The 56,562-nt window shown below is 59.8% G+C and carries 52 protein-coding genes; 26 read left to right on the top strand and 26 right to left on the bottom strand.

Annotated features, from left to right (window positions below):
* Nucleotides 1–129: 129 nt before the first annotated feature.
* The 5 genes from ACI2KA_RS11225 to dnaQ are packed head-to-tail and all read left to right on the top strand — an operon-like array spanning nt 130 to nt 3,734.
* Nucleotides 130–951 (top strand): pyruvate, water dikinase regulatory protein, encoded by an 822-nt coding sequence (locus ACI2KA_RS11225; RefSeq protein ID WP_404501987.1) that lies wholly within the window; start codon nt 130–132, stop codon nt 949–951.
* Between the two features lie 31 nt (nt 952–982).
* Entirely contained in the window at nt 983–1,582 is a 600-nt protein-coding gene (locus ACI2KA_RS11220) for a Maf-like protein (RefSeq protein ID WP_404501985.1), read from the top strand.
* Nucleotides 1,575–2,438 carry a shikimate dehydrogenase gene (locus ACI2KA_RS11215; protein ID WP_404501983.1) on the top strand — a complete coding sequence of 288 codons (864 nt, stop codon included), beginning with the start codon at nt 1,575–1,577 and terminating at the stop codon, nt 2,436–2,438. The genes ACI2KA_RS11220 and ACI2KA_RS11215 overlap by 8 nt, the downstream gene beginning before the upstream one ends.
* Nucleotides 2,435–3,043 (top strand): dephospho-CoA kinase, encoded by a 609-nt coding sequence (coaE, locus tag ACI2KA_RS11210; protein WP_404501981.1) that lies wholly within the window; start codon nt 2,435–2,437, stop codon nt 3,041–3,043. The genes ACI2KA_RS11215 and coaE overlap by 4 nt, the downstream gene beginning before the upstream one ends.
* Nucleotides 3,036–3,734, top strand: coding sequence for a DNA polymerase III subunit epsilon (dnaQ, locus tag ACI2KA_RS11205; protein WP_404501979.1), 699 nt, complete (start codon nt 3,036–3,038; stop codon nt 3,732–3,734). Before coaE ends, dnaQ begins: the two co-directional genes overlap by 8 nt.
* Nucleotides 3,735–3,817: 83 nt before the next feature.
* On the opposite strand, the gene secB is transcribed toward dnaQ, so the two are convergent.
* Complete coding sequence (gene secB, locus ACI2KA_RS11200; protein ID WP_262534323.1) at nt 3,818–4,300, bottom strand: protein-export chaperone SecB; 483 nt, start codon at nt 4,298–4,300, stop codon at nt 3,818–3,820.
* 92 nt (nt 4,301–4,392) lie between these two features.
* Complete coding sequence (locus ACI2KA_RS11195; RefSeq protein WP_404501977.1) at nt 4,393–4,941, bottom strand: FxsA family protein; 549 nt, start codon at nt 4,939–4,941, stop codon at nt 4,393–4,395.
* Between the two features lie 140 nt (nt 4,942–5,081).
* On the opposite strand from ACI2KA_RS11195, the gene ACI2KA_RS11190 reads away from it, so the two are divergent.
* The 5 genes from ACI2KA_RS11190 (at nt 5,082) to gyrB (ending at nt 10,412) form a co-directional block, all read left to right on the top strand.
* Entirely contained in the window at nt 5,082–5,783 is a 702-nt protein-coding gene (locus ACI2KA_RS11190) for a Tim44/TimA family putative adaptor protein (RefSeq protein WP_404501975.1), read from the top strand.
* Entirely contained in the window at nt 5,780–6,892 is a 1,113-nt protein-coding gene (locus ACI2KA_RS11185; protein WP_404501973.1) for a murein transglycosylase A, read from the top strand. Before ACI2KA_RS11190 ends, ACI2KA_RS11185 begins: the two co-directional genes overlap by 4 nt.
* Entirely contained in the window at nt 6,889–7,458 is a 570-nt protein-coding gene (locus ACI2KA_RS11180; RefSeq protein WP_404501971.1) for a Smr/MutS family protein, read from the top strand. Before ACI2KA_RS11185 ends, ACI2KA_RS11180 begins: the two co-directional genes overlap by 4 nt.
* Nucleotides 7,455–7,820, top strand: a complete 366-nt coding sequence (locus tag ACI2KA_RS11175; RefSeq protein ID WP_065114441.1) for a helix-turn-helix domain-containing protein — start codon at nt 7,455–7,457, stop codon at nt 7,818–7,820. Before ACI2KA_RS11180 ends, ACI2KA_RS11175 begins: the two co-directional genes overlap by 4 nt.
* Nucleotides 7,821–7,976: 156 nt before the next feature.
* Nucleotides 7,977–10,412, top strand: a complete 2,436-nt coding sequence (gene gyrB / locus ACI2KA_RS11170) for a DNA topoisomerase (ATP-hydrolyzing) subunit B (RefSeq protein ID WP_404501969.1) — start codon at nt 7,977–7,979, stop codon at nt 10,410–10,412.
* Nucleotides 10,413–10,514: 102 nt separating this feature from the next.
* Here gyrB and ACI2KA_RS11165 read toward each other — a convergent pair whose 3' ends face one another.
* Nucleotides 10,515–11,117: a nitroreductase family protein gene (locus tag ACI2KA_RS11165; RefSeq protein WP_404501967.1), complete on the bottom strand. Its 603-nt coding sequence runs from the start codon at nt 11,115–11,117 to the stop codon at nt 10,515–10,517.
* Between the two features lie 128 nt (nt 11,118–11,245).
* On the opposite strand from ACI2KA_RS11165, the gene ACI2KA_RS11160 reads away from it, so the two are divergent.
* From ACI2KA_RS11160 to ACI2KA_RS11125, 8 genes are all read left to right on the top strand, one after another.
* Entirely contained in the window at nt 11,246–12,088 is an 843-nt protein-coding gene (locus tag ACI2KA_RS11160) for a fumarylacetoacetate hydrolase family protein (RefSeq protein WP_404501965.1), read from the top strand.
* A 125-nt stretch (nt 12,089–12,213) separates the two neighbouring features.
* A complete protein-coding gene (locus ACI2KA_RS11155) occupies nt 12,214–13,446 on the top strand; it encodes a polyhydroxyalkanoate depolymerase (RefSeq protein WP_404501963.1) in 1,233 nt (410 codons plus the stop codon).
* A gap of 68 nt (nt 13,447–13,514) precedes the next feature.
* Complete coding sequence (locus ACI2KA_RS11150) at nt 13,515–14,282, top strand: M48 family metallopeptidase (RefSeq protein ID WP_404501961.1); 768 nt, start codon at nt 13,515–13,517, stop codon at nt 14,280–14,282.
* 102 nt (nt 14,283–14,384) lie between these two features.
* On the top strand, nt 14,385–15,047 hold the full coding sequence (locus ACI2KA_RS11145) for a phosphoribosylanthranilate isomerase (RefSeq protein ID WP_404501959.1): 663 nt from the start codon (nt 14,385–14,387) through the stop codon (nt 15,045–15,047).
* A gap of 1 nt (nt 15,048) precedes the next feature.
* Nucleotides 15,049–16,269: a tryptophan synthase subunit beta gene (gene trpB, locus ACI2KA_RS11140; protein ID WP_269708418.1), complete on the top strand. Its 1,221-nt coding sequence runs from the start codon at nt 15,049–15,051 to the stop codon at nt 16,267–16,269.
* Nucleotides 16,270–16,273: 4 nt separating this feature from the next.
* The gene (gene trpA / locus ACI2KA_RS11135; RefSeq protein WP_077983722.1) at nt 16,274–17,113 is read left to right on the top strand and encodes a tryptophan synthase subunit alpha; all 840 of its coding nucleotides are present in this window, start codon (nt 16,274–16,276) and stop codon (nt 17,111–17,113) included.
* Between the two features lie 27 nt (nt 17,114–17,140).
* A complete protein-coding gene (accD, locus tag ACI2KA_RS11130; RefSeq protein WP_404501956.1) occupies nt 17,141–18,037 on the top strand; it encodes an acetyl-CoA carboxylase, carboxyltransferase subunit beta in 897 nt (298 codons plus the stop codon).
* Nucleotides 18,038–18,124: 87 nt separating this feature from the next.
* On the top strand, nt 18,125–19,504 hold the full coding sequence (locus tag ACI2KA_RS11125) for a bifunctional folylpolyglutamate synthase/dihydrofolate synthase (protein WP_404501954.1): 1,380 nt from the start codon (nt 18,125–18,127) through the stop codon (nt 19,502–19,504).
* A 48-nt stretch (nt 19,505–19,552) separates the two neighbouring features.
* On the opposite strand, the gene trxA is transcribed toward ACI2KA_RS11125, so the two are convergent.
* The 12 genes from trxA to chvI all read right to left on the bottom strand — a co-directional run bounded on the left by trxA (nt 19,553) and on the right by chvI (nt 37,109).
* Nucleotides 19,553–19,873, bottom strand: coding sequence for a thioredoxin (gene trxA / locus ACI2KA_RS11120; protein WP_269347108.1), 321 nt, complete (start codon nt 19,871–19,873; stop codon nt 19,553–19,555).
* A 77-nt stretch (nt 19,874–19,950) separates the two neighbouring features.
* Nucleotides 19,951–23,511 carry a double-strand break repair helicase AddA gene (gene addA / locus ACI2KA_RS11115; protein ID WP_404501953.1) on the bottom strand — a complete coding sequence of 1,187 codons (3,561 nt, stop codon included), beginning with the start codon at nt 23,509–23,511 and terminating at the stop codon, nt 19,951–19,953.
* Complete coding sequence (addB, locus tag ACI2KA_RS11110; protein ID WP_404501952.1) at nt 23,501–26,686, bottom strand: double-strand break repair protein AddB; 3,186 nt, start codon at nt 26,684–26,686, stop codon at nt 23,501–23,503. Before addB ends, addA begins: the two co-directional genes overlap by 11 nt.
* The gene (locus ACI2KA_RS11105) at nt 26,683–27,420 is read right to left on the bottom strand and encodes a nucleotidyltransferase family protein (RefSeq protein WP_404501951.1); all 738 of its coding nucleotides are present in this window, start codon (nt 27,418–27,420) and stop codon (nt 26,683–26,685) included. Before ACI2KA_RS11105 ends, addB begins: the two co-directional genes overlap by 4 nt.
* Before the next feature lie 16 nt (nt 27,421–27,436).
* Complete coding sequence (gene tsaE, locus ACI2KA_RS11100; RefSeq protein WP_404501950.1) at nt 27,437–28,948, bottom strand: tRNA (adenosine(37)-N6)-threonylcarbamoyltransferase complex ATPase subunit type 1 TsaE; 1,512 nt, start codon at nt 28,946–28,948, stop codon at nt 27,437–27,439.
* Nucleotides 28,945–31,530, bottom strand: a complete 2,586-nt coding sequence (locus tag ACI2KA_RS11095; RefSeq protein ID WP_404501949.1) for an ATP-binding protein — start codon at nt 31,528–31,530, stop codon at nt 28,945–28,947. The genes tsaE and ACI2KA_RS11095 overlap by 4 nt, the downstream gene beginning before the upstream one ends.
* 208 nt (nt 31,531–31,738) lie before the next feature.
* Nucleotides 31,739–33,139, bottom strand: a complete 1,401-nt coding sequence (ahcY, locus tag ACI2KA_RS11090; protein WP_404501948.1) for an adenosylhomocysteinase — start codon at nt 33,137–33,139, stop codon at nt 31,739–31,741.
* Nucleotides 33,140–33,267: 128 nt separating this feature from the next.
* Entirely contained in the window at nt 33,268–33,543 is a 276-nt protein-coding gene (locus ACI2KA_RS11085) for an HPr family phosphocarrier protein (protein ID WP_004444304.1), read from the bottom strand.
* 12 nt (nt 33,544–33,555) lie between these two features.
* The gene (locus ACI2KA_RS11080; protein ID WP_035222011.1) at nt 33,556–33,957 is read right to left on the bottom strand and encodes a PTS sugar transporter subunit IIA; all 402 of its coding nucleotides are present in this window, start codon (nt 33,955–33,957) and stop codon (nt 33,556–33,558) included.
* A 119-nt stretch (nt 33,958–34,076) separates the two neighbouring features.
* Nucleotides 34,077–34,547: an HPr kinase/phosphorylase gene (locus tag ACI2KA_RS11075; protein WP_404501947.1), complete on the bottom strand. Its 471-nt coding sequence runs from the start codon at nt 34,545–34,547 to the stop codon at nt 34,077–34,079.
* On the bottom strand, nt 34,537–36,327 hold the full coding sequence (chvG, locus tag ACI2KA_RS11070; protein WP_065114460.1) for a two-component system sensor histidine kinase ChvG: 1,791 nt from the start codon (nt 36,325–36,327) through the stop codon (nt 34,537–34,539). Before chvG ends, ACI2KA_RS11075 begins: the two co-directional genes overlap by 11 nt.
* 56 nt (nt 36,328–36,383) lie before the next feature.
* Complete coding sequence (chvI, locus tag ACI2KA_RS11065; RefSeq protein WP_404502467.1) at nt 36,384–37,109, bottom strand: two-component system response regulator ChvI; 726 nt, start codon at nt 37,107–37,109, stop codon at nt 36,384–36,386.
* A gap of 339 nt (nt 37,110–37,448) precedes the next feature.
* Here chvI and ACI2KA_RS11060 point away from each other — a divergent pair, with 339 nt between their 5' ends.
* From ACI2KA_RS11060 to lysM, 3 genes are all read left to right on the top strand, one after another.
* The gene (locus ACI2KA_RS11060; RefSeq protein ID WP_404501945.1) at nt 37,449–39,059 is read left to right on the top strand and encodes a phosphoenolpyruvate carboxykinase; all 1,611 of its coding nucleotides are present in this window, start codon (nt 37,449–37,451) and stop codon (nt 39,057–39,059) included.
* Nucleotides 39,060–39,182: 123 nt separating this feature from the next.
* The gene (arfB, locus tag ACI2KA_RS11055; protein ID WP_404501943.1) at nt 39,183–39,617 is read left to right on the top strand and encodes an alternative ribosome rescue aminoacyl-tRNA hydrolase ArfB; all 435 of its coding nucleotides are present in this window, start codon (nt 39,183–39,185) and stop codon (nt 39,615–39,617) included.
* An 86-nt stretch (nt 39,618–39,703) separates the two neighbouring features.
* Nucleotides 39,704–40,153, top strand: a complete 450-nt coding sequence (gene lysM / locus ACI2KA_RS11050; RefSeq protein ID WP_404501941.1) for a peptidoglycan-binding protein LysM — start codon at nt 39,704–39,706, stop codon at nt 40,151–40,153.
* Between the two features lie 47 nt (nt 40,154–40,200).
* Here the strand turns inward: lysM and coaA are convergent, their stop codons facing one another.
* The 7 genes from coaA to hisB are packed head-to-tail and all read right to left on the bottom strand — an operon-like array spanning nt 40,201 to nt 44,821.
* Nucleotides 40,201–41,202: a type I pantothenate kinase gene (gene coaA / locus ACI2KA_RS11045; RefSeq protein ID WP_404501939.1), complete on the bottom strand. Its 1,002-nt coding sequence runs from the start codon at nt 41,200–41,202 to the stop codon at nt 40,201–40,203.
* Complete coding sequence (locus tag ACI2KA_RS11040) at nt 41,199–41,522, bottom strand: phosphoribosyl-ATP diphosphatase (RefSeq protein WP_404501938.1); 324 nt, start codon at nt 41,520–41,522, stop codon at nt 41,199–41,201. The genes coaA and ACI2KA_RS11040 overlap by 4 nt, the downstream gene beginning before the upstream one ends.
* Nucleotides 41,523–41,537: 15 nt before the next feature.
* Complete coding sequence (gene hisF, locus ACI2KA_RS11035; protein ID WP_404501937.1) at nt 41,538–42,314, bottom strand: imidazole glycerol phosphate synthase subunit HisF; 777 nt, start codon at nt 42,312–42,314, stop codon at nt 41,538–41,540.
* A complete protein-coding gene (gene hisA, locus ACI2KA_RS11030) occupies nt 42,311–43,054 on the bottom strand; it encodes a 1-(5-phosphoribosyl)-5-[(5-phosphoribosylamino)methylideneamino]imidazole-4-carboxamide isomerase (RefSeq protein ID WP_404501935.1) in 744 nt (247 codons plus the stop codon). The genes hisF and hisA overlap by 4 nt, the downstream gene beginning before the upstream one ends.
* Before the next feature lies 1 nt (nt 43,055).
* On the bottom strand, nt 43,056–43,706 hold the full coding sequence (hisH, locus tag ACI2KA_RS11025) for an imidazole glycerol phosphate synthase subunit HisH (protein ID WP_404501933.1): 651 nt from the start codon (nt 43,704–43,706) through the stop codon (nt 43,056–43,058).
* Between the two features lies 1 nt (nt 43,707).
* On the bottom strand, nt 43,708–44,202 hold the full coding sequence (locus ACI2KA_RS11020; RefSeq protein ID WP_404501931.1) for a DUF2628 domain-containing protein: 495 nt from the start codon (nt 44,200–44,202) through the stop codon (nt 43,708–43,710).
* A 22-nt stretch (nt 44,203–44,224) separates the two neighbouring features.
* Nucleotides 44,225–44,821 (bottom strand): imidazoleglycerol-phosphate dehydratase HisB, encoded by a 597-nt coding sequence (gene hisB / locus ACI2KA_RS11015; RefSeq protein WP_404501929.1) that lies wholly within the window; start codon nt 44,819–44,821, stop codon nt 44,225–44,227.
* 200 nt (nt 44,822–45,021) lie between these two features.
* Here hisB and hslV point away from each other — a divergent pair, with 200 nt between their 5' ends.
* From hslV to ACI2KA_RS10995, 4 genes are all read left to right on the top strand, one after another.
* The gene (gene hslV / locus ACI2KA_RS11010; protein WP_003521197.1) at nt 45,022–45,546 is read left to right on the top strand and encodes an ATP-dependent protease subunit HslV; all 525 of its coding nucleotides are present in this window, start codon (nt 45,022–45,024) and stop codon (nt 45,544–45,546) included.
* A gap of 87 nt (nt 45,547–45,633) precedes the next feature.
* Nucleotides 45,634–46,941: an ATP-dependent protease ATPase subunit HslU gene (hslU, locus tag ACI2KA_RS11005; protein WP_404501927.1), complete on the top strand. Its 1,308-nt coding sequence runs from the start codon at nt 45,634–45,636 to the stop codon at nt 46,939–46,941.
* 194 nt (nt 46,942–47,135) lie between these two features.
* Entirely contained in the window at nt 47,136–48,101 is a 966-nt protein-coding gene (locus tag ACI2KA_RS11000) for a DUF1402 family protein (protein ID WP_404501925.1), read from the top strand.
* 119 nt (nt 48,102–48,220) lie between these two features.
* A complete protein-coding gene (locus tag ACI2KA_RS10995; protein WP_404501923.1) occupies nt 48,221–50,389 on the top strand; it encodes a malate synthase G in 2,169 nt (722 codons plus the stop codon).
* A 78-nt stretch (nt 50,390–50,467) separates the two neighbouring features.
* Here the strand turns inward: ACI2KA_RS10995 and ACI2KA_RS10990 are convergent, their stop codons facing one another.
* Nucleotides 50,468–51,169 (bottom strand): L,D-transpeptidase, encoded by a 702-nt coding sequence (locus ACI2KA_RS10990; protein ID WP_404501921.1) that lies wholly within the window; start codon nt 51,167–51,169, stop codon nt 50,468–50,470.
* Nucleotides 51,170–51,352: 183 nt separating this feature from the next.
* Between ACI2KA_RS10990 and ACI2KA_RS10985 the strand changes: the two genes are divergently transcribed.
* Nucleotides 51,353–51,838: an MmcB family DNA repair protein gene (locus ACI2KA_RS10985; protein WP_004444350.1), complete on the top strand. Its 486-nt coding sequence runs from the start codon at nt 51,353–51,355 to the stop codon at nt 51,836–51,838.
* A 6-nt stretch (nt 51,839–51,844) separates the two neighbouring features.
* Here the strand turns inward: ACI2KA_RS10985 and ACI2KA_RS10980 are convergent, their stop codons facing one another.
* The 3 genes from ACI2KA_RS10980 to hrpB form a co-directional block, all read right to left on the bottom strand.
* Nucleotides 51,845–52,432, bottom strand: a complete 588-nt coding sequence (locus tag ACI2KA_RS10980; protein WP_404501919.1) for an ActR/PrrA/RegA family redox response regulator transcription factor — start codon at nt 52,430–52,432, stop codon at nt 51,845–51,847.
* Between the two features lie 73 nt (nt 52,433–52,505).
* On the bottom strand, nt 52,506–53,813 hold the full coding sequence (gene actS, locus ACI2KA_RS10975) for a two-component system sensor histidine kinase ActS (protein ID WP_404502465.1): 1,308 nt from the start codon (nt 53,811–53,813) through the stop codon (nt 52,506–52,508).
* Nucleotides 53,814–53,842: 29 nt separating this feature from the next.
* Nucleotides 53,843–56,329, bottom strand: a complete 2,487-nt coding sequence (gene hrpB / locus ACI2KA_RS10970) for an ATP-dependent helicase HrpB (RefSeq protein ID WP_404501917.1) — start codon at nt 56,327–56,329, stop codon at nt 53,843–53,845.
* Between the last annotated feature and the right edge of the window lie 233 nt (nt 56,330–56,562).

Below are 56,562 nucleotides of genomic sequence, written 5' to 3'. Positions count from 1 at the left end.
AGCCTCCCTTGATGATGATTGAAGCGGCTTGCGGATTGTGGAAAAACACCGCCTTATTCACGGCGCGGTTCGGCCCGCAGGACAATTCGGACATTTGTCCCGGTTTATCAACAGCGGGAGAAAAACAGCGTGGAGAACAAAAAAAGCTTCTTCCATCTGCACCTGATTTCGGACTCAACGGGAGAGACTCTGATGTCGGCCGGCCGCGCCGTCTCCGCCCAGTTCCATGCCTCCATGCCGGTGGAACATGTCTATCCGATGATCCGCAACCAGAAACAGCTCGCGCAGGTCGTGGACCTCATCGACAAGGAACCGGGCATCGTTCTCTATACGATTGTTGATCAGCAGCTGGCCGAGTTCCTCGATCTGCGCTGCCACGCGATCGGGGTGCCCTGCGTCAATGTCCTTGAACCGATCATCGGCATTTTTCAGACCTATCTCGGTGCGCCGTCCAGGCGGCGGGTCGGCGCCCAGCATGCGCTGAATGCCGATTATTTCGCCCGCATTGAAGCGCTCAATTTCGCCATGGATCATGATGACGGCCAAATGCCGGAAACCTATGACGAGGCCGATATCGTCATCATCGGCATCAGCCGCACGTCGAAAACACCGACCAGCATCTATCTCGCCAATCGTGGAATAAAGACCGCCAATATACCGGTCGTCCCCAATGTGCCGCTGCCTGAAAGTCTTTATACCGCCACCCGGCCGCTGATTGTCGGTCTTGTTGCAACATCCGATCGCATATCCCAGGTGCGTGAAAACCGGGAACTGGGCGCTACGGGCGGATTTGACAGCGGCCGCTACACGGATCGCGCCACAATCATGGAGGAGCTGAAATATGCGCGCGCGCTTTGTGCCCGCAACAACTGGCCGCTGATCGATGTCACCCGCCGCTCCATCGAGGAAACGGCCGCCGCCATCCTTGCCCTTCGTTCAAGGACACGATAATCCGGGCCGCATCATTCGGAGCAGACAGTCGATGAAACAAGAGTTGATCCTCGCCTCGTCCAGCGCATCCCGCCAGATGTTGATGCGCAATGCAGGGCTGACATTTTCGGCAATACCGGCGGATATTGACGAGCGTGCGCTCGACGAGCGGTTGGAGCGAGACGGCGCGCGCCCGGAAGAGGTTGCACTGGAACTCGCCAGGGCGAAGGCGCTCGCCGTCAGCGCCTTGCACCCCGAAGCGCTGGTTCTTGGATGTGACCAGACCATGGCGCTTGGCGCTCGGGTCTATCACAAGCCGAAAACCATGGCGGAGGCGCAAGCGCATCTGCTGTCTTTATCGGGCAAGGTTCATCGCCTGAACAGCGCGGCTGTTCTTGTGCTGAAGGGCGATGTCCTGTGGCAGACCGTTTCCAGCGCCGAGCTTGCCGTCCGGACTTTGAGTGCTGAATTTGTATCCCGTCACCTAGAGCGCGTGGGTGACAAGGCCCTGACCAGCGTCGGCGCCTATCAGCTTGAAGGCGAAGGAATCCAGCTATTCACTGCGATCGAGGGGGATTATTTCACGATCCTCGGCCTGCCGCTGCTGCCGCTTTTATCGAAACTGCGCGACATGGATGTCATCGATGGCTGATTCACGTGAAACATTAACCATAAATGCCTTCGTTGCCGGTTATCCGATCAAGCATTCCAGGTCGCCGATCATTCATTCCTATTGGCTGAAGAAATTCGGCATCGATGGTGCTTATCGGGCCGTGGAAATTTCTCCGGAAGATTTCCCGGATTTCATCGCGCAGCTGAAGCAAGGCAAGGCGGATATGCCGGTTGGCGGCAACGTCACCATTCCCCATAAGGAAGTTGCCTACCGCCTGGCGGATAGGCCGGATGCCCTGGCGGAGGAACTAGGCGCTGCCAACACCATATGGGTGGAGGAGGGCAGGGTCCACGCCACCAATACGGACGGTTACGGTTTCGTCGCCAATCTCGATGAGCGGCACCCCGGTTGGGACAAGATCGACCGGGCGGTGGTCTTGGGTGCCGGCGGCGCCAGCCGTGCGGTCATTCAGTCCTTGCGTGACCGGGGCATTGGTGAAATCCATGTCCTCAACCGCACGGTCGAGCGCGCCCGGGAACTGGCTGATCGTTTTGGTTCGCGGGTTTTTTCCCATCCACAGGCGGCGCTTCACGAAATCATGGGTGGGGCAGGGCTTTTCGTGAATACGACATCGCTCGGCATGGACGGAACCGAGGCCCCGGAACTTGATTTTTCGCCGCTCGCCGCCGATGCGGTCGTGACGGATATCGTTTATGTGCCGTTGAAAACGCCGATCCTGAAGATGGCGGAACAGCAGGGTATGGCAACCGTGGATGGGCTCGGCATGTTGCTTCATCAAGCAAGACCCGGTTTCAAACGGTGGTTCGGCGAAATGCCGGAGGTTGATGAAACGCTGCGTTCGCTCATCATCGAGGATATGGAGAAACATGGATGATCGTCATCGGTCTCACCGGCTCGATTGGAATGGGAAAAACGACGACGGCGAAGTTATTTGCCGAAGAAGGTATTCCGGTCCTCGATTCCGATGAGATCGTGCATGGTCTCTATCGGGCGGAAGCCGTTGCCCTGATCGAAGCCGCCTTTCCGGGCACCACCGTTTCCGGCACGGTGGACAGGCAGAAACTTGGCGATGCGCTGAGGAAGAATCCGGCTAATTTCACCAGACTGGAAGCGATCGTCCATCCGCTGGTTCGCAAAAGACAGGAAGCCTTTCTGGCGGAAGCGGAGAAAGATGGCCGGCAATTCGCTGTCCTCGATATTCCGCTGCTGTTTGAAACCGCGGCGGAGAGCCGGGTTGATAAAGTGGTGGTGGTGAGCTGCGCGCCGGAGATTCAGCGTGAACGGGTCTTGTCCCGCCCCGGTATGACGCAGGAAAAATTCGAGATGATCCTTGCCCGGCAGATGCCCGATGCCGAAAAACGCCGGCGCGCCGATTTTATCGTCGATTCGGGAAATGGTGTCGAAGCGGCACGGGATCAGGTAAAAGGAATATTGCAGAAACTGGCCGCCGAGTCGCGGCGCGGAGAGAAAAATGCGTGAGATCATTTTCGATACGGAAACCACGGGACTTGAATCGAAGCTGGACCGGGTGATCGAAATCGGCGGTATCGAGCTGATCAATCATTTTCCCACCGGCCGCACGCTGCATCTTTATATCAGCCCGGAAGATCGCAAGGTTCATCCGGATGCGCTTGCCGTCCACGGCATCACCGATGAGTTTCTGAAGGACAAACCGAAATTCGCCGAGGTCGTGGATCAGATTCGTGACTTCTTCGAAGGCGCACGCTGGGTGGCCCATAACGCCACATTCGACATGGGCTTCATCAATGCGGAATTCGCCCGTCTCGGTATCGAACCCGTCGCGCCCGACCTGGTGACGGACACGCTTTCCCTTGCCCGCCGCAAACATCCCATGGGGCCGAATTCGCTGGATGCGCTTTGCCGTCGTTACGGCATCGACAATTCTCACCGTACCAAGCACGGCGCGCTTCTCGACTCCGAACTGCTGGCTGAAGTCTATATAGAGATGATCGGCGGGCGCCAGACGGCGCTCGGTTTCGGCTCCGCTGCCAAGCAGGAAACCATTGTCATTGAGGAAGATGTACCGCTTGAGCCTTTGCAGAGGCCGAAGACTTTGCCGTCAAGGCTGGATAGCGAAACGATTGCGGCGCATGGCAAGCTCGTCCTCGGCATGGGCGATAAGGCGATCTGGAACCGCTACCAGAATTGATGCCGTGAAAAACGGTCGATACGGACAAAGAAAAACCCGGGCGAAGAACCCGGGTTTTGTTTTTCCATCGATGCTGATGGGCGTCAGTTCGGTACGGCCTGAACCTTGGCCTTGGCCTGTTCTTCGGCAACCCGCTGAGCAAACATCTGCGCGAAATCGATCGGATCGATCATCAGCGGCGGGAAACCGCCATTGCGGGTAACATCCGCGATGATCTGTCGGGCGAAGGGGAACAGCAGGCGCGGGCACTCGATGAACAGCACCGGCAGCATATGCTCCTGCGGGAAGCCGGCAATGCGGAAGACGCCGCCATATACCAGCTCGGCCGCGAACAGAACCTTGTCGCCATCCTTGGCTTCTGCGTTCAGCGCCAGAACAACGTCGAAATCCGAACCGGAGATCGGGTTTGCATTCACGTTGACGTTGATGTTGATCGACGGCGCATTGTCACGGGCCTGAAGCGAGCGAGGAGCGCCCGGATTTTCGAAGGAAAGATCCTTGATGTACTGGGCAAGAATGTTGAGAGAAGGACTAACTGCGCCCTGTGCGCCATTTTCAGCGGTCATTACGGTTCCTCGCGGCGTGAATTCGTGGAAGGCGGTCTATCATTTCGACCATGGCCTTACAACCCTTCGTGATCGGGTCTCGTACCGGGCCTTCAGGGTTTGGGCAGGTCGCGGTCATTCGGTTTGTTCGACCAGGGAGACTGTTTGGGTTCTTCCCGATGGAACTCTTCTTCGTCCAGATCCACCACCTTCGAATTGCCCGCATGCCCCGGGCCATTGCGAAACCCGGAATGGTCACCCGGCTCGGGACCGGTCCGCTGCCCGGATTGCCGGAACGAGCCCGCGACAACGACGCGTGGTCCGAAAGCCTTCCAGAAAAAGCGCCGCACCGCCGGAGACAGCAGCAGAAGGCCGAGAATATCGGTAATGAAACCGGGAATGAAAAGCAGGATGCCGGCAACCACCCGCATGGCGCCATTCACCAGCTCGTCCGCCGGCTTTGCGCCGGTGCGGCCCGCATCCTGAAGATTTCTCACCAAGCCGATCCCGCCGAGGCGCAGGATGAGCAGGCCGAGAAACGACGTGAACAGGACGAGCGCCAGAGTCAGCCACAGGCCGATCGCCTTGCCGACGATGATGAAGCCGGCAATTTCGAGGATGGGCATCATCAGGATGACGATGGGGAGAAAGGAAAAGCGCATCTTCTAGCCTTGCGTGTGCATCTCTGGCAGATTGCCGGTTCCCGGGACACCGATGATTGAATCTGCACATTTGAATGATGATAAGATGCAGACTATATGATGGTGTGGTTTTCGAATTTAAATGGCGGTTTTGGTAAAAGATGGGCTTTAGCGACTTTATCACATTGTTTTTTCTCGTTGCAGCGGTGCTGATCTTTCTTCAGCTGCGCAGCGTTCTCGGCCGCCGTACGGGCAATGAAAAGCCGCCGTTCGATCCCTATAGCCCCCGCGATGTGGCGAAAGGCCCCGTCACGGATGATAACAAGGTCGTGACCCTGCCGAGGCGCAGCGAAACGGAAGATGATGAAAACCGCTTTGCCGAGGCCGATGCCCTGGCGCCGGTGGATAGCGCCCTGAACGGATCGCTGCGTGAGGTCATGACCAGGGATCCGTCTTTCCGGCCGAAGGAATTCCTGAACGGCGCGCGCATGGCCTATGAGATGATCGTCATGGGTTTTGCCGATGGCGACCGCAAGACGCTCAAGAACCTTCTGTCGAAAGAGGTCTTTGACGGCTTCGAGGCGGCGATTTCCGAGCGGGAAGGCCGCGGCGAAGTCGTGAAGTCGACTTTCGTTGGCATCGAAAAAGCCGACATTACCCAGGCCGGCATTCGCGATTCCGAAGTGCAGATAACCCTCAGAATTGTCAGCCAGCTGATTTCGGCCACCTATGACAAGGATGGCAAGCTGGTCGATGGTGATCCGGATACGGTTGCGGAAGTTGATGACATCTGGACCTTCTCGCGTGATGTCCGTTCACGCGATCCGAACTGGAAGCTGATCGCTACCGAATCCGAGCAATGAATACGCCGTTTTCGATCGATGAGGTGTCTTTCCGCGATCTGCCTGGATGGCGGGAAGACGATCCGGGCAAGCTTTTTGCGGCGATGCAAACCATCCTGTCGCATCTTCGAAACGCGAAACCTTACCGGACAGGCGCTCTCGGGGTCACCGCGGCCGAGTTGGTTTCCTTGCTGGAGGCGGCCGAGGCGAATGAAGCCGATAGTCCCGAACAGGCCCGCCATTTTTTCGAGCGCAACTGCGTTCCGTTCAGGATTTGCCCTGCCCAGGGAAAACGCGGTTTTGTAACGGCCTTCTACGAACCGGAACTGGAAGTATCGTCAAAGCCCGATGATATATGGCGTTATCCGATTTACCGCAGGCCCGCGGAACTGGTGGATATTGGCGACGATAATCGTCCTGATGACTTCGATCCCACCTATGCTTTTGGCAGATCGGGTGAAAATGGCATTTCCTATTTTCCTGACCGTAGGGCGATCGATGAAGGCTATCTGGAAGGCAGGGGTCTTGAGATTGCCTGGGCAAGATCGAAGGTCGACCTTTTCTTCGTCCACGTCCAGGGTGCCGCCCGCCTGGTATTTCCGGATGGCTTGATAAAGCGCATCACCTATGCGGCCAAGGCCGGTCATCCGTTTTCGCCGATTGGCCGGCTGCTTCTCGATCGAGGAGAACTCGATCCGAGAACGATCTCTATGCAGACGATCCGCAAGTGGCTCGCCGACCATCCGGATGAGGTGGATGGCGTGCTGTGGCAAAATCGTTCCTTCATTTTTTTCCGGGAGGCGGATGTCGCCGATCAGGAAATGGGACCGATCGCTGCCGCCAAGGTTCCGTTGGTCGCCGGGCGGGCGTTGGCGGTCGACAGGCTCATTCATACCTTCGGCCTCCCTTTTTTCATCCATGCGCCGACGCTGACGCATCTGGACAACGGAAAACCCTTTGCCCGGTTGATGCTGGCGCTCGATACGGGTTCAGCCATTGTCGGACCGGCACGCGGCGATATATTCACCGGCTCCGGTTTTGAAGCGGGAGAGCTTGCCGGCACGGTGCGCAATGACGCCGATTTTTATATACTGCTGCCGCGTGTTGCTGCGGAAAGGTATCGGCGATGAGAGGCAGTCGCAAGCTTGGCAGGGAAGAACGTATTCTGTGGGGCAAGGTCGCGAAAACCGCGCGACCGATCTCCGGCAGACTGGAGGACTTGTTGGCTTTCGACGACATGGAGGAAGCCCCGGCCGAAACCTTTGTCCCGCAAACCGGCAAAAGCGACTTTCCGCGCATGCTCGCCGAACCGGTAGAGCCGCCGCCATCGGTGCCGGATAAAAAACCGAGAATTCATCAGCCGATGGAAAAACCGGTCAAACGCAAGCTCACCCGTGGCCGGCTGCCGCTGGAAGGGCGGATCGATCTGCACGGCATGTTCCAGAGCGAGGCCCATGCGGTGCTGCTCGATTTCCTTTTGCGCGCGCATGAACGGGGGCTGAGGCACGTGCTGGTCATCACCGGCAAGGGGCGTTCCATCGGCAGCGATGGCGCGTTGAAAAGGGCGGTGCCGATGTGGTTTTCCAAGCCGGAATATCGTCATCTGATTTCGTCCTACGAGGATGCGTCGGCCAATCATGGCGGCGATGGCGCGCTTTATGTGCGGCTTTCGCGGCGACGGGGTGAAAAATCATGACGCCCTTTGCGGAAGCCGTGCGGCAGCTTCGCGAACGCAAGGGCGTGACGCAGAAGGAAATGGCTGCGGCCATCGGCGTGTCTCCCGCCTATCTCTCAGCATTGGAACATGGCAGACGCGGCAAGCCGAGTTTCGATCTGCTCCAGCGCATCGCCGGATATTTCAACATCATCTGGGACGAGGCGGAGGAATTGTTCTTTCTGGCCGGCTCCTCCGACCCGAAAGTGGTGATCGATACGATCGGCCTGCCGCCGCAATATACGGCTTTCGCCAATCGCCTGGCGCGGGATATTCGCAAGCTGTCGCCGAGTATGATAGAGGAACTGTCAGCGGTGCTGCAAAAAAGCCGTTCTTGCGATTGAAACCCCCTCTATCCCCTGCTTTATGCAGCATCCTGAAGCATGCGGCCTTTGGGATTGGGTGTAGAATTTCTATAGTCGCATGTCGGATTTGAGTGATTCGCTGGCTTCAGGCCTTCTCACTGAAAGCCTGGCCAGGAAACTTTGGAAAGAGTACTTATGACCGAAACATCGTCAAGCGAAGTCGGCGCGAACACGGAATATGGAGCCGATTCGATCAAGGTCCTCAAGGGTCTTGATGCCGTGCGCAAGCGGCCCGGCATGTATATCGGCGATACCGATGACGGTTCCGGCCTGCACCACATGGTCTACGAAGTGGTCGATAACGCCATCGATGAGGCGCTTGCCGGTCATGCCGATCTGGTGACGGTGACGCTGAACGCGGATGGATCGGTGACGGTGACCGATAACGGGCGTGGCATCCCGACCGATATCCACTCTTCCGAAGGCGTTTCCGCCGCCGAAGTCATCATGACCCAGCTGCATGCAGGCGGAAAGTTCGACCAGAACTCCTATAAGGTGTCGGGCGGCCTGCACGGCGTGGGCGTTTCGGTGGTCAATGCACTTTCCGTCTGGCTGAAGCTGAGGATCCGCCGTAACGGCAAGCTGCACGAAATCGGCTTCACCCATGGTGTCGCCGATGCGCCGCTTTCCGTCATCGGCGAATATGAAGGCCGCTCGGGCACGGAAGTCACCTTCCTGGCGAGCCCTGAAACCTTCACCATGACGGACTATGATTATGGAACGCTGGAGCATCGCCTGCGCGAACTCGCATTCCTGAATTCCGGCGTTCGCATCCTGCTGACCGACAAGCGCCATTCTGATATCAAGCAGGAAGAGCTGCTGTATGATGGCGGCCTCGAAGCCTTCGTCCGTTATCTCGATCGCGCCAAGAAGCCGCTGGTCGACAAGCCTGTCGCCATCAAGGGTGAAAAGGACGGCATTACGGTTGAGGTCGCACTCTGGTGGAACGACAGCTACCACGAGAACGTGCTTTGTTTTACCAACAACATTCCCCAGCGCGACGGCGGCACGCATATGGCCGGTTTCCGCGCGGCGCTGACGCGTCAGGTCACGTCCTATGCCGAAACATCCGGTATTCTGAAAAAGGAAAAGGTCAGCCTGCAGGGTGAGGACTGCCGTGAAGGCCTGACGGCCATTCTGTCCGTCAAGGTTCCCGACCCCAAGTTTTCCTCGCAGACGAAAGACAAGCTCGTTTCGTCGGAAGTTCGCCCGGTGGTGGAAAGCCTTGTCAACGAAGCGCTTTCCACCTGGCTGGAAGAACATCCTTCCGACGCAAGAATCCTTGTCGGCAAGGTCGTGGAAGCAGCGGTCGCCCGCGAAGCCGCCCGCAAGGCGCGCGAACTGACGCGCCGCAAGGGTGCGCTCGATATCGCCTCTCTGCCCGGCAAACTTGCCGATTGCTCGGAGCGCGATCCGGCGAAATCCGAACTCTTCCTCGTCGAGGGCGATTCCGCCGGCGGTTCCGCCAAGCAGGGCCGCTCACGCGAAACCCAGGCGATTCTGCCGCTGCGCGGCAAGATCCTGAACGTCGAGCGCGCCCGTTTCGACAAGATGCTGTCCAGCCAGGAAATCGGTACGCTGATCACCGCGCTCGGCACTTCGATCGGCAAGGACGAGTTCAACGCCGACAAGCTGCGTTATCACAAGATCATCATCATGACGGATGCTGACGTCGACGGCGCCCATATCCGTACCCTGTTGTTGACCTTCTTCTTCCGCCAGATGCCGGAGCTGATCGAGCGCGGCCATCTCTATATCGCCCAGCCGCCGCTCTATAAGGTCACGCGCGGAAAATCCGTGCAGTATCTGAAGGACGAAAAGGCGCTGGAAGAATATCTCATCTCCATGGGTATCGAGGAAGCATCGCTGACCCTCGGCTCGGGAGAGGTTCGGGTCGGTGCGGATCTGCGCGAGGCGATTCTCGATGCGGTGCGCATGCGCTCGCTGATCGACGGGCTGCATTCGCGTTACAGCCGCTCGATTGTCGAACAGGCGGCCATTGCCGGCGCGCTGAACCCCGAGCTTTCGGCCGATGCCGCCCGTGCTGAGGAAACCGTTGCCGAAGTGGCGCGGCGTCTCGACATGATCGCGGAGGAAACCGAGCGTGGCTGGTCCGGCACGGTGCTGGAGGATGGCGGCCTGCGCTTCGAGCGCATGGTTCGCGGCGTCAAGGAAGTCTCGACGCTCGATATGGGGCTGCTCGGTTCGGCCGATGCCCGTCATATAGACCAGCTCGCGGTCCGCACGCGCGATATCTACGCCACGCCGCCGGTGCTGCAGCGCAAGGACGGCAGCCTGGAGCTGGCTGGACCGCGGGCGCTTCTGGACGCGATTTTCGCCGCCGGCCGCAAGGGTCTCTCCATGCAGCGCTACAAGGGTCTTGGCGAGATGAATGCCGAACAGCTGTGGGAAACGACGCTGGATGCGAATGTCCGCTCTCTGCTGCAGGTGCGGGTGAGCGATGCGACCGACGCCGACGGCCTGTTTGCCCGCCTGATGGGCGACGAAGTGGAACCGCGCCGCGACTTCATCCAGGAAAATGCGCTCAGCGTCGCCAACCTCGACATTTAATCCTGTGGAGCGTCTCGCGTAACGATTCACGTGAAACGCAAATTTAACAAAAGACCCGGCGCCACTATGTGCGCCGGGCCTTTTTATGCGGGGTACCGGATATCAATCGGCCTTGCCCGTGAAACGTCCTTCAAAAGCCACGTCGGCAAGCGGCAGGCGCTTGCTGGGTATTTCACGTTCCGCCAGATCGTCTGGAAGGATGGATTTGTCGGTCAGCGTGCCGATGGCGATCCCGGCTTCCACCTTGTAGCCTTCCGGAATATTCAGCGCCTCAACAATCCTGTCTTTCAAAATGCCGCCCATGCCGTGGGCATGGTAGCCGAGCAGATGGGCCTGGATGGCAAGCGAGAACCAGGCCGCGCCGGCATCGAAAGAATGGGTCGCAGATGGCTTTTTCTCGCCTTCGCGCGAGATATTGTAGTTCCGCGAGACGACGAATAGCAGCACGGAGGCATTTTTCGCCCAGCGCTGGTTTCCTTCCATGAGAAGCTCCACGAAGAGTGGCCAGTCTTTGCTGCCATGATGGGCATACACAAATCGCCACGGCTGCAGGTTGGACGCCGAGGGCGCCCAGTGCGCCGCATCCAGAATGGTCAGCAGATGCTCTGGCGGCATGGCGCTGCCATCGAAGGCGCGCGGAGACCAGCGATCGAGGAAGAGGGGATCGACGGGATATTCGGATTGCCGGTTATTGCTGTTCGTCACGGGCCATGTCCTTTTGATTGACGGGGAGGAAAAGGTATTTTTCGAAACTTGGCGCAGTCAAGGGGTGACAAGTATGAATGCATCGTTCATATATGCATCACCTTGTCTGACAACCGGGAGAGAGTTCCATGAAATTGATGCGTGTTGGCCAGCCCGGCCAGGAAAAGCCTGCCATTCTCGACGCGGAAGGAAAAGTCCGCGACCTGTCCGCCCATGTGAAAGACATTGGCGGCGAAGCCATTTCTCCCGAGGGTCTCAAGAAGATCGCCGCGATCGACCTGAGCACCCTTCCGGTGCTGAACGAAGATCGCATCGGCGCCTGCGTTGCGGGAACCGGAAAATTCATCTGCATCGGCCTCAACTTCTCCGACCATGCCGCCGAAACGGGTGCGACCGTACCGCCGGAGCCGGTCATTTTCATGAAGGCGACCTCGGCTATCGTCGGCCCGAATGACAACGTCACCATTCCGCGCGGTTCTGAAAAGACCGACTGGGAAGTCGAGCTCGGCGTCGTCATCGGCAAGACCGCCAAATATGTCTCGGAAGCCGATGCTCTCGACTATGTCGCCGGTTATTGCGTTTCGCACGATGTGTCCGAGCGCGCATTCCAGACGGAGCGTGCAGGTCAGTGGACCAAGGGCAAGTCCTGTGACACTTTCGGCCCCATCGGCCCCTGGCTGGTGACGAAGGATGAAATCGCCGATCCGCAGAACCTTGGCATGTGGCTGAAGGTGAATGGCAAGACCATGCAGGACGGCTCCAGCAAGACCATGGTTTACGGCGTCGCCCACGTTGTCTCCTATCTCAGCCAGTTCATGTCGCTGCATCCCGGTGATGTCATCTCTACCGGCACCCCTCCCGGCGTCGGCATGGGCCTGAAGCCGCCGCGTTACCTGAAGGCTGGTGATGTCGTGGAACTCGGCATCGAGGGCCTCGGTTCCCAGAAGCAGAGTTTTGTTGCCGACATCTGAGTGCCGGACGGCATTCAACGGAAAGTGAGGCGCCGGCGGGAAACCGCCGGCGCCTTCGATTTTGTGCACATGCGAAAAGCTGCTATGGTCAGGAAAAGAGCTTGATCCGCGAGGAGGCGCCATCAGTGTTCTACCATCTTTATGAAATGAACCACGCGGCCATGGCACCGCTGCGCGCCGGCGCCGACATGATGCGCCAGGCCTGCAACAATCCTCTGAACCCGCTTTCCAGCACGGCTTTCGGACGAAGCCTCGATGCCGGTTTTGAGGTCTTCGAGCGCATGACGCGCCGTTACGCAAAACCGGAATTCGGTCTCGGCAGCACGATTGTCGATGGCGAGACCGTCAATGTTGCCGAAGAGACCGTCTGGTCGCGTCCGTTCTGCAATCTCGTTCATTTCAAGAAAGAACGCGATCCCGCCCGCCGGTCCGGTCCGAAGGTGCTGCTGGTGGCGCCGATGTCCGGCCATTACGCCACCCTGTTGCGTGGGACGGTGGAGGCCCTGCTGCCATCGGCGGATATCTACATCACCGATTGGGCCGATGCCCGCACGGTGCCGGTGAGCGAGGGGACTTTCGATCTCGACGATTATATCGGCTATGTCATCGAGATGTTGCGCGAGATCGGGCCTGGTGCGCATGTGGTCGCCGTCTGTCAACCGTCGGTGCCGGTTCTGGCCGCCGTTTCGCTGATGGAGGCGGATGGGGATTCCTTTTCACCGGCATCCATGACGCTGATGGGTGGACCGATCGATACGCGCATCAACCCCACTGCCGTCAACGGTCTTGCCAAGGCGAAACCCATTGAATGGTTCCGCGACAATGTCGTCATGCAGGTGCCGTGGCCGCAGCCGGCTTTTGGCCGCAATGTCTATCCGGGCTTCCTGCAACTGTCCGGTTTCATGTCCATGAACCTCGACAAGCACATGACGGCGCACAAGGATTTTTACCTGAACCTCGTCAAGAATGACGGCGATTCCGCTGAAAAACACCGCGAATTTTACGATGAATATCTGGCTGTCATGGATCTGACGGCGGAGTTCTATCTGCAGACGGTGGAAACCGTCTTCATCGACCATGCGCTTCCGAAAGGGGACATGCTGCACCGGGGCAGGGCGGTCGATCCTGCGGCTATTCGCAAGGCCGCATTGTTTACCGTGGAAGGCGAGAATGACGATATTTCCGGCGTCGGACAGACGAAGGCTGCGCATGATCTCTGCCGGAACATCCCTGCAGACAAACGCGCCCATTACATGCAGCCGGATGTGGGACACTATGGCGTGTTCAACGGGTCGCGGTTCCGTAAGGAAATCGTGCCGCGCATGCTGGATTTTATCGGTAAACACCAGACCGCTTAGGGCGAGACGACAGGCGGTGCCGCGCATTTGCATGGCCAAGCGCGTGACGAATCGGCTATGAAGGGTCCATGTTTTCGCTTCTCAGAAAATCCCTGAAGTCGCCGGCGGCAAAGAAGGCCGCGCCGAGCCAGCGCACCGTTGCGGTGGCGGGCCGGCAGGTGCCGATCACGGTCAGGGAAAATCCGCGTGCGACGCGTATTACCCTGCGGATCGAACCGGGCGGCCGGGCGCTGAAGCTGACGGTCCCGATGGGTCTGCATCATCGCCAGGTCGATGATTTTCTGGAAAGGCATCAGGGCTGGCTGGAAGGCAAGCTTCTGAAATTCAGCACCGATGACGGTTTACGTCCCGGCGCCACCATTGATATTCGTGGCGTAACCCATCGTATCGAGCATACCGGCAGCCTGCGGGGGTTGACCCACATCGCGAAAGACGCCGATGGCGTCGCCGTTCTGAAAGTCAGCGGCGCGCCCGAGCATCTGAATAGACGGATCGCGACGTTCCTGAAAAAGGAAGCAAAGGCCGATCTCGAACGGCTGGTTGCCGTTCATGCAAGTGCGGCCGGCCGGCCGGTGCGGTCCATCAGCATGAAGGATACCCGCAGCCGCTGGGGTTCCTGTTCCCATGATGGAAATTTGAGCTTTTCCTGGCGCATTGTCATGGCTCCGGAACAGGTCATCGATTATCTTGCCGCCCACGAGGTCGCTCATCTGAGCGAAATGAATCACGGTCCGAAATTCTGGGCCTTGTGCGAAAAGCTTTGCCCGCACACCGATGAAGCCAAGGGCTGGTTGAAACGCCACGGCTCCAGACTTCACGCCATCGATTTCGATTGAAACCGGCGACCTGGATCGCCATCTGGATTCACGTGAAACATTCCATCAGGGGTGGATGCGATTTGGCTCGACTCTTGTCGCATTTCATGTCAGGTCGCGGGTATGAAACCGGATATCAAGATTTGCGGATTGAAGACACCGGAAGCGCTGGAGCGCGCCGTCAGGCGCGGCGCGTCCCATGTCGGTTTTATCTTCTTTGAAAAAAGCCCGCGCAACATCGAACCTGATATTGCCGGCAAGCTGGCGCAAGCCGCCCGTGGCGCCGCCAGGGTGGTCGCCGTCACCGTCAATGCCGACAATGATTACCTCGATGAAATCGTCGATCTTGTAAAACCGGATATACTGCAATTGCATGGCAATGAGAGCCCGGAGCGGCTGCTGAACATCAAGGCGCTGTATGGCCTGCCGGTGATGAAGGCCATTTCCGTTCGCGATGCCGCTGATCTTGCCAAAATCGACCCTTATATCGGCATAGCCGACCGTTTTTTGCTGGATGCCAAGGCGCCAGCCGGTTCCGACCTGCCGGGAGGCAACGGCGTCTCGTTCGACTGGACGATCCTGCGCTCACTTGACGGCAGCGTGGATTACATGCTTTCCGGGGGATTGAACAAGGATAATGTCGCCGAGGCTCTGGCGGAGACCAGGGCGAGCGGACTGGATTTATCGTCCGGTGTGGAAAGCGCGCCGGGCATCAAGGATTTGTCCAAGATCGATGCTTTTTTCGATGTGGTGAATGATTGGTCGAAAGGCCCAAAGGGAGCTTGAAGTGAACGACGCGCCAACACCCAATTCTTTTCGTGCTGGTCCCGATGAGGACGGCCGCTTCGGCATTTACGGGGGACGCTTCGTTGCCGAAACGCTGATGCCGCTTATCCTGGATTTGCAGGCGGAATGGGACAAGGCCAAGAGCGATCCCGAGTTTCAGGCCGAACTGAAATATCTCGGCGCGCACTACACTGGCCGCCCGAGCCCGCTTTATTTCGCGGAGCGTCTGACGGCGGAACTCGGCGGCGCGAAGATTTATTTCAAGCGCGAAGAGCTGAACCATACCGGCTCGCACAAGATCAACAATTGCCTCGGCCAGATCCTGCTGGCCAAGCGCATGGGCAAGACCCGCATCATTGCCGAAACCGGTGCCGGCCAGCATGGCGTCGCCTCGGCAACGGTGGCCGCACGCTTCGGCCTGCCTTGCGTCGTTTACATGGGCGCGACCGATGTTGCCCGTCAGGCCCCGAATGTGTTCCGCATGAAGCTTCTCGGCGCCGAGGTGAAGCCGGTCACGGCCGGCCATGGCACGCTCAAGGACGCGATGAACGAGGCGCTGCGCGACTGGGTCACCAATGTCGAGGATACCTATTACCTGATCGGTACCGCCGCCGGCCCGCATCCCTATCCGGAAATGGTCCGCGATTTCCAGGCGGTCATCGGCGAGGAAGCCAAGGCGCAGATGCTGGAGGCGGAAGGCCGCCTGCCGGATCTGGTCGTGGCAGCCGTCGGCGGCGGCTCGAACGCCATCGGCATCTTCCATCCTTTCCTCGATGACAAGAATGTCCGCATCGTTGGCGTCGAAGCCGGTGGCAAGGGTCTTTCAGGCGACGAGCATTGCGCCTCGATCACCGCCGGTTCGCCGGGCGTGCTGCATGGCAACCGTACCTATCTGCTGCAGGATGAGGATGGCCAGATCAAGGAAGGCCATTCGATCTCCGCAGGCCTCGATTATCCCGGCATCGGGCCAGAACATTCCTGGCTGAACGACATCGGCCGCGTGGAATATGTGCCGATCATGGATCATGAGGCGCTGGACGCCTTCCAGATGCTGACCCGCCTCGAAGGTATCATTCCGGCTCTGGAGCCAAGCCATGCGCTGGCCGAAGTCATCAAGCGCGCGCCAAAAATGGGCAAGGATGAAATCATCCTGATGAACCTTTCCGGTCGCGGCGACAAGGATGTCCACACCGTCAGCAAGTTCCTTGGAATGGATGTATAAGATCATGACTGCACGTATGGACAAGCGCTTTGCCGATCTGCGCGCTGAAAATCGCCCGGCCCTGATTACCTATTTCATGGGCGGCGATCCGGATTTCGAAACCTCGCTTGGCATCATGAAGGCGTTGCCGGAAGCAGGCGCCGACGTTATCGAACTCGGCATGCCGTTTTCCGACCCCATGGCGGATGGCCCGGCCATCCAGCTGGCGGGCCAGCGCGCGCTGAAGGGCGGCCAGACGCTGAAGACCACGCTTGATCTCGCCCGCGAATTCCGCAGGCAAGATGATGCAACGCCGATCGTGATGATGGGCTATTATAATCCGATCTATATCTATGGCGTCGAGAAGTTTCTGGACGATGCGCTGGCGGCCGGCATTGATGGCCTGATCGTTGTCGATCTGCCGCCGGAAATGGACGATGAACTCTGCATTCCGGCGCTCGCGCGCGGCATCAATTTCATCCGTCTGGCGACGCCGACCACGGATGGCAAGCGTCTGCCGGCCGTCCTTAAAAATACCTCAGGTTTCGTGTATTACGTCTCGATGAACGGTATCACCGGTTCAGCGCTTCCCGATCCCTCGTTGATCTCAGGCGCTGTCGGTCGTATCAAGGCGCATACGGAACTGCCGGTATGTGTCGGTTTCGGCGTCAAGACGGCCGATCATGCCAAGGCGATCGGCGCCGTGGCGGATGGCGTGGTGGTGGGTTCCGCCATCGTCAACCAGATTGCGGGCAGCCTGACCAAGGACGGGCAGGCGACCGCCGATACCGTGCCGGCCGTCACGACGCTGGTAAAAGGACTTTCAACGGGCGTGCGTGCATCGCGCCTTGCCGCTGCGGAATAAGCGCGCGGCCCAGTCAGGAGTAGACAGTTGAACTGGATCACCAATTACGTTCGGCCCCGGATCAATTCCATGCTTGGCCGCCGCCCCGAGGTTCCGGAGAACCTGTGGATCAAGTGCCCGGAAACGGGTGAGATGGTCTTCCACAAGGATTTGGAAGACAACAAGTGGGTCATCCCCGCTTCCGGCTACCATATGAAGATGCCGGCCAAGGCGCGCCTCGCCGATCTTTTTGACGGCGGCGTCTATGAGGCGCTGCCGCAGCCGAAGGTGGCGCAGGACCCGCTGAAATTCCGCGATTCCAAGAAATACACCGATCGCCTGCGCGACAGCCGCGCAAAGACCGAGCAGGAAGACACGATCCTTGCCGGCGTTGGCCTGCTCAAGGGCCTGAAGATCGTTGCCGTCGTGCATGAATTCCAGTTCATGGGCGGTTCGCTCGGCATCGCCGCCGGCGAGGCCATCGTCAAGGCGTTCGAGCGCGCCATTTCCGAGCGTTGCCCGCTCGTGATGTTCCCTGCATCCGGCGGCGCCCGCATGCAGGAAGGCATTCTGTCGCTGATGCAGCTGCCGCGTACCACCGTTGCGGTGAACATGCTCAAAGAAGCCGGCATGCCCTATATCGTGGTTCTGACCAACCCGACGACGGGTGGTGTGACAGCCTCCTATGCCATGCTGGGCGACGTCCATATCGCCGAACCGGGTGCCGAAATCTGCTTTGCCGGCAAGCGCGTCATCGAGCAGACCATTCGCGAAAAGCTGCCGGAAGGCTTCCAGACCTCGGAATACCTGCTGGAGCACGGCATGGTGGATATGGTCATTGATCGTCGCGAAATCCCCGACACGCTGGCCAATCTGCTCAAGATCATGACCAAAGCGCCTGCTGATAACGCAAACACCGTCGTTCCGCTGGCCGCTTCGGCCTGAGGAAAAAAATATGCCGCCCGGAGGCATAAACTGCCTTCGGGATGATGCTATAACGTTGCCTGATTTCATTTTTGGGGCGGCGGAGAAATGGCAAACAAAACGCCTGAAAGGCGAACGGAAGACATGACGAAGCCCGCGATCGGTGAGGCCGAAAAGATCATTGAAGAGCTGATGCAGCTCCACCCCAAGGGGTTTGATCTTTCACTCGACAGAATTTCCCGTCTTCTCGAAAAACTCGGCAATCCGCAAAACAGAATGCCGCCGGTGATCCATGTGGCGGGCACCAACGGTAAGGGTTCGGTAACGGCCTTTTGCCGCGCACTGCTGGAGGCGGCAGGGCTTTCCGTTCATGTTCACACCTCGCCGCATCTCGTCAACTGGCATGAACGGTATCGTATCGGCGTCGCCGGCGATAAAGGCCGTTTTGTCGAGGACGACGTTTTCGCCGACGCGCTGCGCCGTATTGAATCAGCCAATGCGGGCCAGACGATCACGGTTTTCGAGATCCTGACTGCTGCGATGTTTGTGCTCTTTGCGGAACAGCCCGCCGATGCCGCCGTCGTTGAGGTTGGTCTGGGCGGCCGCTTCGATGCCACCAATGTGATCAACAATCCGGCCGTTTCCGTCATCATGCCGATTTCGCTGGACCATCAGGCCTATCTTGGCGACCGTGTGGAACTGATCGCCGCCGAAAAGGCCGGCATCATGAAAAAGGGTTCGCCGGTCGTCATCGGTCATCAGGAATATGATGCGGCGCTGGAAACGCTCATCGTCACGGCGGAGAGGCTCGGCTGCCCAATGTCGGTCTACGGGCAGGATTTTTCCGCCCATGAAGAATTTGGCCGCATGGTCTATCAGGATGAATTCGGCCTGACCGATGCGCCGCTGCCGCGGCTTCCCGGACGCCATCAGCTCGCCAATGCCGCTGCCGCGATCCGCGCCGTGAAAGCAGCCGGTTTCGAAGTGACGGAACGGATGATCGAAAAGGCCATGACGTCAGTGGAATGGCCCGGCCGTCTTCAGCGCATCCTGACCGGTAAAATCGCGGAAATGGCTCCGAAGGATGCGGAAATCTGGGTCGATGGCGGTCATAACCCCGGTGCCGGCGAAGTCATTGCCGAGGCCATGGCGGGGTTTGAGGAAAAGACGCCACGCCCGCTTTTCATCATCGCCGGCATGATCAACACCAAGGATCCGGTGGGCTATTTCAAGGCCTTCGCCGACATTGCCGAATATGTCTTCACCGTGCCGATCGGCGGTACGGATGCGGCGATTGATCCCGTCGTTCTGGCACATGCAGCCTTCGACGCCGGACTGGTTGCGGCCCCCACATCGTCGCTCACCCATGCTCTGGAGGAGCTGTCGCGTCGTGTCGATCCCGAAGGACCACCACCACGCATCCTGATCGGCGGCTCGCTTTATCTTGCCGGAAACGCGCTCGCCCTGAACGGCACTGTTCCCCAATAAAAAAGCCCGGCATTATCGCCGGGCTTTTTTAGTTCCATAAGACTGCACTTATGCGGCGCTGGAAATCCAGGCGGAAAGCGCGGTCTTGGGAGCAGCGCCAACCTTGATATCAGCCACTTCGCCGCCCTTGAACATGGCGAGCGTCGGGATCGAGCGAACGCCGAACTGAGCGGCCAGTTCCGGGTTTTCGTCGATGTTGAGCTTCGCAACCTTGACCTTGCCGGCGAGCTCGGAGGAAATTTCCTCAAGGCTCGGTGCGATCATCTTGCACGGACCGCACCATTCGGCCCAGAAATCCACCACGACGGGTTCGGCGGATTCGAGGACTTCGGACTGGAAGTTGGCGGCATCGACTTTTACGGTAGCCATATCTGGCTCTCCTTTCAGCTAAACTTTTCCGCTATCGATGTGATGCGGGCGCGTCGGAATTTCAATGCCCCGGTATCTCACTTTGTCTTTATTGCGGCAAGGGCCTCCGCCATGGCATCGTCGCCAACCCGCACAAAAGCGGCATTTTCGGTATAGATCAGCGCGCAGACAAAATCCTTGCCGGGATAGAGCGGTGCCAGGATTTCACGATAGATGGCAAGCTGCGCGATGTGGGAAAAGGGGATCTCGCGTGCTTCGCGCGGCGGCACGCGGTTCGTCTTGTAGTCGACCAGAATGACCCGATCACCCTCCACCGCCAGCCGGTCGATGCGGCCGGAAACGGCATAGTACTGTCTGCCGATTGTCATCGTGCCCATGATCGATATTTCCGCACGGCTGTTGGCGGAAAAGGCCGGTTGCACTGCCGGTTCAGACAGGACCCGCAAAACCGCCTGTATCAAATGCTCGCGTTCGGCGGCGGGCCAGAAACGGGCTGCTCGCTCGGCATAGCGGCGGGCTGCCTCTTCACGCTCATTTTCCGCAAAATCCGGCAGCGCCTGCAGCATTCGATGCACCAGCCGGCCGTGTTGCAGGGCAAGGCTGGATGCCTCCGCTTTTTCCCCGAACAGCGGCGAACGCACGGCCAGATCATCCGCGCCGTCATCGATGATGGTGCCGGCACCGGAGGGGCTGAGCGGCCTCGGCAGGGAGGGCAGGGGCGGCAAGGGAACGAGAAGCCCCTCCGGAAGAGTACGGTCCTCCTCCTGCTGCTGCGTCTCCGGCGACATTTGCGGGGCGAATGCGGGGCGAGCCTCGGATTTACACCATAAAAGCCCCTGCCACTCCTCGCCATCGGCTGCGAACATTTGTGGTCGGCAATGTTCCTGATCATCCGCAAGCGCCGCCTTGACGATGGCGTGCCAGCATTCGGGATTTTCCTTTTGGCCGCGATAACCGCAGACGACCAGATGATCGGCGGCGCGCGTCATCGCCACGTAAAGCAGCCGGCGATATTCATCCTCCGCAGCCGTCTTCAGCCGCTCTTCATCCGAGCGGATGAGATGGTTGGAAAAGCCGCTGCCGGGCAGCCAGATGGGGAAGGTGTCTTCGCCGGCTTCTATGAAGCGCAGTTTCGGCACATGGCTATGGTTGAAGGCCTTCGAGCCGCCATCAACGACAAAAACCACTGGCGCTTCAAGACCCTTGGAGGCGTGCACGGTCATGATGCGCACTTCGCCGCGATCCTTGTCCTGCTCGCGCTTCACTTCCGGTGAATCGGTCTCCAGAACGGAAAGAAAGGCCTGCAGGCCGGGCAGCCCCGTTCTTTCGTGATCCAGCGCAAAGGACAGGAACTCGTCCAGAACATCGCTCGCCTCGTTGCCGAGCCTTCCGAGAAATTTCTTGCGGCCGTCATGCAATGTCAGAACCGCCGCGAAGAAATCATGCACGGTGGCTGTTTTGGAGAGCGTGATGAATCCTTGCAGCCTGTCGGTTACGATGGAAAGGCGACCGGTTTCTTCCTGCGAAAGGACTTGCAGCCTCTGCCACACGCTCTCCGTCTCGGATCGTGTGGCGGCTATCTCGAAGACATCATCTTCCGTCAGGTTGAAAAGCGGGCTTTTCAGCAGTGCCGCCAGCGAAAGATCATCCTCCGGCAGCACCACGAACCGGCCGAGCGCCAGAAGGTCCTGTACGGCGATATGGTCGGTCAGGCGAAGGCGGTCGGCGCCTGCAACGGGAATATTCTTGCGCCGTTTCAGCTCACGGGTCAGCGCATTGACGAAGGCATGGCGTTTTCTCACCAGAACCAGAATGTCGCCCGGCTCGACGGTGCGTTCCACGCCCTTTTCGATGATGGTCTCACGTCCGATCATGTCGGCGATGCGCGCTGCGATGCGGCGCGCGATGATGGTGGCCGGCGCACTTTCCCGCAGCGCATCGAAAGGTGCCGTCCAATCTTCCTCGTCTTCTGTGGTTTCCGGCGCCACCATGTCCCAGACTTCCACCGTGCCGGCATGTCCGGCGCGGTTGGAGCGGTGTTCCACCGGCTCGTTGTCGGCGCTAAGACCGCTGGCATTTTGCGGGATCGAAAAGACCTGGTCGACGGCGGCCAGTACATCCTCCGTCGAACGGAAGGAGAGCGGTAGGCGAATACGGTGAAAGGCCTGCTCCACCGAATCAACGCGCCTTTTGGTCTCGTCACGCTCCTGCGAGAAGCGTTCCGGCCGCGCGCCCTGGAAGGAATAGATCGACTGTTTTTCATCGCCCACGGCAAATAGCGTGCGCCGTCCCATGCGGGCGCTTTCGCCGGTAAAGAAGTCCGCCGCCAGCGACTGGATGATCGACCATTGCACCGGGCTGGTATCCTGCGCCTCGTCGACCAGAATATGGTCGATGCCCTGATCGAGCTTGTAATGCACCCAGGCGCCAGCCGTGTCGCGATTGAGGAGATTGGCGGCGCGTTCGATCAAATCCTCGAAATCGAGCTGGCTTCGCTGTTTTTTCAGATCCTCGAAATCGCCGATCAGCCTCTTGGCAAGAACAAGGGCACATTTGGTCGCCGCCAGCATCCGCACCAGACGATACCGATTGCGGCAGGCAACGACATGGTCGCGGGAAAGCGTCAGCGCATCGACAAGATCGGGGGCGGATTTCTGCATAGCCTTGTTGATGATATAGGCATCCGACTTCTTTTCGCCCTTGGCCGTCAGCAAGGCAGCTTCGATGAATTCCATCCGCCGTACCGGGTCCGGCTGGCGTCTTGCTTCCCTCAGCGCATAAGCCACGTCCACGACACGCGATCCGCCCACCTCATCGGCAAGGGTGAGATAGGTATCGAGCGCAAGCCCCGAGAGGCCGGGCAGGGGCCAGAATGCGGCTGCGGCCGTTTCCTCGGTTTCACCCGGGTCAATCTGCATTGCCTGCCGAAGACGGGCATCGATGCCGCCCGATTGATTTGCCGCAAGCAGAAAAGCACGCAGGCCGCTGCGATTGGCGACGATGGCGGAAAGCAGCGCTTCCAGCCCGCTTTCGTCCGCGCGATCGAGTACGTAGGCGAGCGCCTGTGCCAGTTCCGCATCGCCTTCCGTGGAAACCGCCATCAGAAGAGAGCGGCGCGCTTCGGCCAGCAGCGTGGTGGCGGCGCGATCATCGAGAACGGAAAAATGACCGGCGACATTGGCCTCCAGCGGGAACTGGTGCAGCAAAGCCTCGCAGAACGCATGAATGGTCTGGATTTTCAGCCCGCCCGGCGTCTCCAGCGCCTTGGCGAACAACCTGCGCGCTTCCGCGAGCTTGATGCGATCCGGTATTTTGCCTTCGATGGCGGTGATGCGGTCCTTGAGATCGGAATCCGGCAAAGTAGCCCATTCCGCCAGCCGGTCGAAGACACGGCTCGACATTTCGGATGCCGCCGCCTTGGTGTAGGTGAGGCACAAAATCGCCGACGGGCGGCATCCGGCCAGTAGCAGGCGGATGACACGCTGGGTCAGCACATGGGTCTTGCCCGAGCCCGCATTGGCCGACACCCAGGCGGAACTGGCGGGATCGGAGGCAAGCCGCTGTCGGGCGCTGGTCCAGTCGATCCAGCTCTCAGGCGTATCGGCGGCGGGGCCGGCGTCGAAGGGGTCAATCGTCATCGCCGTCTCCCGGTTCTGCCGTCGACCATTCCGAAACACGGGCGAGGTGATCATATTCCCCGCCATAGGATTGCTGCTCTTCCGGCACCAGCCGCGAGGCAAAGCCGTTTTCGCCCTCACGTAGCGAGCGGACGAACCTGGCGAGCTGGTCGATCGATTCGGTCGCCAGTTCCATGGCCGATTTTGGCGGTCTCTTGCCGCTTCGGCTGGAATGTTCGTTATTGACCTGATCGGCAAAAAAACGCTCCCCCGGCCGAAGGCGGACGTAGATGAGGTTTTCCGGCACGGGTGATCCGGCTTCGCGGAACGCGCCTCGCATCAGTGCCGCCGCTTCCAGCGCAAGCTGCGGGTCGAGCAGGGCGCGCGCCTGATTGACAGATGGTGCAAGCCCGGTCTTGTAGTCGATGATATCCGCCTGACCGTTGGTCTTGATGTCGATGCGGTCGGCGACGCCGGTCAGCCTTATGCCCGCCTCGGCGATTTCCTGCCCGGCGCGCGCCTCGAAAAAGCTGTGGCGGATGGCTGGATGGCGGTCCTTCTCCCAGTCGATGAAGGCGCGCGCTACCGCCGCAAAACGTGGTCGCCAGATGACATCCACATGCGGCGGCAGGTTTTCCGCATCGAAACAGTCATCCAGAATGCGCTGCATGGCCTCAAGCGAGGCCGGCGTGCCGGGAATGTGACCCTCACGGGAATAACGCTCGATAATCGTGTGATAGAGCGTGCCGCGGTCGGCGGCGTTCGGGTCGCGGTTGAACGGATCGAGCGGATCGAGTTTCAGGATGCGCCGCGCGTAGATCGAATAGGGATCGCGCCGCAGCCGTCCCACCTCGCTGAAGGAATAACGGGTCGGCTGCAGATCGGCCGGCGGTTTTGGGGCAGGGCGCTTGGCCGCTTCCTGCTCGATGCTTTCATCGATCAGGCCGGCCCAATGCCGATAGGTCTCGCCGCGTTTCCTGAGTTCGCCGGCAAAATCCTCCCCGCCGAGAGCCAGCAGCCGTTGCAGCCAGCGGGAGGCGACGGCGGGGGTGGAGCCCTGTCTCAGCGCCCGGGTGTAGAAGATATGCCTTGTGCCGTTCGCCATTTCGAAGTCATGAGCCAGCTGCCCGATACGCCGTTCCGGCGGCTCCAGCCCGATGGCGGTTTTCATTGTGCGGGACAGGAACGGATTATTGGCTGTCTGACCCGGCCAGAGCCCCTCATTGAGACCGCCGATGACGACGGTGTCGACGCTTAGCAGCCGCGCTTCGAGTGCGCCGAAGATGAAAATGCGCGGATGGCGCATGGACCGTGGCTTGATGGATTCCCCGGCCACCAGCGCTGCGAATATATCCGCCCATTGCGGCCCGTCCGCGTCGAGGATCTCACCGCTTTCCATCAATTCGCCGAACAGGCCGGAAAGCGTATCGCCGGCTTCCCCTGACCATAATGCGGCCAGATCGTTGCTGTCATCCGCACAGATGGCTTCGATCACGCGGCCGGTCCGCTCTGCCCAATCGGAAAGCGGCAATTTATCGGTAAAGGCCCGGCCCGACCGGTCGCGACGGACGAAGGCGGAGCCGAGCGGCTCGGTCGCCGCGGCAATCCGCCGTGCCAGATCACGTGCGGTTTCGACGCTTCCCTCCGGCAGCGCCACCCGCCAGGCGGGGGGGTGCCGGTCGTCGCGTTGCGCCAGGAGCTGTGCATCGAGAACCGCTTCCAGATTGCCGATTTCGGTTTCAACGCGGCCGCCGCGCAGCGCGATCAGCTCCAGCGCTTTTGAGGCTTTTGCGAAAGCGTCCCCGCAAAGCCCGAAACGGGCGAGCGGGTGTTTCAGAAGCGAAATGATCGGCACCGGGTCTCCGGGCCTGAGGATTGCCTCCAGTGCCAGTTGGGTCAAGCCGGCCTGCGGCGTGGCGGAAAGTGGCGTACCGGCCGAATCGTCGGCCTCGATGCCAAAGCGCTGCAACTCCGTCGCCACCCGCCGCGCCAGTCCCCGATCGGGCGTTATCAAGGCGGCTTGGGATGGTCGCCCCGTGCCCGGCGCCTCCAGCGCCAGCCTGAGCGCGACCGCGATGGCGGTTGCCTCTTCGCGCTCGTTGGCTGCTTCAATCAACGTGGCTGTCGCGAATGCCGCGTCGAAGAAGCCTGGATCCCTGTCTTCGCGCCAGCGGTTCCAGTCGCTGGTAGATTTGGCCGGCGCCAGTGCTGCCGAAAACATGGCTGCACGTTTTTCGAGGTCGTTATCGATGGTGCCGATCTGATCCACGTCGTCGCGCAGGATGCCGAGCTTTTGCAGCAGCATGTAAAGCCCGTATTGCGAATGGGTACGGCTCGAAGGATCGGTTGGGTCTTCTGCAATCGCCTGCCATTGCTCCTCGGGCATGGAAAGATCGAGGCCTGGAAGCACGACGGTGCCTTGCGGCAGCGCGGCGACGGCAGCGATGAGATCGGCGGCGGCCGGAATGGAGCCCGTGGAGCCAGCCACGATGATCGGCCCCGTATCCGGCAATTTGGCGAGCCGGTTCGCTTCCGCCCGCAGGATGGCGTTGCGATGCCGGCCGGCCGAGGAACGGTTGAGTTCGGCAAGCCGCGCCGGCCAGAAGACGCTGGCTATCTTCAGGAAATCCGCCGTCAGCTGCCACCATTGGGCGTGGTCGCCGGTATCGAGATGCTGAAGCGCCTCCCAGTCCTTTTCTTCGGTATCCATCGCGTCGATGACCTCGCCGAGCGCACGCGCCAACCAGATGGCGTCGGCGGGGCTTGCGGGGGCGACAAGCGGTGAATCCGAATGGATCGCCCGGATGGCGTCCGGCAGGCTGTTGCGCCAGGCGAGGATGAGGCGCGCCAGTTCGATCAGCCGGCCGGTGCCGGAAATCGGCGGCGCGAGGTCCATGATCTCGGGATTTTCGATATCGAAAAAGCCACTATCGTCATCCGTTTCGCCCAAGGGCCGGATCAACGGCAGAATGGCGGATCGACCGCCCAGAAGATCAACGAATTCGGAGCGCAGCACGCGGGCCGAGCGCCGCGTCGGCACGTAGATCGTGACCTTGGCCAGTGAAAGCGGATCGGCAGGGTCGTATCTATAGCCGGCTGTCAGTCTCCCGTCGCACAGCGTTTCCGCGAGCGTTTTAAGGAACGGTGTTCCCGCAGCGATCGTCAGGACGCGCTTTGCGTGGGGGATGCGTGTCATGCAGAGCGTTTTTCCCTGAATTGCCGGATGATGCGTTCCGCGTCTTCTATGGCGTCCGGCGTGCCGACAGTGATCCAGTGGCCATCCAGCGTCAGTCCGAAAAGCCGCTCTCTTTCTATGGCGCGGTCGAAATAGATATTCAGGTTGAAGGCATCCGCCGGCGCATCGTCAAGCAGGCGCGAATCCATGGCGATGGCGCCGGCATAAACCACCGGATTTGGATCATCGTCGCGATAACGCGCCAGTTTGCCGTCCAAGGCAAGGTTGAAATCTTTCTTGCCGTTATGGCCTGTGGTGCTATCCATATCGACACACAGCAGTGCCATATCCATGCGGACAGGATTGAAGAATTGCGCAAGCTTGCGCAGATTGCTGACCGCATTCAGCTGCTCGCCGATCCAGAAAAGATCGGCATTCATGACGAAGACCGGGCCGGGCTCCAGAAGCTTGAGACCTTTTGCGAGCCCGCCGCCGGAATTCATCAGTTGCGGCCGCTCATCTGAGATCAGGATTTCCGCATCGGTGCGGTGTCCGAGGTGGGCGATCATCTGTTCGGCATGGTGATGCACATTGACGACGATCGTTTCGGCTCCGGCTTCGACTAGAGCGTCAAGCGCGTAGTCGATCATCGGCTTGCCGGCGATCCGGACGAGCGGCTTCGGGATCGTATCCGTGATCGGGCGCATCCGCGTGCCGAGCCCGGCGGCCAGCACCATCGCGTTTTTGATCGTCATCGTGGTCAACCGTCTTTTAGTCGTTAAATTCCATGCCCATGCGGACGCACCAGTCCCGAAGAGGCACAAGTTCCGGATGCGAAAACGCGGCGGTGAGATAGCGGAACGTCCTCGGCATATGTTTCATATAACCGGGTTTTCGATCCCGTTCCAACAACCGCACCCAGATGCCGGCAAGCTTGCAGTTTCGCTGCGCAGACATAATGGCGAAAGCCTTGAGAAAAGCAGCCTCATCGAAAGAAGGCGTATTTCTTCTGCTCTCAAGATAATGCAGAAGCAGGCGTGCTTGCAGTACGGGTTCGATGGTAACCCGGGCATCCTGCACGATGGAAGCCAGATCATAGGCAGTCGGGCCGATCATCGCGTCCTGAAAATCGATCAGGCCGACCTGTCGGATGCCGCTGTTCTGCGGCTGCCATATCAGATTGGGCGAATGAAAATCGCGCAGCACAAGCCCCGTTTCGCAGCCGGCAAGCGAATCGATCAGACCGTCCCATAAGGCGTTATAGTCGTTCTTTTCGCTGTCGGTGAGCGGCTTGCCGCGCTTGTGCGGTAGGTACCACTCCACCAGCAGGGAAACTTCGATTTTCATCGCCTGCCGATCAAACGGGGGAACCTCATAGGTGCTGCCGTCACTTACCGGCAGCAGCGCGGGCCGCGGGGTTTCATGAAGGGCGGCAAGACAGGCCACGCTTTGCAGATAACGGTCCTCCATCGGCGTCCCGTCAGACGCCAGCACCCCTTCCTGCCCGAGGTTTTCTAGCAGGAGAATGCCCTGGTCGGTATCGGCCGCCAGAATCTCCGGTGCGCAGAAGCCGCAATGTCGCAGATAATCGCCGATCGCCACGAAGGAGCGGGCATCCTGGGCAAGATGGGCGATTTCCGCATAGGTCTTGCCGTCGGCAACAATCGCACCTCTCATGGGGCGTCGCCAGTCCATCAGGATAAGGTCGGGACCGTCGGTCGAAATGGTTTCATAGGCGCGTGTGGAAGCATCGCCGCTCAAAAAGCGGCGGACCGCGTCGCCCCGGCCATTTTGTGCCAGGAACTTGCGGATGCCGAAAACACGGTCGAGCCGCGCCTTCTGTTGGGCGGGGGCCTCCATCACCGCCACGCGACCTTCCCCCGAATGCGTCAGCCGCAGTTTTATGGTCTGGGCCGGCGGCAAAATATCTGCGGCGATTTCGGGCCATTCAATGAGGCAGACGCCATCTTCCAGCAACTCGTCGATACCGAGCTCATCCAGTTCCGAAACATCCGAAAGCCGGTAAAGATCGAGGTGGGCAACCGGAATGCGCGCGGCATAGGTCTGGATGATGGTGAAGGTGGGGCTCGGAACTTCGAGATCCGGCTGGCCCGCCATTGCGCGGATGAAGGCGCGGGCAAGTGTGGATTTGCCGGCGCCGAGATCACCGATCAGCGCCAGACAATCGCCGGGCTTCAAGGCCAGCGCGAGGTCTTCACCCAGCCTGATGGTGTCCTCTTCTCCTGCCAGCGAAATGGTGATCGGCAAGACGTCTTCGCTCATTCTGCGGCGATGGAATGCGGTCGGGTGCCGGATGGGATGCGGCAGGTGACGATGGTGCCGTTGCCGGGCCGGCTGTCGATGCTGACGGTGCCGTGATGGAGGCTGACGAAGCTTTCGACGATGGAAAGGCCAAGCCCCGCACCGGTCCGCCGGCCGCCATTGCCGCGCGTCGCGAAACGGTCGAACACCGTCTTCAGCATGTCTTCGGGAATACCCGGTCCCTTGTCCGCCACCGAGAAGACGAAATCCCCCTCGCTGCGCTGGCAGGAGAGCTCAACAGAAGACCCTTCCGGCGCGAAATTGATCGCATTGGTCAGCAGCTTGATGAGGATCTGCTTCAGGCGCTGGTGATCTGCCACCAGGCTGCCGAGATGGGCCGGCGCGACGATCTCGAGTGAGATGCCGCTTTCCTGCAACCGGTCGGCGATCTGCACGGAAACGTCCTCGAGCAATTCGTTCAGATCGTGATCCGAATAATTCAGCTGCATGATGCCGGCATCGACGGTCGCGAGATCGAGAATATCGTTGACGATGGTCAGAAGAACCGAGGACGAGGTGGAAATATGATCGAGATATTCCGCCTGCCGTTCCGTCAACTGGCCGATGCCGGGCGTTTTCAGAAGGTCGGTGAAACCGATGATATTCGTCAGCGGCGAGCGCAGCTCGTAGGAAACATGCTGGACGAAGTCATTCTTCAATTCATCGGCCTTGAGGAGGGCGTCGTTCTTTTCCTTGAGCGCCCGCTCTGCCCGCACGCTGTCGGTCATGTTGACGAATGTCAGCATGGTCTGCGCATCCGGCAGCGGAATGATCGCATAGTCGAGCACAAGGCCTGAAAGCAGCTCAAGCGTGCCCTGCCGTGACGGCCGTTCGTCATCGAAGCTGGTGATGAACTGGCTGAAGGAGCGCCAGCCATCCGGCCTGTCATAGGATTGCGCGCAGGCGGTTTCGATGGCGCGGATATGCGTGCCGGTTTCCGCCTGCCCGGCGGTCACGCCCCAGAGCGCCCGGAATGCCGGATTGGAGAGGCGAATGCGGCCATCGGCACCGAACACGGCGACACCTTCGGCCAGATGGTCGATGGTTTCGCCCTGCACCTTTACCAAGGTGTTGTAGCGCATCTGCAGGTCGACCTGCTCGGTCAGGTTCTCGAAAACCCATGTCGCGCCGCCCTGCGGATGGGCGGTTGCGATCACGCGCAACGTCTGCCCGTTCGGCAGGTGCCATAGGTCCGTCTTTGTATCGAGCGAACGGTAGACGGAAAGCGCCGTTTCCTTCCAGTTTTTCCAGTTCAGCTGTTCCGGCAATTTGCCGGCAGTGCGCAGCCTGTCCAGAAGCTCGGAATTGTCCGGCCCGGATTCGAGGAAAACGAGGTCGAGGCCCCAGAGAGTCGCAAAAGCCTGATTATAGAATTGCAGCCGCTGCCGGCCGTCGAAAATGGCGACGGGCGTCGCCAGGTGATCGAGCGTCTCGGCATGGCTCTTCAGCACCCGCTTGAGTTCCTCGCGGATGGTTTCGGCCTCGGTGGCATCGATGGCGATGCCGGCGGACCCACCCGCCGTCTTGATGTCGACGACGTCGAAGAAGGTGCGGTTTCCGGAAACGACTGTCGAGATACGATCGTGATAGGGCGATTCCGGTGTCGCGGATGCGCGTATCTTCTGCCGGGTGACGGTGTTCAGAAGTTCGCGTTTTTCCTGGACGGCCTGCTCGGCATCGCGTGCATCCACCGCCTGCGCATAGGCGTGGTTGACCCAGATGAGGTCGCCTTCGCCGTTGCGCCGCCACACGGGCTGCTCGATGGAATCCAGAAGCTCCTGAAATGTCGAGACGGAAGCGATCAGGCGCTCGCGCTCCACCTGCAATTCGGCCAGTTCGGCACGCAGATTGTTGAGCGCGATGAAACGCGCAAAGGCGTTGCCCCCGGAAACCCGGCCCTGGACCTCGATGACTTCGCCGCGTTGCGTCTCGATGGTCAGATCGAAACTCTGTGCGTGGCTGCGCAGCTTTTCGATCGATTTTTCAAGCTGGCCCGCGGAAGAGGGTTTCAACCAGCGACCAAAGGCCAGAAAATCCTGATCCGCCTGCGGCGCGCCTGTCTCGGCCGGCAATTGCCCGAGAAATTCCGGCCGCTTGTCCGCGCCGTCCCAGATGACGATGCGACGGCTTTTATCGGAAATCAGCGCCTCGTATTTCGCCATCCTGTGGTGGGACTGGGCAAGCGCCTGGCGGTACTCGCTGCTCTCGGCCTCGATATTTCCGCGCTGACGTACCAGCCAGACGACGGAAAACAGTGTTGCCGAAAGCATGCCGACGAAAAGCGAATAGGTGATGGTTTCGCCGGAGGAGAACAGCCGCGCCCCGGTCTTTGCAACAAGGCCGTCCTGGGCCAGCGCGACATTTGCCGAACCGGCAAGGATCGTACCCGACATCAGCACGGGAAGCCGTGAAAAGCCCGTCCGGACCGCGCAGATCGCCAGCCGGCAACGCGCCAGAGCCTGCGCGCTCAATGTCACGCCAGCCTGCGTGTTTTCAACGCGTTGAACCGTCTGCTCGCGCAGATCCGAATTGTGAACCGTCATCCCCGGTCTGTCTCCGTCCTATGTGCCGCATCTTCGACAAGACATCCCATTTCGTCCCCGCCGCCCTTTGGCGTGTCCGAATCAAGTCTGATGACAATACCGCCTTCATAAATCTGCGGAAAGAGAGCGCGCAAAAAAGATGCCGTAGGCTTTGTCAAGCGCACGGCATCTAGATATTGTGTAATTTCAGTGGATATTAACTATGAAATTAATATCTGTAGTGTTCCGCCTTGAACGGACCCTGCTTTGAAACGCCGATATAATCTGCCTGGACATCGGAGAGTTCAGTCAGGCGCACACCAAGCTTCTCGAGATGAAGGCGCGCGACCTTCTCGTCGAGGTGCTTCGGCAGTACGTAAACATCGTTCTTGTATTCGCCCTGCTTGGTGAAGAGCTCGATCTGGCCCAGCACCTGGTTGGTGAAGGAGGCCGACATGACGAAGGAGGGGTGGCCGGTGGCGTTGCCGAGGTTCAAGAGGCGGCCTTCCGAGAGCAGGATGATGCGGTTGCCCTTCGGGAACTCGATCATGTCGACCTGCGGCTTGATGTTCGTCCACTTGAGGTTACGCAGCGAAGCGACCTGAATTTCATTGTCGAAATGACCGATATTGCCGACGATGGCCATGTCCTTCATCTCGCGCATGTGCTCGATGCGGATCACGTCCTTGTTGCCGGTGGTGGTGATGAAGATATCGGCGGAGGAAATGACGTCCTCCAGGCGAACGACCTCGAAACCGTCCATGGCCGCCTGAAGCGCGCAGATCGGATCGATTTCGGTGACCTTCACGCGGGCGCCGGCGCCCTGCAGCGAAGCGGCCGAACCCTTGCCCACGTCGCCGTAACCGCAGACGACGGCGACCTTGCCGGCCATCATCACGTCGGTTGCGCGGCGGATGCCGTCGACCAGCGATTCCTTGCAGCCGTATTTGTTGTCGAACTTGGACTTGGTGACGCTGTCATTGACGTTGATCGCCGGGAAGGGCAGCAGGCCCTTCTTGCTGAGGTCGTAAAGACGGTGAACGCCGGTCGTGGTTTCTTCGGTGACACCCTTCAGCGCGTCGCGCTGCTTGGTGAACCAGCCGGGCGAAGCCTTGAGGCGCTTGTTGATCTGCGCGAAGAGGATTTCCTCTTCTTCAGAGCCGGGATTGGAAAGCACATCCTCGCCGGCTTCGGCGCGTGCGCCAAGCAGGATGTACATGGTGGCGTCGCCGCCATCGTCTAGGATCATGTTGGAGAGACCGCCATCGGTCCACTGGAAAATCTTGTCGGTATATTCCCAATATTCCGTCAGGCTTTCACCCTTGACGGCGAAAACCGGAATGCCGGCCGCCGCGATGGCCGCCGCGGCATGGTCCTGGGTCGAAAAGATATTGCAGGAGGCCCAGCGAACATCTGCGCCGAGTTCTTTCAGCGTCTCGATCAGAACGCCGGTCTGGATCGTCATGTGAAGCGAACCGGAAATGCGGGCACCCTTCAGCGGCTTGCTTTCGCCGAACTCCTTGCGGCAGGACATCAGGCCCGGCATTTCGGTTTCGGCGATGTCCAGTTCCTTGCGGCCGAATGCGGCAAGGTTGATATCGGCGACGATGTAGTCCTTCTCAAGGCTCATGAGGTTCTCCAGATCAGAAACGCCGTGCCTTGCGGCCCGGCTTTTAAACGTAGCAGCGGTTTAGCAGGCCGCGAACGATCTGGCAATAATGATATAAAGAAGTCTTTATGTCTTTATATGGCGCCGTTTCAGGCTTCTTCGCCGAAGCGGTCGGCGACCAGCGCCTCCAGCGCGGCCAGCGCTTCTTCCGCCTGGTTGCCGCTAGCCTCGACATAGACGCTGCATCCCGGGCTTGCTGCCAGCATCATCAAACCCATGATCGAGGTGCCGCCAACGGTCATGCCGTCCTTGGAAACCGTGATTGTCGCGTCGAACCCCTCGACCATCTGCACGAATTTCGCTGATGCCCGGGCATGAAGACCGCGCTTGTTGATGATCGGCAATTCCCGGGAGAGAGGCGACATGGGGCTGACTTCTTATTTGCCGCTCAAAACGCGGCTGGCGACGTTGATATATTTGCGGCCGGCATCGGATGCATCCTGAAGGGCCTTGTCCATATTGTCTTCGCTGCGAACACCGGCGAGTTTGATCAGCATGGGAAGATTGACCCCGGCGATGACTTCGACATTGCCGTTATTCATGACGGAAATTGCGAGATTGGAGGGCGTGCCGCCGAACATGTCCGTCAGGATGATGACGCCATTGCCGTCATTGGCGCGCGTAACGGCGTCGATGATATCCTGCCGGCGTTGATCCATGTCGTCTTCGGGACCGATACAGACCGTCTCGATCAATTTCTGGGGACCGACGACATGCTCCAGCGCATGGCGAAATTCCTCAGCCAGCTTGCCATGGGTGACAAGCACTAGTCCGATCATGAAATGCTCCCTTGCACACGCACTCTCATTGCCGACTATCGCAACGCGGCAATCCTGTCCATCGGTGGGATTTCATCTTGATGAGGAAAATGCGAATCGCAAGCCTAAAATCGCCCGAATCATCGGGACTTCACATTCGTTTTAAAAAGATTCTGAGCAAGTGCAGCAAATTTTCCATAGGGCGCAAGACTGGAAAGCGGAATGCGCAGAAGCGGAAGTTGCCCGCCGCAGGGCGGCGAAAACACCTCGTCATCTTCGGGAAGTCTTGGATTTGTCCCTGAAAGAACTGTCGTGACGGCAAAATCTAGTGGAGCGCAGGCAACGCTTTTTATGGAAACAATGCCGCTGCCGCGCAATTCCAGCAGGCCGGCGATCGTTTCCGGTCGCTCGGCAATGATCGTTTCGCCGTCGCGATACACGAAAATCTGATCGTCCGCGATCAGCGCCGCCGGCAATCCACACCGTTCGGCTTCCGTCAGAAAGCTGAAGGCAAGTTCGCTTTTGCCGCTGCCGGAGGGTCCGGTGAAGAGAATGCCGGTATTGTCCACGACGATTGCGGTGGCATGCAGGTTGAAGCGTTCAGCGTTCATGGGTTTCGGCCGCCGGCAGCGACAGGGTGAAGCGCGCGCCGGAAATCACGCCGTATTTGTCGACGACATTTTCCGCCCTCAGGCTGCCGCCATGGGCTTCTGCGATCTGGCGGCTGATGGAAAGACCAAGTCCGGAATTCTGGCCGAAGCCTTCGCTTGCCGGTCGGTCGGTGTAAAACCGTTCGAAGATCCGGTCGATGTCTTCCGCCTGAATGCCGGGTCCGTTGTCTTCCACCTGCACGAGGCAGCGATCCTTGTGGCGTGACAGGCGCACGGTGATGCGGCCGCTTTCCTCCGACACGAAAGAACGGGCATTCTCGATCAGATTGGTGACGATCTGGCTGAGGCGAAGATCGTGGCCATTCACCACGAAGGAGGTCTTGCTTCCCGCCTTGCGGTCCACCGTATAATCGATCGTCACACTCTTTTTCTTGGTGCCGATCTGGCGGGATATATCGACCAGCCCCTTCATCAGCACATCAAGATCGACAGGAGAGGCATCGGCGCGCGCCAGTTCCGCGTCGAGCCGCGACGCATCCGAAATATCGCTGATCAGCCGGTCGAGGCGGCGCACGTCGTGGAAGATGATTTCGGTCAGCCGCTGTTTCGACTCGTCGGTCTTGGCGCGCGGCAGGGTTTCCACGGCGCTGCGCAGCGAGGTCAGCGGGTTCTTGAGTTCGTGGCTGACATCGGCGGCGAAGCTTTCGATGGCATCGATGCGGTCGTAGAGCGCCGTCGTCATTTCACGCAGCGCAATCGAAAGATTGCCGATTTCATCCTGGCGCGCCGAAAAGTCCGGTATCTCCTCGCGGGTTCTCGCCCCGCGGCGCACGCGGATAGCGGCGGCGGACAACCGCCGCAGCGGCGTGGCGATGGTCGAGGACAAAAGCAGCGACAGTACGATATTGACCAGCGTGGCGATGCCGAACACGCGCATGATGGCGAGCCGTTCCGCATGCACGATCTTGTCGATATCGCCGGCCTGCGTGGAGAGCAGCAGAACACCCAGCACCGCCCGGAAGCGCTGTACCGGCACGGCGACCGAAACGATCAGCTCGCCTTTTTCGGTCACGCGCACCACCGCGCCGCGCACGCCGGTCAGCGCATTCATCACTTCCGGATAGATCGAGCCGTCGCCGCCCGGCGCTTCCTTGTATTGCGGCAGGCTGCTCGGCTGCAGCATGCGGTTGAACATGCTGGTGAACCAGTCGCCCCAGGTCTGGGTTTCCGGCGTCACCGGCGGCAGATCGAAGCGTAGAACCTGCCCGCGCGAATAAAGATGCCGCGAATCGAGCAGGAGGTTGGCGTCGGCATCGAACAGCCGCGCGCGGGTGCGCGTCGGCGAAATCAGCCGCCGCAGCACCGGCGCCACCCGTTCCGGGTTGATCGGGAAGCTCAAGTCCTCGTCATTGGGAGCGGGCGTGATGCTCTGCCCCGCCTGCAATTCGAGAAGTTTTTCCGGGTTGATGGTGATCGAATTGGTGTCGACCGAGGCGGATGCGGAAATTGCGCCGGCGATGATTTCACCCTGCGTCAGAAGGCTTTCCACCCGCGCATCGATCAGCCCCTCGCGGAACTGGTTGAGATAAAGAATGCCGCCGACCAGAACGACCGTTGCCGCGACATTGAAGAAAAGAATGCGGCGGGTGAGGCTGGAAAACACCGCATTGCCGAAAATGCGCCGGATGATCGTCAAAGGATGGATACGATGGCGGCGTTCGCTGCCGCGTTCTTCGGCATCGTCGCTATCCGAGACGGTTTCCGGCGTTTTCTTCAGCACGTATTCAAGTCCTCGCCACCACTCTTGGGGTGGTCTCTTCCGATTTGCGCGCCGATTCAGGCCGCTTCGCGGAAGCGATATCCTACGCCATAAAGCGTTTCAATCATATCGAAGTCGCCATCGACCAGTTTGAACTTCTTGCGAAGCCGCTTGATATGGCTGTCGATGGTGCGGTCGTCCACGTAGACCTGCTCGTCATAAGCGGCATCCATCAGCGCGTCGCGGCTTTTCACCACGCCAGGCCGCTGCGCCAGCGAATGCAGGATGAGGAATTCGGTGACGGTGAGCGTGACCGGCTCGCCCTTCCAGGTGCAGGTATGCCGCTCCTGGTCCATGGCCAGCTGCCCGCGTTCCAGCGTGCGCGCCTGCTGGTCGGCCGTCGGCTTCAGCGTGCCGCCGGCAGCGGGCGAGGCGTCGCGGCTGCTGGCGCGGCGCAGGATCGCCTTGACGCGTTCCACCAGAAGACGCTGCGAGAAGGGTTTGGTGATGAAGTCGTCGGCGCCCATCTTCAGGCCGAACAATTCGTCGATCTCTTCATCCTTGGAGGTAAGGAAGATCACCGGCAGATCCGACTTCTGGCGGAGGCGCCGCAAAAGCTCCATGCCGTCCATGCGTGGCATCTTTATATCGAAAATGGCGAGCTGCGGCGGACGGGCGATCAACCCGTCAAGCGCGGAGGCGCCGTCCGTATACGTTTCGACCCGATAGCCTTCGGCTTCAAGCGCGATCGATACCGAAGTGAGGATATTCCGGTCATCGTCGACAAGCGCGATCGTCTGCATGTAGTTGGTCTCCATCGTCATTTTCTCGTAACTCCCGACATTCACCCAGCCAAGGTTGTGCGCCGTGAGCCACTCTCTTGAGTATAAAGGTGGAACAAATTGTGGCAAAGGAAAACTCGCACCAAATCGGAGGGCGCGCGACGAGGGGATTTCGTAAAAACGCCGGAGCTGGATTTTAATGCGTCTTCAACCGATTTAAAAAGAAATAAAATCTTTTAAATCGATTAATATATTGAAATCACTAAGTTTTTTAAAGTTTGGCTCTTGCGTTTCCAAAAGCCGCCACGTATTTTCCGTGAAAATTTCAACAGCCTTATCGTCATTAACAAGGAACGCGTCATGAACGAGCTTGGGGTTCATAATCCTGCCAATGGAGTTGCGGAACTCGGACTGGGTGAGGCTTCCCGCGTCTTTTATAACCTCAACGAGAGCGAATTATACGAAGAGGCAATCCGCAACGGCGAGGCCGAACTGACCATCGATGGTGCATTGCGCGCCGTCACCGGCCAGCATACGGGCCGTTCGCCGAAGGATAAATTCGTCGTTCGCGACGCCTCCACCGAAGACAATATCTGGTGGGACAACAACAAGCCGCTGTCGCCGGAAAATTTCGAGCTGCTGCGCCAGGACATGCTGGCCCATGCCGCCGGCAGGACGCTTTACGTGCAGGACCTGATCGGCGGCGCCGATGAGGAAAATGCGCTGCCCACCCGCGTCGTTACCGAGCTCGCCTGGCATTCTTTGTTCATCCGCAACCTGCTGATCCGGCCGAAGCGGGAAAAGCTGGCGGGCTTCAAGCAGAAGCTCACCATCATCAACCTGCCGAGCTTCAAGGCCGATCCGGCCCGTCACGGCGTGCGTTCGGAAACCGTCATCGCCTGCGATCTGACGAATGGCCTCGTTCTCATCGGCGGCACGTCCTATGCCGGTGAAAACAAGAAGTCGGTCTTCACGGTGCTGAACTACCTGCTGCCGGCCAAGGGTGTGATGCCGATGCATTGCTCGGCCAATGTCGGTCCTGAAGGCGATTCCGCCGTGTTCTTCGGCCTTTCCGGCACCGGCAAGACCACGCTGTCGGCCGATCCGTCGCGCACGCTGATCGGCGATGACGAACATGGCTGGGGCGAACACGGCATCTTCAATTTCGAAGGCGGCTGCTATGCCAAGGCCATCAAGCTTTCGTCCGAGGCCGAGCCGGAAATTTACGCTGCGACCAATCGTTTCGGCACGGTTCTCGAAAACGTCGTGCTGGACGAAAACCGCGTTCCGGATTTCAACGACAATTCGCTGACGGAAAACACCCGTAGCGCCTATCCGCTGCACTTCATTCCGAATGCATCGGAAACGGGCATTGCCGGCCATCCGAAAACCATCATCATGCTGACGGCGGATGCCTTCGGCGTGCTGCCGCCGATCGCCCGGCTGACGCCGGAACAGGCCATGTACCACTTCCTCTCCGGTTACACCGCAAAGGTTGCCGGCACGGAAAAGGGCGTGACCGAGCCGGAAGCCACCTTCTCCACCTGCTTCGGCGCACCCTTCATGCCGCGCCACCCGGCGGAATACGGCAACCTGCTGCGTGAGCTGATCGGCAAGCACGGCGTCGATTGCTGGCTGGTCAACACCGGCTGGACCGGCGGCGCCTACGGCATCGGCAAGCGCATGCCCATCAAGGCGACACGCGCGCTTCTAACGGCTGCGCTGACCGGCGAGCTGAAGGATGCACAATTCCGCACCGATGCGAATTTCGGTTTCGCCGTGCCGCTGTCGCTTGATGGCGTCGACAGCGCGATCCTCGATCCACGTTCGACCTGGGCCGATGGCGCGGCTTACGACGCGCAGGCGAAGAAGCTGGTGTCGATGTTCGTCACGAACTTCACCAAGTTCGAAGATCACGTCGACAGCAAGGTTCGCGACGCAGCCCCGGGCCTTCTGCTCGCTGCAGAATAATAAAGCCTCATTTGTGAGGAGGAGGGAGCCCGGCCTTGTGCCGGGTTTCTTTTGCCGGGCTCTTCCTTTGGTCACTGTTTTCATTTCGCGCGTTCTGTGGCATCACCGGCGCGGAGAAAGATCATGGCCAGCGACCCGCTTTACATCAGCAACCGTATCACCATTGCCGGCTGGGAGCTGACGGAGCAATTCGTGCTGGCAGGCGGACCGGGCGGGCAGAACGTCAACAAGGTCTCGACGGCTGTTCAGCTGTTTTTCGACATTGCCAATTCTCCCTCCCTCTCGGATCGGGTGAAGGTCAATGCCATCCGGCTTGGCGGTCGGCGCGTTTCGAAAGATGGTGTGCTGATGATCGAGGCCAGCCGGTTTCGAAGTCAGGAGCGCAATCGCGAGGATGCGCGCGAGCGGCTGAAGGAACTGATCCTGGAAGCCGCCGCCCCGCCGCCGCCGGTGCGCAAGGCCACCAAACCCACCAAGGGTTCAGTCGAGCGCCGCCTCAAGGCAAAGTCCGGCCGTTCCGATATCAAGAAAATGCGTGGCAAGCCCTCGGGCGATTAGCTCCCGACGTGGCGACGAATGTTTCGCCCTTGTCATGGAGCTTCAAATATCGTCTGGTAAGCCTCCCTACAACCAAGGAGGGTGCTATGGGTCTGTTCAATTTCATCAAGGAAGCTGGAAAAAAGCTTGGCATCGGCGGCGATGACGCGCCGGATGTCGACGCGGTCAAGAAGGAACTCGCTTCCCACGATCTCGGCACGGACAAGGTTCAGGTCGAGGTGGTGGACGACAAGGTCGTTCTGAAGGGCGACGTGGCCGATCAGTCGGTTTTCGAAAAGGCGGTCATCGCGGTCGGCAATACGCTCGGCATTTCCAAGGTCGAGGCCGGCGAGTTGAAAGTGGCCGAAGCGCCGGCGAAGGAACCCGTCTTCTACACGGTCAAGAAGGGCGACAATCTCTGGAAGATCGCGGAAGCGCAATATGGCAAGGCCAATGGTGCGAAGAACAACATCATCTTCGAAGCCAACAAGCCGATGCTGACCCATCCCGACAAGATTTATCCCGGCCAGGTTCTGCGCATTCCCGATCTTGCGTAATAACGGACTTCACCGGTTTGATGGGACGCCGCTTTGCGCGGCGTCTCTTACAATTTGCGAAGCGCCACCGTGTCGATCAGGTGGTTTTTGCCCTTGCGCAGAATAAGATCGGCACGCGGGCGTGTCGGCACGATGTTCTGGCGTAGGTTCTTCAGGTTGATGTTCTGCCAGAGGCCTTCGGCAATGCTGAGCGCCGCTTCTTCACTGATCGATGCATAACGGTTGAAGAATGAATTCGGGTCGCGGAAGGCGGTCTGTCTCAGATTCATGAACCGGTTCACATACCAGTTGTGAATGAAGTCCTCGTCGGCATCGATATAGATCGAGAAATCGAAGAAGTCGGAAACGATCGGCACGATGCGCCCGCCGGCCGGCAGGTCACGGGATTGCAGCACGTTGATGCCTTCGAAGATCAGGATGTCAGGCTGGTCGATGACGGTGAATTCGTTTGGCAGCACGTCATAGGTCAAGTGCGAATAGCGCGGCGCCTTGACATTCGGCTGGCCCGCCTTGATCGCCGACAGGAAACGTAAGAGTGCGCCGATATCGTAGCTTTCCGGAAAGCCCTTGCGCTCCATCAGGTTTTCACGCCGCAATATCTCGTTCGGATAGAGAAATCCGTCGGTGGTGATGAGATCGACCTTCGGGCTGGAAGGCCAGCGGGCCAGAAGCTCCTTCAGGATACGCGCCGTCGTCGATTTCCCGACCGCCACGGAGCCGGCAATACCGATGACGAAGGGCGTCTTGTTGACATCCGCCATGTTGAGGAAGCGGTTGCGCTGTTCGAACAGCAGCTGCGACGCCTCCACATGGGAAGACAGAAGGCGCGACAGCGACAGATAGATGCGCCGTACTTCGTCCAGATCGATCGGGTCGTCCAGCGATCGCAGCCGTTTGACCTCGTCGGCGGAAAGCGTCAGCGGCGTGTCGGCGCGAAACTTCGCCCATTCTTCCGAGCTGAAGAAGTGGTAAGGCGAATATTCATCCGGTCGGAAATGATCGAGTGTGCCTGGCATGCCTCTCTCCCCGCTGCCTGCCGTGACATTCATGATGTCGGCCTCGCCGCCTTTTCCGCAAGGCCGGTTTGCCCGGTCCGGCGCTCCAGCTCGGCAAAAACGTCGCTCAAGGGAATATTGGCGATCTTCAGCACCACCAGCAGATGGTAAAGCAGGTCGGCGGCCTCGTTCTTCAGCCCGTCACGGTCTTTCGCGATGGCTGCGATGACGGTTTCCACCGCCTCTTCGCCGAGTTTTTTCGCTGCACGTTCCTGGCCCGCCGCAACCAGCTTGGCCGTCCAGGATTTATCAGGCGAGGCAGCGGCGCGTGTCGCGACGATGCGTTCCAGATCGGAAAGGGAAAATGCGCTCATGGGAAGTTCCTGCAATCAGTCGAGACGCATGGCGATGCCATGCTCGGCCATGTAGCTCTTGGCTTGCCCGATCGAATAGGTGCCGAAGTGGAAGATGGAAGCGGCCAGCACCGCAGTCGCGTGACCGTCGCGAACGCCTGCCACCAGATCGTCCAGCGTGCCGACGCCACCGGACGCGATCACGGGTACGCGAACCTGATCGGCAATGCTGCGCGTCAGGCCGATATCGTAACCGCTCTTGGTCCCGTCGCGATCCATCGAGGTGACAAGCAATTCGCCCGCACCTCGTTCGACCATCCTGATGGCGAATTCCACGGCGTCGATGCCGGTTGGCTGGCGTCCGCCATGGGTGAAGATTTCCCAGCGGCCTTCCTCCCCGTCCTTCGAAACGCGCTTGGCATCGATGGAAACGACAATGCACTGGTTGCCGAACTTGTCGGCTGCCTGCGCCACGAAATCCGGATCCTTGACGGCTGCGGAATTGATCGAGACCTTGTCGGCGCCGCACAGGAGCAGCTTGCGGATGTCCGCGACGCTGCGAACCCCGCCGCCGACGGTCAGCGGCATGAAGCAATGGTCAGCGGTGCGCGAGACGACGTCGAAGATCGTGTCGCGATTGTCCGAGGAGGCGGTGATGTCGAGGAAGCAGAGTTCGTCCGCACCCGCCGCATCATAGGCTTTTGCCGCTTCGACGGGATCGCCGGCATCGATCAGGTCGACGAAGTTCACACCCTTGACGACGCGGCCGTCCTTCACATCGAGGCAGGGAATAACGCGGGCTTTGAGGGTCATGCGTTTACCTCCTTGGCGGCCTTGATGAGGGCAAGCGCCTCGGCGGGGTCGATGCGGCCGTCATAAAGCGCACGGCCCGAAATCGCGCCCTCGAGCTTGGCGGCATCCGGCTGCAGCATGCGCTTGATGTCGTCGATGGAGGCAAGGCCGCCTGAGGCTATGACCGGGATGGAAACGGCGTCGGCCAGTTCCAGCGTCGAGGCCCAGTTGATGCCGGCCAGGATGCCATCACGATCGATGTCAGTATAGATGATGGCGGCGACGCCGGCACCTTCGAAACGTTTGGCCAGTTCGATGACGCCGAGTGCGGACGCTTCCGCCCAGCCTTCCACGGCAACTTTGCCGCCCTTGGCGTCGATGCCGACGGCGACCTGGCCGGGAAAACGCTTGCAGGCCTCGATGACCAGAACCGGATCGCGTACCGCGACCGTGCCGAGAATGACACGGGCAAGCCCGCGGCTCAGCCAGGCCTCGATATGATCGAGCGTGCGAATGCCGCCGCCCAGTTGCACCGGGTTTTTCGTGGCTTTGAGAATGGCATCGACCGCTGCGCCATTGACCGTCTCTCCGGCAAAAGCGCCGTTGAGATCGACCACATGCAGCCATTCAAACCCCTGATCCTCGAAGGCCTTCGCTTGGGCGCCGGGATCGGTATTATAGACGGTGGCCTGGTCCATATCGCCGAGTTTCAGGCGAACGCACTCACCGTCTTTGAGATCGATTGCGGGAAAAAGAATCATGTCAGGGCTTCCAGCGCAGGAAATTGGAAATCAGGGCGAGGCCGAGCGTCTGGCTTTTTTCCGGGTGGAACTGCGCCCCCGCCATATTGTCACGGCCGACGAAAGCCGTCATCGCGCCACCATAATTGGTGGTGGCGATGACATCCGTCGAATGCTTGGCCGCCAGATGATAGGAATGCACGAAATAGGCGTGCAATCCGTCCGCGCCGGTCTTGATGCCGTCGAACAGCGGGTGGGCGTGGCGGATTTCCAGCGTGTTCCAGCCGATCTGCGGGATCTTGAGGCTGGCGTCGGACGGCGTCATTTCCACGACGTCACCTTCGATCCAGCCGAGCCCGGTGCTGACGGTCTTTTCCAGTCCGCGCGACGACATCAGCTGCATGCCGACGCAGATTCCGAGGAAGGGGTGGGCTTTTTTCTCGACGGCTTCGATGAGCGCTTCATGCATGCCGGGAACGGCATCAAGGCCGGCACGGCAATCCGCATAGGCACCCACGCCCGGCAGGACGATACGGTCTGCCGAAGCGACGTGATCCGGCTTGTCGGTCAGGTCGATGGTGGCATTGATGCCGGCCTCGCGGGCGGCACGCTCGAAAGCCTTGGTGGCCGAACGCAGATTGCCCGAACCATAGTCGATAATCGCGACACGCATGTCAGCGCCTTCCATTCAAGTCGAAAAGAAACGATCCGGCGGGATCGTTGACGAAGTTTTTGTCGCCGCTCTTTTGCGGCGAGGGGGTCCAGACCGGCTGGGACAGCTGTTCCGCTGTGCCGGCATTTTCGGAGAGGCTGGAGAAATATATGTCTTCCGCACTCGAAAGATCAGGGGCGGAAATGATGGATGTCAGCTTCCAGCCTTTGCGGATCAGGTGACGGACAAGAAAATCGCGTCCCTCCAGCGCCGTGATCAGCCCGATGGCGAAACCGCACAGAATTCCGGCAGGTTCGAATCCGGCCAACATCGAAATTTGCCCGACGAGAAGCGTGGCGATGACAACGAGAGCCGTTGCCAGCCACAGCCGGTTGATGGTGAGCCACAGCCAGGGCGCAATGAGAGCCAGCCAGACGAAACGGTCTGCGATGAAGCGGGTCGTCTTGTGGTCCCTGTCCGGCCCGTTGGGGGCTTCCAGAACGAGATAGCTTGTCATGGGCTTCCTGACAGCTTTGGCGTCAGGCCAGCATGCCCTTGGTGGAGGGAACGCGGCCTGCCTGCCGGGGGTCGATCTCGGTTGCCGTGCGAAGAACGCGGGCAACGGCCTTGAAGCATGTTTCGGCGATATGATGGTTGTTGGCGCCGTAATGGTTCAGGATATGCAGCGTAATACCGGCATTCTGCGCCAGCGCCTGAAAGAACTCGCGCACCAGTTCGGTATCGAAAGTACCGATCTTCGGCGCGGAAAAATTGACGTTCCACACAAGGAAGGGCCGGCCGGAAATATCGACGGCAGCCTTGGTCATCGTCTCGTCCATGGCGAGATCAAGTGAGGCGTAACGGGTAATGCCGCGCCGGTCGCCCAGCGCCTTGGCAATGGCCTGGCCGATGGCGATGCCGGTATCTTCCACGGTGTGGTGGTCATCGATATGCAGGTCGCCCTGAACCTCGATGTCCATGTCGATCAGCGAATGGCGGCTGAGCTGGTCCAGCATATGGTCGAAAAATCCCACGCCGGTGGAAATTTGCGATTTGCCGGTGCCGTCGATATCCACGCGCACCGAAACCGAGGTTTCGTTGGTCTTGCGGATAATCTCGCCTTTACGTTCTGCCATTTTGGCCGCTCCGTGAAAATGTTGCCGTTCCTTATCAGCACGGGACACAAATATCCAGTTGTTCCATCGTCTTGCATGACAAGTGGAAAACGGCCTGCCGCCCCGAAGATTGCAATCGTGAAAAGCAAACTTACATAGAACCGCAGAGGGCCGCATCCCGGCCCGTTAACCCCAGGCCCGGCAGGGCAGACAGGTGTTTGATGACAACGATTATTACAGTCAGGAAGGGCGGCAAGGTCGTCATGGCTGGCGACGGGCAGGTAAGCCTTGGCCAGACCGTCATGAAAGGCAATGCCCGCAAGGTTCGCCGCATCGGCAAGGGTGAGGTGATTGCCGGTTTTGCCGGTGCGACGGCGGATGCCTTCACGCTGCTCGACCGTCTCGAAAAGAAACTCGAGCAATATCCCGGTCAGCTCATGCGTGCCGCCGTGGAACTCGCGAAGGACTGGCGCACGGATAAATATCTGCGCAATCTCGAAGCCATGATGCTGGTGGCCGATAAATCGACCACGCTTGCCATCACCGGCAATGGCGATGTGCTGGAACCCGAACACGGCGCGATCGCCATCGGCTCCGGCGGCAACTATGCCTTCGCCGCGGCCCGCGCCATGATGGACACGGACAAGTCGGCCGAAGAGGTGGCGCGCCAGTCGCTCGATATCGCCGCCGATATCTGCGTTTATACCAACCACAATCTCGTCGTCGAAACGCTCGACGCCGAATAAGCCTGTTTCTCACCCGATTTTCTCACCAATGGGTCCTGCGGGCCGGGCCGGAATGGCCGGCCGGAGCAGGAAAGCCGAGAGGATAGAATGACCACTTTTTCTCCCCGGGAAATCGTCTCGGAACTCGACCGTTTCATCATCGGCCAGCATGAGGCCAAGCGTGCGGTCGCTATTGCGCTGCGTAACCGCTGGCGCCGCCACCAGCTCGATGAGAGCCTGCGCGACGAAGTCATGCCGAAAAACATTCTGATGATCGGGCCGACCGGTGTCGGCAAGACGGAGATTTCCCGCCGCCTTGCCAAGCTGGCCGGTGCGCCCTTTATCAAGGTCGAGGCGACCAAGTTTACCGAAGTCGGTTATGTCGGCCGCGATGTCGAGCAGATCATCCGCGATCTGGTTGAAATCGGCATCGGCCTCGTGCGCGAAAAGAAGCGTGCCGAAGTACAGGCCAAGGCGCATCAGAGCGCCGAGGAGCGGGTGCTTGATGCGCTGGTCGGCGCAACGGCATCGCCCGGCACGCGTGAAAGCTTCCGCAAGAAGCTGCGCGATGGTGAGCTGGACGACAAGGAAATCGATATCGAGGTGGCCGACAGCGGCTCGGGCATGCCCGGCTTCGAGATCCCCGGCATGCCGGGCGCCAATATCGGCGTGCTCAACCTGTCGGAAATGTTCGGCAAGGCCATGGGTGGACGCACCAAGAAGGTCCGGACCACGGTGTCGAAATCCTACGCCGATCTCATCCGCGACGAATCCGACAAGCTGCTCGACAATGAGATGATCCAGCGCGAGGCGGTGAAGTCGGTTGAAAATGACGGCATCGTCTTCCTCGATGAAATCGACAAGATCGCTGCCCGTGACGGCGGCATGGGTGCCGGGGTGTCTCGCGAAGGCGTGCAGCGCGACCTGTTGCCGCTTGTCGAAGGCACGACGGTTTCGACGAAATACGGGCCGGTGAAGACCGACCACGTCCTCTTCATCGCCTCGGGTGCCTTCCATGTGGCAAAGCCGTCGGACCTCCTGCCGGAGCTTCAGGGTCGCCTGCCGATCCGCGTCGAGTTGAAGCCGCTGACCAAGGAGGATTTCCGCCGTATCCTGACGGAGACGGAAGCAAGCCTCATTCGCCAATACAAGGCGCTGATGGCGACGGAAGAACTCGACCTCGATTTCACCGATGACGCTATCGACGCGCTGGCCGATGTGGCTGTCCATCTCAATTCGTCCGTTGAAAACATCGGTGCCCGCCGCCTGCAGACCGTGATGGAGCGTGTTCTGGACGAGATTTCCTTCAACGCACCGGATCGCGGCGGCTCCGCAGTCAAGATCGATCAGGAATATGTCCGCAAACATGTCGGCGATCTTGCCGCCGATACGGACTTGTCCCGCTATATTCTCTGAAGACTTCAGGGATCCGAGACAGAAGAGTGCGGCCATATTTGCCGCACTCTTTTATTTTATCTGCCTCATCTCGCATTCAGCCCGCATTTTGTTTATGGGAAGGGCTGCATTCCGGTTGGAACCGCTTTCGTGGAGTGGTCCGGTTTTCCGCTTGTCATGCCGGGAATGGCCGGCTCGAGAAAAGGCAGTCGCTCGTGCGCAAAACTCTTCTGGCATTTGCCGTGGCTCTGGCGGTTTCCGTCGTTTCGTCTTCTTATGCCGAGGCCGCGACGGTCGTTCCCCCGGGCAATCGCAATGCCGAACAGCCGGGTGTTCCCGGCGCTTCCGCGCGCAGAACCAAGGCGTCCAACAGTTCTTTTGAACGCAAATATCAGAAGGTGATAGACCTTCTGTCCTCCGACAAGGCGCTGATCGCCAAGATCAAGTCGACCGCAGGACGTTACGGCATCGATCCGATCCACATGATCGGCGCAATCGTCGGCGAACATACCTATAATGTCGATGCCTATGACCGGCTGCAGTCCTATTATGTCAAGGCCGCCTCCTATGCCGGCAGCAGCTTCCGTTTCGGCTACAAGGACGAGACGATTGCGCAGTTTCTGACGCATTCGCAATTTTCCAAATGCCAGTCGAAAAAGGACTCCTACAGCCTGTGGAACTGCCGGGAAGACGTCTGGGACGGCAGCTTCCGCGGCAGGACGGTGGATGGGGTCGCTTACCCGAACAACCGTTTCAGCGCCGTATTTTTTCAGCCCTTTTATGCCGGCCAGACCTTCGGGCTCGGCCAGATCAACCCGCTGACGGCGCTGATGTTGTCCGACATGGTGTCGAGAACCTCCGGTTACGAAAAGCTGGATGAGAACGACGCCACCGCGGTTTATACCGCAATCATGGACCCGGACCGGTCGCTGGCCTTCATGGCTGCCTCCATCCGCAAGTCGATCGACGATTACAGGTCGATTGCCGATATGGATATTTCGAAAAATCCAGGCGTGACCTCGACGCTTTATAATGTCGGCGGTTCGCAGCAGCGGGCGGCGGCTCTTGCCCAGAAGAACCGTCAGCGCGCCGCAGGCGGCGAGCAGCCCCTGCTGCCGGAGGAAAATTATTACGGCTGGCTGGTGAATGACCGTATCAAGGATTTGCAGGCTCTTTTGTAAAAAAAGACGACGATCGGCTATATTGTTTCCAAAATGGAAATAATATTTGGCTGACTGTCGCAATTGACGAGCGACCGTCTCAGCGTCCAATCTGTGCCTTCACAATAGAGGAGAAGCATGTGAGCCGCACGGATAAATTCGGTCTTTCCATCGATGACAGGCTTTATGCCTTTTTGACGGGTGAGGTGCTGCCGGGCACGGGTCTGGACGGCGAAACCTTCTTCGAAGGTTTCTCGGCCATCGTGCACGAGCTTTCCCCGAAGAACCGTGAGCTGCTTGCAAAGCGCGATGCGCTGCAGGAAAAAATCGATGGCTGGTACCGGCAGAACGGCGCTCCCTCGGATTTTGGTGCCTATGAGGGTTTTCTGAAGGAGATCGGTTATCTGCTGCCGGAAGGTCCCGCCTTCACGGTGGAGACCAACAATGTCGACCCGGAAATTGCCGTTGTCGCCGGCCCGCAGCTCGTTGTTCCCGTCATGAATGCGCGTTATGCGCTGAACGCCGCGAATGCCCGCTGGGGTTCGCTTTATGATGCGCTTTATGGCACGGATGCCATTGCCGATGCCGATGGCGCCGAAAAGGGCAGGGGCTATAATCCGAAGCGCGGCGAAAAGGTCATCGCCTGGGCGCGCAACTTCCTTGATGACTCCGCGCCGCTCGAAACGGGAAGCTGGTCCGATGCGACAGGCTTCAAGATCGTGGACGGCCTGTTGTCGCTTGCGATCGGCGACGCCACGACCGGCCTCAGGGATGCCGCCCAATTCAAGGGCTTCAGCGGTGAAGCGACAAAGCCCACAGCGATCCTGCTGGGCAAGAATGGTCTGCACACCGAGATCGTCATCGATCCCTCGACCGAAATCGGCAGGGGCGACAGAGCAGGCATTTCCGATGTCATTCTCGAATCGGCGCTGACGACCATCATGGATTGCGAGGATTCAGTCGCTGCTGTCGATGCCGAAGACAAGGTGCTCGTCTATGGCAACTGGCTTGGCCTGATGCGCGGCGACCTGACGGAAGAGGTTTCCAAGGGCGGCAAGACTTTCACCCGCAGCCTCAGCCCGGATCGTTATTACACCGCCCCCAATGGTTCCGCGCTTACTCTGCCCGGCCGCTCCCTGATGCTGGTGCGCAATGTCGGGCATCTGATGACCAATCCGGCGATCCTTGATCGGGATGGCCGCGAGGTGCCGGAAGGCATCATGGATGCCATCGTCACGGCGTTGATCGCCCTTTACGATGTCGGCCCCTCCGGGCGGCAGCAGAATTCCCGCGCCGGCTCCATGTATGTGGTCAAACCGAAGATGCACGGGCCGGAAGAGGTCGCTTTCGCCAACGAGATATTCTCCCGCGTCGAAAACCTTGTCGGCATGGCGCCGAACACCATGAAGATGGGCATTATGGATGAGGAGCGCCGCACCACGGTCAACCTCAAGGAAAGCATCCGCGCTGCGAAGGATCGCGTTGTCTTCATCAATACGGGTTTCCTCGACCGTACCGGCGACGAGATCCATACCTCGATGGAAGCGGGGCCGATGATCCGCAAGGGCGACATGAAACAGGCCGCCTGGATCGCCGCTTACGAGAACTGGAACGTCGATATTGGACTGGAATGCGGCCTTTCCGGCCACGCGCAGATCGGCAAGGGCATGTGGGCCATGCCGGATCTGATGGCGGCCATGCTGGAGCAGAAGATCGCGCATCCCAAGGCCGGCGCCAACACGGCCTGGGTGCCTTCGCCGACGGCGGCGACCCTGCATGCCACGCATTATCACAAGGTCGATGTCGCTGCCGTTCAGGAAGGGCTGAAGAGCCGTGGCCGCGCGAAGCTCTCCGATATCCTGTCGGTCCCGGTCGCCCCGCGCCCCAATTGGACGCCGGAGGAAATCCAGCGTGAACTCGACAATAACGCCCAGGGAATTCTCGGTTATGTCGTGCGTTGGGTCGATCAGGGTGTCGGCTGCTCCAAGGTGCCGGACATCAACAATGTCGGGCTGATGGAAGACCGCGCCACGCTGCGCATTTCCGCACAGCATATGGCGAACTGGCTGCGCCATGGCGTGGTGACGGAAGCGCAGATCATCGAGACCATGAGGCGGATGGCCGCCGTCGTCGACGGGCAGAATGCCGGCGACCCCGCCTATCTGCCGATGGCGTCGGATTTTGACGGATCGGTTGCGTTTCAGGCGGCTGTCGAGCTGGTGCTCAAGGGGCGTGAACAGCCGAATGGTTATACTGAGCCGGTTCTGCACCGCCGCCGCCTGGAACTGAAAGCGAAGCAGGCTGCCTGAAGGGTGGCCCAGGCCGTTCCATACATAAAAAAGCCGCCGTGGAATTCCCGGCGGCTTTTTCTTTGTCTCGTAAGAAGCTTACTGGATCACGATGACCTTGGAGCTGCGGCCCGGCCGCACGCGGCTGTAAAGATCGATCACATCCTGGTTGATCATGCGGATGCAGCCGGAAGAAGCGGCGGTGCCGATCGAGGCCCATTCGGGCGAGCCATGAATGCGGAACAGCGTATCCTGTCCCTTTTCGTTGAAGAGATACATGGCGCGTGCGCCGAGCGGGTTGGTAAGACCCGGACCCATGCCGGCCTCGACATATTTGGCGACTTCCGGCTTGCGATCCGCCATTTCCTTCGGCGGATGCCACATCGGCCATTCCTGCTTCCAGGCGACATAAGCCTCACCGGCCCAGGCGAAACCCGCCTTGCCGACGCCGATGCCGTAACGCACGGCGCGATTGCCGGACATGATGTAATAAAGGTAACGCTCGCGCGTGTTGACGATGATCGTGCCGGGCCGCTCGGATGTCTGGAATTCGACGATCTGGCGACGATATTTCTCGTTTACACGATTGATCGGAATGGCCGGCAGTGCATAACCCGCATCGGTCACGGGACCGTATACATCGTTGAAAATCTGTACGGTCTCGACTTTCGCCGGAACCGGGTCGGCAACCGGCACTGACGCCGCGACCTTGCCGGAGGACTGGGAGGTGGTTTCGGCGCAGCCGGCCAGAGCCAGTGCTGCCGTCAGACCGAGTGCGGTCAATGAAGTACGGATGCGCATGTCGTTCTCGCGGAAAATTCGCCAAATTGTGCGAAGGAGTAGGCTTAATTGGATAAATCGGTTATTTTCCATTCAGCCGCTCTTGGCAAGCCGTTGCGCCGCCGCGAAACGGATAGGCATTTAAAATTGCCGGTTGATTGCCTTTTTGCAACAATAGGCCAAACGCTTCAGCAGCCATTATCCATGACTATTCTTTCCGTTACCAACAACAATCCGTTAATAGATGGTCGCCAGTCGGACAAGGCGATGCTGGTGCGTCGCGGCGTTCAGGTGCTTCTGCATGAAATGCGCCATTCGGTTCTGCCGGAACTGCCGCTTGCAAGCGGGCGACGGGCGGATCTGATCAGCCTGTCGGTCAAGGGTGAGATCTGGATCATCGAAATCAAATCCTCGATCGAGGATTTCCGGGTCGATCGCAAATGGCCGGAATACCGCCTGCATTGCGACCGGCTGTTTTTCGCCACCCATCCGGAAGTACCGACCGACATATTCCCGGAGGAATGCGGGTTGATCCTGTCGGATGGATATGGCGCCCATATGCTGCGTGATGCGCCGGAGCATAAATTGCCGCCGGCGACGCGCAAATCGGTGATGCTGGATTTTTCCAGAACCGCCGCCACCCGGCTGATGCTGGCGGAATGGACGACCGGGCGTAGCTTCGGGGAATAAATGCCGTTATTTGGGCGCGCGTTTGGCGAGAATGCGCTGCAAAGTTCGCCGATGCATGTTGAGCCGACGAGCCGTCTCCGAAACATTGCGCTCGCACATTTCATAAACCCGCTGAATATGCTCCCACCGCACCCGGTCTGCCGACATCGGGTTTTCAGGAACTTCCGTCTTCTCGCCCTTGCGCTGCGTCAGCGCATTAAAGACATCGTCCGCATCGGCGGGTTTGGCGAGATAGTCCAGCGCCCCAAGCTTCACGGCGGTCACGGCGGTGGCGATATTGCCATAGCCGGTGAGAACGACGATTTGCGTATCGTCGCGGTTCTGCCGGATGGCCTCGATCACCTCCAGCCCATTGCCATCCGCCAGCCTCAGATCGACCACCGCATATTTTGGCGGCGCGGCCTTGGAGCGGGCAATGCCGTCGCTTACCGTTTCGGCGGTATCGACGGCAAAGCCGCGCGTTTCCATCGCCCGGGCAAGCCGGCGCAGAAACGGGCCGTCATCATCGACGATCAGCAGCGATCTGTCAGGCCCGATTGGATCGATGTCGTCCGCCGGTGCGCTGGTGGGTGGGGTCTGGTCTTCTGTCTTCATGTTTCCGGCCCTCCGGCAATTTCGTCGGCTTTCTTTTCTTCTTCTTATTGCCGCTTCAACGTGGATGGTAAAGTCAACGGTTTCTTTTATCGTCCATAAGCGCCCGAGGCCAGATGATTGTCACCCGCGCTCCGGTCGCGCTCGCGCCGCGATTTTCAAAGGTCACGCTGGCGCCGGATCGCTCCAGCAGGGTTTTGGCGATGAAAAGCCCGAGTCCGAGCCCGCCTGCCCGTGTGTCGTTGTGACGTTCGGTCACATAGGGCTCGCCGATACGGGCCAGCACGTCATGGGCATAACCCGGCCCATCGTCTTCGATGATGACAGTGATGGCCTGCGAATCGTGATCCACCGTCACGGTCACCTTTTCGCGCGCATAGTCCACGGCGTTTTCGATGAGGTTGCCCAGTCCGTAGATAATGCCGGCATTGCGGATGCCGACCGGCTCGCCGGCCCGGCTGCTGTTTTCCACGAGTTCCAGGCGGATGCCGAATTCCCGGTGCGGCGCCATCACTTCCTCGATCAGCGAGGAGAGCGGCAGGCGGCGCATATGTTCCTCATTGTCGGCGGAAAGGGAGGTGAGGCGACGGAGAATGTCGCGGCATCTTTCGCTCTGGCTGCGCAGCAGCGCTATGTCTTCGCCATATTTTTCGTCATGTCCGAGTTCCCGCTCCATTTCCTTGGCGACGACGCTGATCGTCGCAAGCGGCGTTCCAAGCTCATGCGCCGCAGCGGCCGCCAGCCCGTCCAGCTGGGAGAGGTGTTTTTCCCGTTCAAGCACCAGCTCGGTCGCCGCCAGTGCGTCTGCCAGCTGATTGGCTTCATGGGAAACGCGGTAGGCGTAAAAGGCCGCAAAAGAGGTGGTGGCGATGATTGCGACCCAGGTGCCGACATGCAGCAGAAGCTGGATCGGCAAAACCTCGCCGGGATACCAGGGAACCGGAAATGGCGAAAAGGCGATCGCCGTCGAGCAGATGACGGCAAAGCCGAGAAGAATGAGCGAATGCCGCAGCGGCTGCGAGGCAAAGGCTATGATGACCTGCACGCAGATCAGCGGCGCGAAGGGATTGGAAAGGCCACCGGTAATATAGATCAGCGCCGTCAATTGCAGCAGGTCGAAGGCCAGCAGCAATGTCGCTTCCCATGGTTCCAGACGATAGGTGGAGGGAAAACGGGCGGTGAGAAACAGATTGGCAAGGGCCAGCGCCGCGATCAGAAGGCCGCAGGCCAGAAGCGGCAGGGGAAAGTTCAGCCCGAGAGCGACGATTAGGATCGTCGCCGTCTGGCCGGCAACCGCCAGCCAGCGCAGCCAGACGATGGTCTGCAGCCTTATCCTGCGGCTGGCGCGGCCAAGCCGCGTGGTTTCGATCGGATGGCCGGCCACCGTCTTCTCCTTTACCCTTTTCATCGTCGTCAGGTCCCGCGCGGTTTCGCCCGGCTCGTCGGCAGGGCCGATGCCGGATCCTCCGGCCAGGGATGGCGCGGATAACGCCCGCGCATGTCTGCCCGCACGTCTTTCCACGAGCCCGCCCAGAAGCCGGGAAGATCACGTGTCGTCTGTATCGGCCTGTGCGCCGGCGAGGTCAATTCCAACAGCAGCGGCAAGCGCCCCTGCGCGATGGTGGGATGGGCCGTCAGCCCGAAAAGCTCCTGCACGCGAATGGAGAGTGTCGGTTCGCTGGCATCGTAGCGAATTGGATGCCGCTGACCCGTCGGCGCTTCGAAATGTGTCGGCGCCAATTTGGCGAGATCGCGCGCCACCTCATGTGGCACCAGCGACAGGATGCCTTCGGAAAGGCTGCCGGGCCGGATATCCTGCAGGCTGCGCGCGCCGTGCTGGAACGGGACGAACCATTCCTCCAGTCGTGAAATCAATGCCGCATCGCTCATATCCGGCCAGGGCTCGCCGATACTGGCGTTGAGAAAGCCGATCCTGTCGCGCAGCTGCACCGTTTCTTTAGAGAAAGGAAGAATATCGATGCCGAATTCCCGAATGCCATTGGCGAGCGCCTGTGCGGCCTGTTCACCGTCGGGACGCGGAAGCGGTGTCTCGTCGAGAATGATGGCGCCAAGGCGTGTCACCCGACGGGCACGGGCCTGGCCGCTTGCCCTGTCGAAAAGCAACTGGTCCTGCTGAACGATAAGCTGCGGCATCCGCTCTTCTATATCGGCCCTGTCGATGCCTGCCGCCGCCAGGATACGCGGCTGCGCCGCCCGCCCGGTAATATCGGCCACGACAAGCATTTTGCTCGCCGCAAGCCGCTCGGTCTCGGCAAGCTCCGCGCCGCGCCCGTTGGCCATCACATAACGGCCGCGTGCGCCGCGCTGAAGCGCGATCCTATCTGGATAGGCGTGCAGCAGCAAAGGGCCGGCTTCGGCCGGTAATTCGGCTGGTGTTTTTTTTTCGCCGACCGCGTCGAGCAGTCTCGACGCCAGCCCGCGCGCCGCCTGTGCCCTTTCGCCCCGGTCGGAAAGAAAGCGCCGCAGGCGTTCGTCGACATCGATGTCATTGCCGCCGAGCCCCTGTTCCGTCAGCATGACGGCAAGCGCCGCTGCCTTCTTTCCCGAGCCTTCGCCTGCGGCTGCGATCACCATGGCCGCCAGCCGTGGCGGCAGCGACAGGCCGCGCATCAGACGGCCGCGTTGTGTCAGCGCCCCGCTTTTGTCGAGTGCGCCCAGATTTTTGAGAAGCGCCACCGATTCCTTGAGTGCTGCTTCTGGGGGTGTGTCCAGAAAGGCAAGGGACGACGGGTCGTGAACACCCCAGTGGGCAAGATCCAGCGCGAGACCGGCCAGATCGCTCGCCAGGATCTGCGGTGGCGTAAAGGCGTTGAGTGCTGCCGTCTGTCCCTGATGCCACAGGCGAATCGCGACACCGGGTTCCGTTCTCCCGGCGCGGCCGGCCCGCTGGTCGGCGGAAGCCCGGGATACCCGCACGGTTTCCAGCCTGGTGATTCCCGTCGCCGGTTCGAAGACCGGCAATCGCTGCAGCCCGCTATCGATCACCACGCGCACGCCGTCAATGGTGATCGATGTTTCGGCAATCGAGGTGGCAAGCACGATCTTGCGCTGCCCGGCCGGTGCCGGCTTGATCGCCGCGTCCTGCTCCTTTTGCGACAGGTTGCCGTAGAGCGGGATAATGTCGGTATCGCCGGAAAAACGCCCCTCCAGCCGCGCGGCTGTTCGGGTGATTTCGGCCTGTCCCGGCAGAAAGGCCAGAATGGAGCCCGTTTCGGATGCATGGGCTTCCGCAATCACCCTTGCTACCTTTTCATCGACCGGTACGCCCTGCCACCGCTCTTCATATCGAGTGTCGATCGGAAATGTCCGGCCCAGGCTCTGAATGACCGGCGCATCGTCCATCAACGCACTGATGCGCTCCACATCGAGGGTGGCGGACATGATGAGAATGCGCAGGTCATCGCGCAAACCGGCCTGTACATCAAGCGCCAGCGCCAGCCCGAAATCGCCGTCGAGCGAGCGCTCATGAAATTCGTCGAAAATCACCGTGGAAACGCCGGCAAGTTCGGGATCGTCCAGAACCATTCTGGCAAAGACGCCTTCCGTTACCACCTCTATCCGGGTTTTCGAGGAGACGCGGTTGTCGAGCCGCATGCGGTAGCCGACGGTTTCTCCCACGCTCTCGTGCAGCAGATCGGCCATGCGTCCCGCCGCTGCCCGTGCGGCAAGCCGGCGTGGTTCAAGAAGGATGATCCTGCCGTCGCCCCGCCAAGCCTGCCGCAGAAGATGAAGCGGCACCAATGTCGTCTTGCCTGCGCCTGGAGGAGCCGAAAGAACCGCACGTTTCGCTCCCGCCAATGCCGCGGCGATATCCGCCAGAACGGCGCTGACGGGAAGGTCGGGCAAATCGGTCTTTATCGGGGCGGGTGTTCTGGTCATGCAAAGAGGCCTGCGGGCAGTGGGTTGGTGTATCAGCGTTTCCGTGCTGTTCTAAAGCACCGTCTGGCGATTTGACAGCGGACCTTAAGTGTTTCTCGAACGCGCCTTCTGGCAAAATCGTGGTTCTATGGGCACTATCTTGAACGAGAGAGGGAGGGGAAGCACCATGTCGATGGAGAACATGGCGCATGAGCCCGCTCCATTTGCTGTTATGCCCGCCATTTTTTGAAACT

Origin of the sequence: Agrobacterium sp. NPDC089420, assembly GCF_044900305.1 — a bacterium.
Taxonomy (GTDB): domain Bacteria; phylum Pseudomonadota; class Alphaproteobacteria; order Rhizobiales; family Rhizobiaceae; genus Agrobacterium.
This window is presented reverse-complemented; position numbering and strand designations above follow the sequence as displayed.

What these genes read in the sequence shown, in the direction of transcription:
- ACI2KA_RS11105 (WP_404501951.1), bottom strand. Translation starts at nt 27,420, where the DNA reads ATGACGATCAAAAACGCGATGGTGCTGGCCGCCGGGCTCGGCACGCGG.
- ACI2KA_RS11150 (WP_404501961.1), top strand. Translation starts at nt 13,515, where the DNA reads ATGTTTTCGCTTCTCAGAAAATCCCTGAAGTCGCCGGCGGCAAAGAAG.
- arfB (WP_404501943.1), top strand. Translation starts at nt 39,183, where the DNA reads ATGGCCAGCGACCCGCTTTACATCAGCAACCGTATCACCATTGCCGGC.
- hslV (WP_003521197.1), top strand. Translation starts at nt 45,022, where the DNA reads ATGACAACGATTATTACAGTCAGGAAGGGCGGCAAGGTCGTCATGGCT.
- addA (WP_404501953.1), bottom strand. Translation starts at nt 23,511, where the DNA reads ATGACGATTGACCCCTTCGACGCCGGCCCCGCCGCCGATACGCCTGAG.
- ACI2KA_RS10990 (WP_404501921.1), bottom strand. Translation starts at nt 51,169, where the DNA reads ATGCGCATCCGTACTTCATTGACCGCACTCGGTCTGACGGCAGCACTG.
- hrpB (WP_404501917.1), bottom strand. Translation starts at nt 56,329, where the DNA reads ATGACCAGAACACCCGCCCCGATAAAGACCGATTTGCCCGACCTTCCC.
- ACI2KA_RS11190 (WP_404501975.1), top strand. Translation starts at nt 5,082, where the DNA reads ATGGGCTTTAGCGACTTTATCACATTGTTTTTTCTCGTTGCAGCGGTG.
- ACI2KA_RS10985 (WP_004444350.1), top strand. Translation starts at nt 51,353, where the DNA reads ATGACTATTCTTTCCGTTACCAACAACAATCCGTTAATAGATGGTCGC.
- hisF (WP_404501937.1), bottom strand. Translation starts at nt 42,314, where the DNA reads ATGACCCTCAAAGCCCGCGTTATTCCCTGCCTCGATGTGAAGGACGGC.
- ACI2KA_RS11145 (WP_404501959.1), top strand. Translation starts at nt 14,385, where the DNA reads ATGAAACCGGATATCAAGATTTGCGGATTGAAGACACCGGAAGCGCTG.
- ahcY (WP_404501948.1), bottom strand. Translation starts at nt 33,139, where the DNA reads ATGAGCCTTGAGAAGGACTACATCGTCGCCGATATCAACCTTGCCGCA.
- ACI2KA_RS11125 (WP_404501954.1), top strand. Translation starts at nt 18,125, where the DNA reads ATGGCAAACAAAACGCCTGAAAGGCGAACGGAAGACATGACGAAGCCC.
- hisH (WP_404501933.1), bottom strand. Translation starts at nt 43,706, where the DNA reads ATGCGTGTCGCGATTATCGACTATGGTTCGGGCAATCTGCGTTCGGCC.
- hisA (WP_404501935.1), bottom strand. Translation starts at nt 43,054, where the DNA reads ATGATTCTTTTTCCCGCAATCGATCTCAAAGACGGTGAGTGCGTTCGC.
- tsaE (WP_404501950.1), bottom strand. Translation starts at nt 28,948, where the DNA reads ATGAGCGAAGACGTCTTGCCGATCACCATTTCGCTGGCAGGAGAAGAG.
- trpA (WP_077983722.1), top strand. Translation starts at nt 16,274, where the DNA reads ATGACTGCACGTATGGACAAGCGCTTTGCCGATCTGCGCGCTGAAAAT.
- ACI2KA_RS11085 (WP_004444304.1), bottom strand. Translation starts at nt 33,543, where the DNA reads ATGTCGCCTCTCTCCCGGGAATTGCCGATCATCAACAAGCGCGGTCTT.
- ACI2KA_RS11185 (WP_404501973.1), top strand. Translation starts at nt 5,780, where the DNA reads ATGAATACGCCGTTTTCGATCGATGAGGTGTCTTTCCGCGATCTGCCT.
- ACI2KA_RS11020 (WP_404501931.1), bottom strand. Translation starts at nt 44,202, where the DNA reads ATGACAAGCTATCTCGTTCTGGAAGCCCCCAACGGGCCGGACAGGGAC.
- hisB (WP_404501929.1), bottom strand. Translation starts at nt 44,821, where the DNA reads ATGGCAGAACGTAAAGGCGAGATTATCCGCAAGACCAACGAAACCTCG.
- ACI2KA_RS11195 (WP_404501977.1), bottom strand. Translation starts at nt 4,941, where the DNA reads ATGCGCTTTTCCTTTCTCCCCATCGTCATCCTGATGATGCCCATCCTC.
- ACI2KA_RS11095 (WP_404501949.1), bottom strand. Translation starts at nt 31,530, where the DNA reads ATGACGGTTCACAATTCGGATCTGCGCGAGCAGACGGTTCAACGCGTT.
- secB (WP_262534323.1), bottom strand. Translation starts at nt 4,300, where the DNA reads ATGACCGCTGAAAATGGCGCACAGGGCGCAGTTAGTCCTTCTCTCAAC.
- ACI2KA_RS11215 (WP_404501983.1), top strand. Translation starts at nt 1,575, where the DNA reads ATGGCTGATTCACGTGAAACATTAACCATAAATGCCTTCGTTGCCGGT.
- trxA (WP_269347108.1), bottom strand. Translation starts at nt 19,873, where the DNA reads ATGGCTACCGTAAAAGTCGATGCCGCCAACTTCCAGTCCGAAGTCCTC.
- ACI2KA_RS11180 (WP_404501971.1), top strand. Translation starts at nt 6,889, where the DNA reads ATGAGAGGCAGTCGCAAGCTTGGCAGGGAAGAACGTATTCTGTGGGGC.
- ACI2KA_RS11220 (WP_404501985.1), top strand. Translation starts at nt 983, where the DNA reads ATGAAACAAGAGTTGATCCTCGCCTCGTCCAGCGCATCCCGCCAGATG.
- ACI2KA_RS11040 (WP_404501938.1), bottom strand. Translation starts at nt 41,522, where the DNA reads ATGAGCGCATTTTCCCTTTCCGATCTGGAACGCATCGTCGCGACACGC.
- ACI2KA_RS11060 (WP_404501945.1), top strand. Translation starts at nt 37,449, where the DNA reads ATGAACGAGCTTGGGGTTCATAATCCTGCCAATGGAGTTGCGGAACTC.
- coaE (WP_404501981.1), top strand. Translation starts at nt 2,435, where the DNA reads ATGATCGTCATCGGTCTCACCGGCTCGATTGGAATGGGAAAAACGACG.
- gyrB (WP_404501969.1), top strand. Translation starts at nt 7,977, where the DNA reads ATGACCGAAACATCGTCAAGCGAAGTCGGCGCGAACACGGAATATGGA.
- coaA (WP_404501939.1), bottom strand. Translation starts at nt 41,202, where the DNA reads ATGAATGTCACGGCAGGCAGCGGGGAGAGAGGCATGCCAGGCACACTC.
- chvI (WP_404502467.1), bottom strand. Translation starts at nt 37,109, where the DNA reads ATGCAGACGATCGCGCTTGTCGACGATGACCGGAATATCCTCACTTCG.
- addB (WP_404501952.1), bottom strand. Translation starts at nt 26,686, where the DNA reads ATGACACGCATCCCCCACGCAAAGCGCGTCCTGACGATCGCTGCGGGA.
- ACI2KA_RS11175 (WP_065114441.1), top strand. Translation starts at nt 7,455, where the DNA reads ATGACGCCCTTTGCGGAAGCCGTGCGGCAGCTTCGCGAACGCAAGGGC.
- ACI2KA_RS11075 (WP_404501947.1), bottom strand. Translation starts at nt 34,547, where the DNA reads ATGAACGCTGAACGCTTCAACCTGCATGCCACCGCAATCGTCGTGGAC.
- ACI2KA_RS11160 (WP_404501965.1), top strand. Translation starts at nt 11,246, where the DNA reads ATGAAATTGATGCGTGTTGGCCAGCCCGGCCAGGAAAAGCCTGCCATT.
- ACI2KA_RS10980 (WP_404501919.1), bottom strand. Translation starts at nt 52,432, where the DNA reads ATGAAGACAGAAGACCAGACCCCACCCACCAGCGCACCGGCGGACGAC.
- lysM (WP_404501941.1), top strand. Translation starts at nt 39,704, where the DNA reads ATGGGTCTGTTCAATTTCATCAAGGAAGCTGGAAAAAAGCTTGGCATC.
- ACI2KA_RS11080 (WP_035222011.1), bottom strand. Translation starts at nt 33,957, where the DNA reads ATGATCGGACTAGTGCTTGTCACCCATGGCAAGCTGGCTGAGGAATTT.
- hslU (WP_404501927.1), top strand. Translation starts at nt 45,634, where the DNA reads ATGACCACTTTTTCTCCCCGGGAAATCGTCTCGGAACTCGACCGTTTC.
- dnaQ (WP_404501979.1), top strand. Translation starts at nt 3,036, where the DNA reads ATGCGTGAGATCATTTTCGATACGGAAACCACGGGACTTGAATCGAAG.